Raw genomic sequence first — 57,671 nt, forward strand, 5'->3', positions numbered from 1 at the left:
CCTCTGGGGGTGGATTCGGCGGAGGACGATCCCCCGGAGGAACGGCCGCCGCCTCCCCATGAGGAGCCTCCAGAGGATCGTCCTCCGCCGAATCCACCCCCAGAGGAGGAGCGCCTGCGCGCCTGCTCCCGGCGCTGCTGTTCCCGCAGGATCGCCAGCTGTGCCAGGCGCTCTTCTTCTTCTTTCTGGCGTATCAGCCGGTTCGCTTCTTCTACGAAGGAAGAAATCCGGGACGCATAGGAGCGTCCCGCGGCCTCCAGCTCATCAAGGTTGTAAGGCCGGGTAGCCAGTCGCTGCTCCAGTTCAGCATACTCCGGCAGCAGGGAGAGCTGGAAGGGGCTTCTGGAAGCGATCCCCTTGGTTTGCAGCCGGTTCTGGGCCGTATCAACCTGGGCTTTCCCCTCAGAGAAGAGCCGGGTAATGTCAGACAAGCGTTGATTCAATGTGCTCAGACTTTCGCTGATATGATCGAATTTCTGTACGGTTTCTTCTTGCAGCTGAAGCAGCCGGTCCAGGCCGCTGCGGGCGTTGTCGTATTCCCCGCGCTGGTCGCTGGTCCAGGTTTCGATCTGCGGCACTTCGCCCGCACCCTGACGGAGCTGTGTGCCCGATGTCTCAAGCGCTTCTGCAAGAGGACTTAGATGATACTCCTCAAATCGGCTGCGGGCTTCAGTAATCTGGCCTTGCAGCTCATTGCGCCGCTGAGTCAGCTCACTCCAGCGGCCGCGAATCGTAGCCAGATCCCTCAGGTTATTCTGGCGGATCAGTGCCTGACGTTCTGTCATGAGGACGGCTTCACCAAGCAAGGTGTCCATTTGGGCAGCGATTCTACGTACTTCATCCATATCCCCGATACGGAGAGGCGCTTCAAGCGTTGCTGAGGCTGAAGAGGCCTGGTCAAGACTATCATAAGGCTTAACCTTCATATTGTGGAGGGAGTTCTGTTCGATCAGTGTTGCAATTTTGCTGCGTGCAGCTGCCACAACCCCTGGAAATTTATTGAGTTTATCGTCATAAGTATCAACATCCCGCAGATCCTGCTCGATTTGTTCCTGCCGTTCTTGGGCTTCCCCGGTCATATCCTGTGCGGCAATCGGGTCGAAGAGCTCCAGCTCATCCGCTTTGGCAGTTTCCTCGGCCAGTTCCTTCAGATCCTCCGCGATTTCCTCCAGCCCATAGCCGGTCTCCTTCACTGCGCTCTGGAGATATTCATTCAATTCAGGCGCATCCTTTTTCAGCTCTGTAATCTGCTGTTTGACATTGCGGTCGGCATCACTGATTACAGCTATATGCTGCTCCTCTTCCTCAAGTGCTGAGCGGTAAGCCTCCTCGGCCTGCTGCAGCTCTGTACTGGCTTCTTTGAGTGCCTTCAAATGATAGAACGGAGGCAGGGAACTCTGGCCTGAGCTTTGTAATGCGGAGATTTCCACCAGCTTGGCTGACAGCCTTTTGGAAATTCCCTCGACCATTTCCCCGGTTTTCCCCTGAACAATGCCCTGGAACGGCTGAAGGGATTCCAGGGCATGATTGGCCCTTACCAGCAGGTCTGCCAACTGCTCCTGCTGGCTGCTAAGCTGTCTCCGTCTGCGCAGACCAGTGAACAGCACATACAGTACTATTGCCAGCAGTACAATCCCAATGACGAGCGCGGCTAGTGTGAGTAGCCCAAGGCCGGAACTGCCGCTCTCTGCACGTCCAGAACCGCCGCTGTTCCGGCTGTCCGTGGTACTGCCTGCTGCTGCGCCGCTGTTCGGGGACCCGGAACTTCCACCGGTTGCAACTGCACCGCCGCTTGTGCCGGCAAAGGAATGAAGCTCCTTAATCATGGAGCGGATACCCCCGGCAAAATCGCCTTCCCGCACATAGGGAATGAAGTACGTATCCAGTATTCTCTGGATGGCCGCAGTACCCGCAGCCCCGCCGTGGGCCTGGGACCAGGTGTTGATCTCCTTCTGGAGACCCGGGTTCAGGAAATTCAGTTCAACCTGCTGGTCTTGGGCAGATATTAAGAGAAGAACATCCTGCGGCGTTAAGGCCCAGGAGTCATATACGTCTGTGGCATAGGCAGAAGCCTCAGCCCCATCCAGGGAATCCACGGTCAATACCCGAATGGTATAGAGGTCACCAGCAGCAATGGCTGCAATATCAGCCGCCTCCTGATTGGTGAGCAGACCGGCTTTATCGGTAACCATTCCCTCCTGTGCAGGAATTCCCGCCGCGTACACATTAGGCATCCATAGGAGGCTGAACATCAGGAACAAGACAACATATTTTTTCAAAGGGGCACGCTCCGATCTGAAGGGGGTCTAGTGTACTGTATATTATGCTGATAATTATACTATATCATTAAACACCCTACGGCTGTTCACTTGGGATTCAGCACCCGAAGAACCCAAAAAGCCGCATTCCCTCAAGGGGATGCGGCGTAACTGCAGGACTGCTATCTGGTTTGCAGGCAGAGTATATATTGCAATCTGGATTTGATTTCCTTTTGCCATTTCAAATCTCCAACTTTTACAGCAAGATTGAGCAGATCCAGATAATCGTCAACCTTCAGTGCCGTCCGGGTAGTGGCTGCGTTCATGGGTGTTCAGTCTCCTTTATTTCAAATATATTGAAGGGAATGATTGGATTTTCTCAATAATGATAATCATTATCAACCGTTAATGCTATTATCCACATTTTTTATCTAAAAAGCAATATAAAAAAGTGAAGGACTTCAATTTTTTTGTTTACAGGTGTACTTAGGAGGAATTGCATAATTTATCGCAGTTGCAGGGGCTTCTTGCAGGAAACATACCGTTTTTTGTCGAATAGAGCTTGATATAAATGATAGCGTGAAGCATAAAAATTCTTATATTTTGGAAAAAGGAGAATTGCGATGAAGCGGTGTAAACTCTTGCTTCTAATTAGCATTGTGCTCATGCTTGCGCCCCCTGCATCCGCTCACGCCGAAAGACAGGAAATCCGATACCAGGCAGAACTCGACTATCCGCCATACAAGTATATACAGAACGGATATCTGACCGGCTTCGATATTAACCTGACGAGTATGATTTTTGAGAATCGGGAATATCTGATTCACTACAGTACCGGCGAATGGGAGGATACATACAAACGGCTGACGCGGGGAGAAATTGATACAACAGGTCTTACCGCAATAACTGAGGAACGGAAGAAGCAGATCCTGTTCTCCAAGCCTGTACTCAAAAGCTATATATCCGTGTATTCCCGTCAGACTCTCCAAGAAGACATTAAGTTAAGCACCCTGAAGAATTACATAATCGGCGTCGGCAAGGACCAATATTCCGAGAGCGTTCTCCGAAATAAAACAGATGCCTCACAATACATAGAATATGCAACAGTACCAGAAGCGCTGGAAGCCCTGCGGAAAGGCGAGATTGACCTGCTCTTTGAAAATCAGGGAGTGGTAGACTATTTAATCGTTGAGCAGGGCTTAACCGGCAATATCGTCCGGAAAATGAGTGATTTATACCCCTTAGATGTCGCTTTTGGCGTTAGTAAGTCTAAGCCTCAGCTCGTCTCTTATATTAATGGGCGGCTGGACCGGCTGGAGCGGTCGGGGGCTTATGAGGAGCTGTACCAGCAATATTTTTTCACCCATTCCGAAAACTTCAGATCGATGATGCGCGGCCGGATAATATCCGGAATTATCATTGGTATATTACTCTTGGCCGCCGTGATTGCTGCGCTCAGAGTATATATCAGGCATCTCCGGCGGACCATCCATTCGGAGCAGGAGTTCTTCGGGGATGTCATTGAGCACAGCGGCATGATTGTATGGGCGGTGCAAGGGGATAAGCGGGTTGTAAAGTTCAATCACTATGCGGCAGCAATGACCGGACTTAGCGAGAAGGATGTGCTGGATGTGAGCCTTGAGAAGATGTCAGGGCTCGATGGCGGGACGGAAATGCTAAGAGAGCTTCTCATCCGGGCGGTGCATCAAGATTACGTAAGTAATGTGGAGCTGAAGCTTCCGGCACATTCACACGAAGCACGCTACTTCTCGTTCCGGACAACGCTGATCCGTGGAATGGACCCGCGGGCCAAGGATATATTTGTGCTCGTCGGGATGGATATAGATGAATGCAAGCAGAATGAACTCAAGCTGCAGCTCAGCTATGAGGAGCTGGAGGCCACATACGAAGAACTGTCGGCGACCGAGGAGGAACTGAAAGATCAGTTGAGCAAGCTTGCCGTAAGTGAACGCCGGTTCCGGCTTTCTTCCGAGGGCTCCGGTGCCTACATGTGGGAGCTGGACTACGAGAACGGGAGATATAAACTGTCGGAACGCTGGTATGAGGTCATGGGCTACACGGAAGAAGAGATCAACCTGTTCGAGGACGGTGTTCTCAGCATCATCCATCCCGACGACCAGGAGCCCGCGCGCAAAGCCCGGCAGGAGCACTTGGCCGGATTGACTCCAATCTATGAACTGGAGTACCGGATGCGCACTAAGGACAACAGCTACGTCTGGTTTGAAGTGCGCGGCAAGGCTATTGTAGACCACAAAGACCAAATGATGTTGTTCCTGGGCTCCTTAATTGATATCAGCAAGCGCAAGCAGGCTGAGTTCCAGCTAAGCAACAGCTACCAGGAGCTTGAAGCCACCTATGAGCAGCTGACAGCCACGCAGGATGAGCTTGTAGGCCAGTATGATATGCTGCTGGAGAATCAAAAGAATATGCACCGTTTGGCGTATATGGATTCACTCAGTAACCTGCCCAACCGTATTCTTTTACTGGAGACTATGGAGAGTTATTTCCACCGTCCCGGAGGCAAGGCGGCGCTTCTGTTCGTGGATACGGATAATTTCAAATATATTAATGATACGCTGGGCCATAAATCCGGTGATATCCTGATCCGTCAGGCCAGTGAACGGCTGCAGTCCGTTGTGCGCGAAGGGGACATGCTGTCCCGGCTTGGCGGTGATGAGTTTGTGGTGTTTGTCAAAGATACAGAGAACCCCATAGAGGTCCTTGAACTGGCAGAGCGTATTCTGCGTTCCTTCCGCAGGTCATTTCTGATCGGAGAGAGCAATTTGTATGTTTCTGTGAGTATTGGGATTTCCTTCTACCCGGAAGATGGTGAAACTACGGAAGAGATACTGATGAATGCAGATGTCGCCATGTATAGAGCCAAAGAGGAAGGGAAAAACACCTTTGTGGTCTACGACAAGTCCATGCATATGCCATTCAATGAACGGATGAACATTGAGAAACATCTGCGCAGTGCGATGATTAACAATGAATTTCAGCTGCATTACCAGCCGCAGGTGGAGATCCGGACAGGACTTATCTCGGGTTTTGAAGCGCTGATCCGCTGGAACAGTCCGGTTCTGGGCTTTGTATCTCCGCTGTCCTTTATCAAAATTGCCGAAGATTCCAGGCTGATCATCTATATCGGGGAATGGGTGCTTAGAGAGGCCTGCAATTTCATGAAAAGCATCAATGACCGAACGGGCTTACCCTACAAAATTTCAGTAAACATATCCATTATTCAGCTGCTGCAGGATGATTTCGTGGAGATCGTGCTCGACAGTCTGAAGGAAAGCGGCCTTGCGCCTAATTGTCTGGAGCTTGAAATTACGGAATCCATCTTCATGGAATCCTTTGAAAACACAGTGAGCAAGCTGGAATTCCTGAAATCCCGCGGAATTCGTATCGCTTTGGATGATTTTGGAACGGGGTATTCATCCCTGAGCTATTTGCAGCAGTTACCGATCTCCACACTCAAAATGGACAAAATCTTCATCGACTCGCTGGTGGAAAAGGCCTACAGCCAATCCTTTGTCCAGACCATCATCATTCTCGGGCATAAAATGGGCCTGGAGGTTGTAGCAGAAGGAGTAGAGGATGCTGATCAGCTGGCGTTTCTCAAGGAATCAGATTGTGACAAGGTGCAGGGATATCTCATTAGCCGTCCGGTGCCGCAGCACGGAGTGATTGAGCTGCTGGAGCCTCAGAGACGTCATGGCCCCGAATATCTGCATGAATAAATTCAGTTGCCGCATGGCACAAAAAAAGGCTTCAGAGCTTTTTGCTCTGAGGCCCTTTTTGAATGTTTGACCGTTTCTCAGGCAATAACGATTTTATTCTTGCCGGATTTTTTGGCCTCGTACAGTGCATCATCTGCCTGCTGAAAAGTGGAGCTTTTGGAGTCCGTACCGGTGTAGTCATGCATGCCTATGCTGACGGTTATTGAAGCTCCATCCATTTCGGTAATAGGCAGCTCGGCAATGGCAGTTAGAATCCGCGTCATGATCCTGCGTGAATCCTCGAGCTTCTTAGCCGTCAGAATCACAACAAACTCTTCTCCCCCATACCGGGCGGCGAAATCATCCGCACCAATATGCTTCAGCACCATTGCGGCAACCTGTCTCAGTACAATATCACCGACCCAGTGTCCATACTGATCATTAACTTTTTTGAAATTATCGATATCCAGAATAGCCAGCTGCATCGGAAACGGATTACTCTGCTGGTGATCAATCAGCCAGCCAAGATATTCATGAAAGGTTTTGTGGTTATACAGATCGGTCAAAGGATCAATCTTGGACAGCCGGTCCATAATGATATTTTGTATGCGCAGTTCCTGCTCCGATTTCAGCGAGTTCTCCAGAGAATTCATCAGTTCACGCCCCCGGGCAATGATGCCAAAACCGGCAAGAGCAGCCCCTGTTAAAATTAGGGCAATCATAACATTTTGGACGCGCACCATATAGCTAGAAGCATGTGTACTCAGGAACAGCAGGATCATATATATCAGACAAAGAATGGAACTGGCTTTCAAATAGATATTTCTCAAATAGAGCATGGAGACCAGCAAAGGGATAAGCATAATCAGAGGCTTCACATGGAATTCGTCACTGATATTCGAAATCATCAATATTGCGATCAAATGGCTGGCAATAATGATGGAGAGTTCTGACAACAAGGGACGCCATTTATGTATGGCTTCCAGCATAAGCAAGGAACCCAGAATGATAAGGTCAGGAATCAGTATATTATTGATCAAGAAGCTTTTACCTGAAAAGTCGGGGCGTTCCCCGCTTATGGATAAAGAGATTATGATTTGAGTGGCCAGATAGACAAGCAGTACTACCCAGAATGCATTTAGGATCAGACGGTTCCAGTACGTTTGGCGAGGAGTTGGCGGTGGAATATGCATAGGATGTTCCTCTTTTCCAGTGGCAATGTATCTATAGATTCGACAAAAATCACTGTTTTCCTCCAAAAAACGAATGAGACATTCGTACTATATATTGGAATTTTCCATTTCCTATCCTGGGATTTATTCATCAATACTAATATGTTGGAATTATGAATGTTCGTGTTTAGGTGTTTATTCAGTGTGTTTCCTAGAGTTTATATGCCATATGTGCATGGAACACGAATTATTGGCACCAAAACTCCTTGACACATCCGCATATGTTCTGTAATATTCCTATTGGCTGATAAAACAATGATTAGCTGTTCGTATATCCTCAAAGATAAGGTTTGGGGGTTTCTACAGGGAACCGTAAATTCCTGGCTACGAATAGGATGCTTTTAGCATACCTATGAAGTGGTCAGGATTTTTTGTGCTGCGTTATAGAAGAACTATGATTACCGCAGAAACGGATACCGTCCTTGTTAGATACATGAGGCCCGTTTCAGCCTGGGAGGAACAGAGAAACCGATGAGTAAATATGATGTGATTGTCGTAGGTGCCGGTCCGGCCGGAATCTTCGCCTGCTATGAATTGACGCGCAAAGCCCCTGAGTTGAAAGTGCTGCTGGTGGACAAGGGTCATGATATCTACCGGCGCAATTGCCCGATTCTGGAGGAGAAAATCAAACTCTGCCCTCCAGCCTCAGGACGCAAGGAATTCGCCGGCTGTCTGCCTGCCTGCTCCATCACCGCCGGATTTGGGGGAGCGGGTGCCTACAGCGATGGCAAGTTCAATATCACCACGGAATTTGGCGGCTGGATGACCGATTATCTGGCACCATCCAAAGTGCTGGAGCTGATCCAGTATGTGGATGACATCAATCTGGAGCATGGAGCTACACCGGTCATTACGGATCCGACAACCGAAAGCATCCGGGGCATCGAGCAGCGGGGATACGCCGCCGGGCTTAAGCTGCTGCGGGCGCAGGTGCGCCATCTCGGAACAGAGCAGAACCTGGAAATCCTGAAATCCATATATGAATATTTGCGGACACGCATAGATATGCTGTTCAAAACTGAGGTTCAAGATATCGTTACAGCTAAAGAAGAGGGCAAACACCGGATTACAGGCATTGTGCTGAAGAATGGTGAGAGCTATGAGGCAGGCAAGGTTATGATCGCTCCGGGGCGTGACGGCTCGGCGTGGCTGACGGATGTGCTGAAGAGACGCCGGCTCAAGATGTACAACAATCAGGTGGATGTTGGCGTTAGAGTGGAAACGTCGGACGTCGTGATGCGGGAGATTAATGAGCATCTCTATGAAGGAAAGTTCATCTTCAACACCTCCGTAGGCACACGTGTCCGTACGTTCTGCAGCAACCCATCCGGACATGTTGTCGTGGAGAATCACAGCGGAGTGATGGCGGCCAATGGGCATTCCTACAAAGACCCTGCGCTGGGTTCCATGAATACCAACTTTGCGCTGCTGGTTTCGCATACCTTTACGGAGCCTTTTGACAAGCCGAATGAATATGCGCGGGAAATCTGCAAGCGGGCCAATGATCTGTCCAGCGGCGGTGTCATTGTCCAGAAATATGGGGATATTCTGCGCGGACGCCGTTCCACTGAAACACGGATTAAGGAAGGGTTTCTGGAGCCTACGCTGAAGGAAGCGGTGCCTGGGGATCTTGGGCTGGTGCTGCCGTATACAACGATGAAGAGTCTGATTGAAATGGTAGAGGCACTGGAAAAAGTCACTCCGGGCATTGCCTCCGAGCATACGCTGTTCTATGGCGTGGAAGCGAAATTCTATTCCGCCCGGCCGAAGCTGACAGAGAAGCTGGAAACGGAAATTTCCGGTCTCTACTGCGGCGGTGACGGAGCGGGCATCACCCGCGGGCTGGCCCAGGCCGGTGCTGCAGGGGTCTGGATTGCGCGGGGGATGCTGGAGTAAGAGACCTTCGGGTTCTGCAATGCAAGAGGAACTGTAGAATCAGAGGACAAAAGGGGTGCGTGTGGGGAGCTGCCGGAAGTGAAGTGGAACGAGTCCACTTCAATAGACGAAAAAGCTTTTCGTGGAGGCAATAGTGGGACAAAGTAGACTTGATTTAAGCGGATTCACACAAAAGGATGGAAAAGGGTCGGATTAGATCTACTTTTTCCAGCTAGCGCTAGGGGAGAACCGGGATAAGATCGATTTAAGTTCACTTTTTCCAATTAACCTGCCGCCGAATCTAATGAGGCTACCCAGTCAGCTCTAACCAGGAAAATCTATAACGGCTACGCTGTTCAATAAAGGACAGTGTAGCCATTACGAAGCAATCGTGCATTACTCTCTCCAGAGCGGTCAAAGACCGGCGGGGAGAGATTATTGGTGTAGTGGGCATAGAACTGGCAGTGTAGACTCAAGCGATTAATCCTGTATGGAAAGGACTTGAAGCTGGTTCCAGATCCGCTGCCAGTTCTTCTTCGCCATCCGGGATTCATAGACCGGATGCAGCTTGGGGTTGGCGCTAAAATGCGGGGAGGGGCGGACGATCATCCGGATCACATCCGAGACCCCGTGCGGAGCGGCCAACCTAAGCTCCCCGTGTTCGTCTATCGCCAGACCTAGCGCAGTCGCTGTCTCGGGGAACTTGGACATACCATCTGTGGACGAGGAGTACGGGGCAATGCCGTTAACCTCATGCATTCTCGCCTGGTTTTTGACTGACCAGGGGATAGAAGGGTACCCACTCCGCAGCTTTTCCTCCCAGATCTTCTCGACCTCCTCCCGCAGGTCTTCCGGGTCGTAATAGATCACATCCACATCCGCCAAGGGTGTTCTCTCAGCAAAGCCATGCTGCATATCCCAGACTTTGGAGCGCACAAATCCCGCACACACCCAGGAGTCTGGTAATTGCAGCTCCCTTGCAGCCGCCAAAATATCCATCATCCAGCGATCTTCTTTCACCGCCTGCAGCAAATCCTCTTCATTATGTATCCGCAGCATCAGCACCTCCATGAATTACACGCATTATTCTCATTATAAACCTTATTTTGAAGAGCTCACTATATACTCCCCATGATTCGGTGAACCTCTGTAATCACAGCGATTCATTGGGCCACATCATCTAATTCTTAAGTTCAGTTTATGTAGTGGATTGCTTATGCAGCAAGGTGCATTCTATAATGGACCGATAGATTGACCTTTGGAGGCGTGGCTGTGGGACATAATCTGACGATACTGCTGCAATTGTTTGAGAGGGCGGCACTGCTGCTGATGTGTCTGTTCGTGCTGACACGGGTGCCGCGGTTTAAGGAGATCTTCGTTAAAGGGGCGTATGCTCCCCAGGAACTCGCGATGGTGACGGTGGTCTTCAGTCTGTTTGCAATCCTCGGTACCTATACAGGTATAAATGTAGAAGGCTCCCTGGTGAATGTGCGGATTATCGCCATCGTGGCCGGAGGGATTCTGTTTGGTCCATGGGTAGGCTTGATTACAGGCATTATCTCCGGGGTTCACCGTTTTCTCATTGATATCGGGGGAATTACTTCAGTACCCTGCCTGATTACGAGCATTACAGCGGGGATAGTCTCGGGCGTCATTTATCGCCGGACCTCCGCAGAGCGCCGCTGGATCGCGGGAATTCTGGCCGGAATGGCCTGTGAAGCGCTGACGATGGTGCTGATTCTGGTTATGGCGAATCCGGCGTCCCTGGGTGCGGACATCGTCTCCAAGATTGCTTTTCCAATGATTGTCGGCCAGATCAGTGTGGGTCTTATCGTCATGCTCGTGCAGAGCGTGGAAGGGGAGAAAGAGCGGATTGCCGCGAAGCAGTCCAAGCTGGCTCTCGACATTGCCAATAAGACGCTGCCGTATTTCCGGAACATCAACCCCCAGTCGCTGCGGACCATTTGCGGGATTATCAAGGATGATATTGGAGCCGATGCAGTCGCCATTACCGATACCCGCTACATCCGCGCCTATGTTGGCGTTGGAGAGGAATATTATGCGGAAGCAAACGAGATTATCAGCGAAGAAACGAAAATGACTCTCCGAAGCGGCGAGATTACCATCCGCGACGATGATACGGAATATATGAACCGGGCGATCCGCTCACTGATCATTATCCCGCTCAAAGAGAAGGGCGAGGTCACGGGCGCGCTCAAGATTTATTACACCAAAGCCCATAAAATCACCTACTCCCTGCAGGCGATGGCGGTGGGGCTGTCGCAGATTATCTCTACGCTGATGGAGGTGTCCCGGGTGGAGGGCATCAAGGAGATGGCCAACAAGGCGGAGCTGAAGGCGCTGCAGACGAGCATTAATCCCCATTTTCTGTTCAATGCGCTGAACGCGATCATTTCTTCCATCCGCATCGACCCGGATAAGGCGCGGGAGCTGATCGTCAATCTGTCAGGCTATATGCGCTACAATCTGGAGCTGACTGACGAATTCATTGATATCCGGCGCGAGCTGCAGCAGGTCCAGCAATATGTGGAGATCGAAAAAGCGCGCTTCGGCAGTCGGCTTGCCGTGGAGTATGACATTGACGAGGTAGAGGTGCGGATTCCCAGTCTGATCATTCAGCCGCTGGTGGAGAATGCGATTGTCCATGGCATCCTGAAGGTGAAGGGTCAAGGGACGGTGACAATTTCCGTGAAGGACCTGGGAGGCATGGTGCGGATAGGTATTACCGATACGGGTGTAGGGATCAATCAGGAAACGATTGAGAAGGTCTACAGCGGAGATATGCCGGATAACAAAATCGGGCTGTACAACGTGCATCAGCGGGTAAAGCTGATATACGGCAATGGCTTGACGATCCACCGGCTGGATAAAGGGACGGAGATCTATTTCGACGTCACAAAGGAGCAGCGATGAGAGCGATAATTGTAGAGGATGAAGTACTGGCAAGGCAGGAGCTTGCTTTTCTGATCGGGGCACACAGCAACATAAGAATTGCCGCCGAGTTCGAGGACGGGCTGGACGCGCTGAAGTATCTGCAGACGGAGGAAGTGGATGTGCTTTTTCTGGATATCAACATTCCTTCCATTGACGGTGTGCTGCTGGCCCAGAATATCAGCCGGTTCTCGGTCAAGCCCTATATTGTGTTCATTACTGCGTATAAGGAGCATGCTGCCGAGGCGTTTGAGATTGAAGCTTTTGACTATATTCTGAAGCCCTACAGTGAAACGAGAATTAAGGCGATGCTGAGTAAGCTGGAGGGGGCATTTGCGGCACGCGGACACCAGGCGGGAGAAGAACATGTGAAGGTCAGCGACAAGGTCAACCTGTGGAAAAATGAGAAGATCATCGTCGTCGATGCCGATGAAATCTATTATGCTTCGGCGCAGGAAAAAACAACGAGTGTTATAACCAAGGGGGAGGAGTACAGTATGGCCTTAAGCATCAGTGAGTTTCACAGCCGATTGCCGCAGGACCGCTTCTTCCGCTGCCACCGCTCATATGTCGTGAATCTGTCCAAAATCAAGGAAATCATCCCCTGGTTCAATAATACCTACCTGCTCCGGCTGCGCGATCTGGACTATGAAGTGCCGGTCAGCCGCAGCAAGGTGAAGGAATTCAGGCAGATCATGCGCATCTAGCGGCAGTTCATTCCCCGATTAAGTCATCTCATTCCGGATTTCTCTCAAGAAAGTGCATTTTCGCTACAATGAAGAGGCAAAGAAGGCCTCGAAGCGACCAATTGAGAGAAAGAAGGAATACCCCATGACAACGACTACAGCGGGCAGCAAGCGGTGGCTCATCGTGTTAGGTACAGTGATTATGCAGATGGGACTGGGCACGATCTATACCTGGAGCCTGTTCAATGCACAGCTCGTAAGTAAATTCGGCTGGGAGCTCAGCTCGGTTTCAATAACTTTTTCCATCACCAGCTTTGCCCTGGCCTTCGCGACGCTGTTCGCGGGGAAACTGCAGGACCGGTTCGGCCTCCGCAGACTGACCGCAGCCGCAGGGATTATGCTGGGTCTAGGTCTGATCCTAAGTTCACAGGCCAGCTCCCTTCCGATGTTTTACTTGCTGGCCGGTGTAGTTGTCGGGTATGCAGACGGAACGGCGTACATTACGTCGCTGTCCAATCTGATTAAATGGTTCCCGAAGAATAAAGGCTTAATCTCAGGTGTATCGGTAGGTGCCTATGGAACAGGAAGCCTGGTGTTCAAATATATCAACGGCAGTCTAATTGAGTCGGCAGGGGTGTCTAGTGCTTTCCTATATTGGGGCCTTATGGTTATGGTTATGATCGTTGTGGGTTCACTGCTGGTTCGGGAAGCACCTGTGGCTGCTCCGGCACAAGCTGCAAGGGGCAAAGCGGCTCTTTCAGCTGCTGGCCCTGCAGTTCCGGTTCTGGTGAAAGACTATACTGTCAAAGAAATGCTTCGTACGAAGGAAGCATACCTGCTGTTCGTCATTTTCTTCACCGCCTGCATGAGCGGCCTCTATCTGATTGGTATCGTTAAGGATATCGGGGTGCAGCTGGCCGGTCTGGATATTGCAGCAGCGGCAAATGCCGTGGCGATGATCGCCATCTTCAATACGGCCGGCCGGCTGATTCTGGGAGCCTTGTCTGACCGTATGAGCCGTCTGAAGCTGGTTAGTGCCACCCTTCTGGTCACCGCCGCAGCGATGCTTACCCTTAGCTATGCAACCTTAAACTACGGATTGTTCTTCGCTTGTGTGGCAGCAATCGCGTTCTGCTTCGGGGGTAACATTACAGTGTTCCCGGCCATTGTCAGCGACTTCTTCGGCCTTAAGAACCACAGCAAGAACTATGGAATCGTCTACCAGGGCTTCGGGATCGGCGCCTTATCCGGTTCGTTCATCGCCGCGTTCCTCGGGGGATTCAAGCCTACCTTCATTGTGATCGGACTTCTATGTATCCTGGCCTGCATCCTTGCGGTTTCCCTGAAGCCTCCGGTGCAGAAGCAGGTCAAAGAAAAGGGAATGAGCCTGAAGCCTTCACGGCATACGGCTTGAGCCATAGATAAATTTATGTCGGTTTAAGAAGATTAGAGACAAAGAGAATCCACCTGAAAAAGAGATATCCAGGCCCTCCGTGCAGACGGCAGGCGGATATCTCTTTTTTTAATTTGCGTTCCAGCCCTGGTAGAGGTCAGAGAGTTGCTGAATAATCCGATATATCGGGTATTTGTTGTAACACATTAACGGAACAATCGTGGTCCGCCCTTAATATAAGGGGCTACGTCGGTATGTATGGCTGGCTGGCTGGCTGTATCTCCTTAGGGACTGAAGCGAAGTGGAATAAGTATAACTAAATGGGCTGGAACTCTGTGACAGAAGGTTTTTGTGGGATTTTGTACACCTAATTCATGCTTAATCATCCCATACGGCGTTTTCAGCAGAATTAGTGATACTTTTTCCCACATAGGACACTTCATAAGCCAAATGAGTTGGATTAGTGATCCTTTCTCCACTAAGGATTCACGGATCTCATGATCAAGTTCCCAAGTCCTATCTATATAACTGTATAATACGAGCAAGATAAAACCCTCCAAACGAAGCCGTTGTCCACGCTTAGGTGGAGAAACAGTTTATTTGGGGGCTGATATTCAACTCAGAAAGAATGGGCTTATGGACCGCTGCTATCCGGAGCCTCGCAGTCGTAAGACTCAGTATTCGGATTCTCTGCCAGCTCGCGGAAGTGGCGGAGCTTATAACGGATAACCTCTTGCGTCTCTTGGAGTTTTGCGATCTCACGGGCGATTTTGTCATTGTGCGCTTCCAGCAGGGTGTACCGTTCGGATAGCGTGCCATCGCCCTGATGGGTCAGCTCCAGATAATGCCGCATTTCTTCCAGTGTCATTCCGGTAGCCTTAAGGCGCATCAGGAAACGGATACCAAGAATCTGGTCCCTGCTGTAGTGTCTATGGCCGTTAGGTTTGCGGTCGGCATACGGCAGCAGACCAATCCGCTCATAATAGCGTATCGTATCCTCGGTCAAGCCGGTCAGTTCGGCAGCCTGGCTGATGGAAGTGACGGTCTCCGGTATATCTTGCGCAGTAATGTCCATTGGAACCTCCTTGAGTAACATTACCAAGGAACTTCTCCATTCTCATCGAAAAATCCTCCTGTCGGGCCGTCTGCATCCAGTGTAGCCAGACGTACAGCGATCTTAGCCCCTTGCTCTACGGTGCGTTGACCAGTGAAGCCATTGAGATCGGTGGCGGTGAAGCCGGGATCTCCTGAATTAATCTTGAGCGGAGTATCCTTGAATTCCTTGGCAAAAGTAATCGTAGCCATGTTAACCGCCGCTTTGGAGCTATTGTAGGCAAGCAGGTTAAATTGGGCATGCTCGTGATGGGGATCGCTGTTGAAGGTCAAGGAGCCCAGGCCGCTCGACATGTTGACGATCCGTCCAGCCGGAGATTGCAGGAGCAGCGGGAGCATAGCTCTGGTTACAGCAATCGTACCGAAAAAGTTAGTTTCGAACGTTGCTTTGAGGTCATTCACCGGCAATTGGCTTGGAGCAGCTGCACCCCCAAGAGAAATGCCCGCATTGTTGATTAGCACATCAAGACCACTGTACTCCTTGGCAATTGTTTGCGCCGCAGCTGCAATGCTATCCTGATCTTGCAAGTCAAGCTGGATAAAGTGTGCATGGATGCCTTCCTGTGTCAAAGCGGCTGCCGCTTCGCTGCCACGCTGCTCGTCGCGCGAGCCAATCAGGACTCTATGTCCGAGGGCTCCGAGCTGTCTGGCTGTTTCAAAGCCGATCCCTTTATTTGCGCCTGTGATCAGAACGGTTGTAGGTTGTGTCATTTCTTAGTTCCCCTTTTCATCTTCCAAGATACGGTGGCCACCTGCCATGAATGTACTACTTGGAGTATGCTCAAAGTCAAGGAACAAATTTTAAGGGGGGGCGTTGCAGGATAAGAAAAGGAGGAGAGGAGGGCGGATAAGAGAAGGGCAGATAAGGGGAGTGGAGGTGGGCTATGGGAGTTGCTGAGGTGAGGAAGAGTCTTGCCTAACCAAGAGGTATCTTATCGGTTGGATGCTTAGCTCACTCTGTTATAGTGGAAAAAGTATCACTAATCTGGCCTGATTCCTTCTGAGAATAAATTTAGTGGAAAAAAGTAGAACTAATCTATGCCCTAGAGTGGAAATGCAAGTAAATTGCCTGGATTAGGTGGATGAAACCATTTAATTACTTATATAATGATGATTTTGACAAAAATAGGTGGAGATAATCCACTTACCCTTCTGCTGGGCATAGTTGTGAAGGGGAATTAATTGTAAGAGGTTTCCGTGGAGGCAGGAATAGAATGGTTATAGAGAAAAAGGGCTACGCAGACAATTTCAAACTGTCTGTGTAGCCCTCTTGAAGAAGATTATTTCTAGATTTGTGGTGATTTCTTATCCGAAGATGTAAGGGATCAGCCTTCCAGCAGCAGTGCTTCAGGATCTTCCAGCAATTCCTTGACCTTGACGAGGAAGCTAACTGCTTCCGAGCCGTCCACGATGCGGTGATCGTAGGACAGTGCGATATACATCATCGGGCGGTTGGCGCTTCTTTCTTCGTCCAGGGCGATCGGACGGAGCTGGATCTTGTGCATTCCGAGAATACCAACCTGCGGTGTATTGAGGATTGGTGTCGACATGAGTGAGCCGAAAACCCCGCCATTGGTGATAGTAAAGGTACCGCCCTGCAGTTCTGGCAGGCTTAGCGTATTCGTGCGTGCCTTGGAGGCCAGCTCACCGATCTTCCGCTCAATTTCCGGGAAGCTCAGCCGGTCTGCATCGCGGACGACCGGCACTACGAGGCCTTCTTTGGCAGATACGGCAATGCCGATGTCATAGTATTTCTTGATCAGGAGATCCTCGCCGTCGATCTCGGCGTTCAGTAGCGGATAGGCCTTGAGTGCGCCGATCACTGCTTTGGTGAAGAAGGACATGAAGCCGAGTCCGACATCATGCTTCTCTTTGAAGGCATCCTTGCGGCGCTTGCGGATGTCGAGAATCGCGGTCATGTCCACCTCGTTGAAGGTGGTCAGCATGGCCGCGGTGTGCTGCGCCTCGACGAGGCGGCTCGCGATGGTCAGCCGTCTGCGCGACATGCGCTTGCGCTCGACGGCTTTGCCTTCCTCCTGCGGCGCGGAGCTTGCCGCCGCAGGCTTCACCGGCGCAGGCGCGGCCGCTGCCGCCGGAGCGCTTGGCGCAGCGGCCTCCGGCCCAGCTGCGCCATGGCCCTTCACATCGGCCGTAGCGATCCGGCCGATGGGGTCGCGGGCACTGACCTCGCCGAGGTCGATGCCCCGCTCCCGCGCGAGCTTGCGCGCCCCCGGCGAAGCCAGGGCCGCAGTGCCCGCCGCCGCTGCATCGGGTGCGGCGGGGGAAGCTGGCGCCGTTGCCTGCGGTGCGGCAGCCTCTGGGGCTTCGCTGCTCGCAGCAGGAGCCTCCGGCTTGCCGGCCGCAGCGCTCTGCGGCGCTTCGGCGCCTGCCGTACCGGCGCCGCTGCCGATGATGCCGATCGCTTCGCCGACGGCTACATTCTCGCCGGCCTGGCGCAGGATGGAGGAGATGACGCCGTCCTCCTCCGCGCTGATCTCCAGGTTGACCTTGTCAGTCTCCAGTTCAGCGAGCACATCCCCCTGACCGACCGTATCCCCCTCTTTTACCAGCCATTTGTAGATCGTTCCTTCGGAAATAGATTCGCCCAAATCGGGTACTTTAATTTCGGACACAGGCCCTTACCTCCCCAAATAGAATAGTTTACGTTACCGAGACACCGCCCTCTATCTGGAAGACGGTACAGCCGCTTGTACTTGCGAGTTCAATTTCAGGGCTTCTGTTACTATACGACGCTGCTCAAAAGTATGCACGTCTGCATATCCGCTAGCCGGGCTGGATCGCTCCGGACGGCCGATATACTGCACCTTGATGTTCTGCGGGGCGATGGCCCGCAGCCGGGGCTCGGCATAACTCCAGCCGCCCATGTTCTTCGGTTCTTCCTGCAGCCACACAATTTCCGTAAGGGAACCCATCGCACTGATGTGTGCAGCCAGTTCCCGTTCAGGGAATGGATAGAGCTGCTCCAGACGGAGGATATGCAGCCAGGACCAGTCTTGATCCTTGGCGGCCTCCAGCTCCGTCTGCAGATCGAGTGTTACCTTGCCGCTGCACACTACCAGCCGTTTGATCTCCCCGGGACTGCCGCCAAGAAGCGGCTCGGGAAGTACAGGCTGGAATCCGCCGGAAGCCAGCTCGGCTCCGGAGGAGGTGCTGCGCGGGTTGCGGATCAGGCTCTTCGGAGCCATGATCACGAGCGGGCGGGCCTCTCCCTTGCCGCACAAGGCTGCCTGGCGGCGCAGAAGATGGAAATACTGCGCTGCAGAGCTCAGGTTCGCCACAGTCCAGTTCTCTTCAGCGGAGAGCTGCAGATACCGTTCCAGCCGGGCACTGGAGTGCTCAGGGCCTTGCCCTTCATATCCATGCGGCAGCAGGATCGTTAGATTGCTGCGTTGGGTCCATTTCGCGCGTCCGGCAGCAATGAACTGGTCGATAATAACCTGAGCAGCATTGGCGAAATCGCCATACTGTGCTTCCCAGATCACGAAGGTTTCTGGCGCGAACACATTGTAGCCGTATTCGTAGCCGAGTACCGAGGCTTCCGAGAGCGGGCTGTTGTACACCCCGAAGGATGCCTTGGAATCGCTAAGCTGGTGCAGCGGAGAGAACAGTGCACCTGTCTCGCTGTCGTGCAGCACCAGATGACGGTGGGCGAAGGTTCCGCGCTGGGAATCCTGGCCGCTCAGGCGGATCGGTGTACCGTCCTTCAGGATAGTGGCGAATGCCAGCGTTTCGGCGAGTGCCCAGTCTACCCGTTCTCCGTCATTCAGCGCATCCTTGCGGCGCTGCAGAATCCGCTCCAGCTTCGGATAGACCTTGAAGCCGTCCGGTACCGTCAGCAGCTCCCGGTTGATCTGCTGCAGCTGCTCCAGTTGCACCGTCGTGGATTGCGGCTGAGTTGCTTCCGTTTCGAGCGGTACCGAGGTTTTGGCTTCTCCGTTCTTGCGCTTGCCATCCTTCATCAGGTCGAAGGCTTCCTGAAGCACTTTTTCCGCATCAAGGTTCATCTGGTTCACATCATCTGCCGTGATGATCTTCTCCCGCTGCAGGCGTTCCGCATAGACACGATAGACGGTCGGATGGTTACGCACTCTGCCATACACAATCGGCTGGGTGGTTTCAGGATCATCCATCTCATTATGACCGTGGCGGCGGTATCCAATCAGATCGATCACGAAATCCTTCTTAAATTGATTGCGGTAGGCGCTAGCCAGGCGGACAGCGGAGATGCAGGCCTCCGGATCATCGGCATTGACGTGTACCACAGGGATTTCATAGCCTTTGGCAAGGTCACTGGCATAATGGGTGGAACGGGAATCTTCACTTTCGGTAGTGAATCCGATCCGGTTATTGACGATAATATGCACCGTACCGCCGTTGGAGTACCCTTTGAGCTTGCCGATGTTGAGCGTTTCCGCAACAATTCCTTCGCCCGGAAAAGCGGCATCCCCGTGCATCAGTACAGCCATGGCCTTGTTCGTGTCGAGCTGCGGCAAACCCGGGGAATTCCGGTCTTCCTGAGCTGCACGTGTAAAGCCTTCAACGACAGGGTTGACGAATTCCAGATGGCTCGGGTTATTGGCCAGTGTAATACGGGTACGGACGGTCTCGCCCTCGCGCACGGCGCGGTCAGCACCCAAATGGTATTTCACGTCGCCGGTCCAGCCGTAGTTAATGCCCATGGAGCCTTCGGAAGGGAAAAGCTCCTTGTTCGGAGAATGATGGAATTCCGAGAAAATAATATCATAGGGCTTCCCGAGAATATGAGCCAGTACATTCAGACGTCCGCGGTGGGCCATGCCCATCAGGATATGCTCTGCACCATCATGCGCGGCGGCACGGACAATCTCGTCCAGCATGGGCACCAGCGCGTCATTGCCTTCCAGGCTGAAGCGTTTTTGGCCGACGAAGGTCTTATGCAGGAAGGTCTCGAACTGCTCTACCTGGATCAGACGGTTCAGCAGCTCCTTGCGCTCGGTATTGTTCAGCGGCGCGGGAGAGCTTGTAGACTCCGCCTGACCGTTCAGCCAGCGAAGCTCCTGTTCGTCATGCACATGTCCGAATTCGTAGGCGATAGTCTGCGTATATGCCTGACGCATCCGGTGAACGGCATCCCATGCGGTATGAACATCCGGCGGCGCATTCTCCCAGATCAGCGAGGCAGGCAAGGCAATCAGATCTTCGCGGGTCAAGTCATAGGTTTCATAATCCAGCCATTTCGCCATAGGGCTGTTAACCTGCTCCAGCGGATCGATATTGGCGGCCATATGGCCATATATACGAATATTGGCGATTAGCTTGGAAGCTCGTACGGCCTTTCTCAGCCACTCGGTGTCTCCCGAAAGGGCCGGCTGCGGAGCCTGAACGGCATCCGGAGCGAGCGGAGGAGGGCCGGAAACGGTAAACAAATCGCGGTAATGATGTTCTACGGATGAAGGATCATGAACAAATTGCTCATATTTCTCTTGAATGTAGCCCAGATTGGGGCCGTGATACTTACTCCAAATGGATTCGTTATAGGGCTCTTTAACTGCCATGAATACATCCTCCTAACGGATGAACTCCACGTGCGGCATGAGGCTTGGGCGCCCAGTGGAGCTGCGATGGTTGCGGTTTCATTCCTCATCTTATTGTGCTACTTTCAAGGCGTGTAATCAATTCATACTTTCGGGGAATCCGTTCGCAAAACGGCATGATTCAGTCCTTAAATGATGAAAAACGGATATCGGTTACCTGAAGCTGGATGTGAACAGGGTGATGCGGTAATAATTACCCATGGATGCCACCGAATGCTTCATGAACAGTTCCTAAAGTCATATCTATTGGACAAATCCCAGCAAAAAAAACTGTTCTTTTGCACTACTTGTCATAAAAAATTTCCATAAATCGACACACTTTTCTTGTGAGAACTTATATAATGTTATTGCGGATAACGGTTTCATTGTTTTCTAACCAGATCCTTTCATGTAAAGGATCCAGTAAAGGGTAAACCTGCTGAAAGGCAGGGACACAAAGTCTCGGGTCTAATGTAGAAAGGCTTCAACTACTACGACGGCCGGACTGCCTGGGGACGCAAAAATTCTAGGAGGAGATATCTTGGATAAGTCCAACCAGGGGAATGACGGAGAACTGCTGATGGGTGATCTGGATCTAGAATGGGTGTATTTGCTGATGTCGGCGAAGAAAGCAGGCATCGGGGCAGATGAAATCCGCCAGTTTTTAAGTGAAAAGACAACGTTGCAGGTAATGTAGGGGCGTTTACTTTGCGGGAATACATACAGAAAAGGGCACAGCGCCAGACGCTGTGCCCTTTTCTGTATCGCTGGAGCCTTAGGACAACCGCCCGTTATTGATCCTTTTGCTCCAGCCGCCATTTTTGATAATCGAGGAATTCTTTGAATTCCCGTTTGCTTATGCCGGAAGCCATGGCTTCTTGAACGAGCCGGAACCATTCGCCATCTAGTGCGGATTCGTCAGTCTCTGAGGGCTCGCCATACAGCAGGCTGTGGATAGACACCTGGAGCGCATCGGCGATTTTTTCGATGAATTGAATAGAGGGGTTGGATTGGATATTTCTTTCTACATTGCTTAAGTATGATTTTGCCACATCTGACTTGTCCGCTAATTCGGATAAGGACCAGCCTTTTTCCAGACGGAGTTGGTGGATGCGACTTCCCATATTATCCGGCACGATTACAACGCCCCTCCGTACTTATTGTTAAAATATAAGGATTTAACTGTTCTATGCCATCAATCATCCTTATATTTCTCGCTGAAACGGCTATTTGAAGGCGATACGTAGTATTGCTGCTTCGGAAGCATAAGCTTGTAAAAGACGACGTAGCCGTTTCCAATTGAAATATAAGAATGTATATGCTTGACGCTATACATTGTCCTTCTATTTATGGAGAAACGGATACCGCCTCTTTCGGAGGACGGCGAAGACGTTTCTTTTTATCAGTATAACAAATTTCCGTAAAATGGACAAAAATCAATCGTTACAAAGAAAAAACAGCCTAATCTGCTCCGGCTCCGGAATCAGGGTAGGCTGCTTCAGAATGCAGTCCGTTATGAATTAATAATCTTTTTTAGGGCCTTGTTTGGCCTCGAAGTTCCAAGTCAGCTTCAGCTTATCCTTTTGGAAATAGTTCTGTGCTTCACCATTGTCAACGAATTCGAACTTGACTGTAAAGCTGTCGCTGCTCTGAGCTTTGATACCGTCGGCTTCCGTCCAGATTTGATCCAGACCGGTATTGTTTACAAGATCGGGGGTTTGGCTCTTCAGGGCATCCAGTGTGGTTTCGTATACGACAACCTCCGGTGTGAGAATGGTTCCTTTATCATTATTCTTCAGGAATTTAACCTTGATGAATTTGCTGAGATCGACACCGTTGTTGTCGCCGAGCGTATCTGTAATCTCTGTAGTGGTCTTCAGCAATACTGAGCCGATGTCCAGGGTTCCGTCATTTTTGAGCTTGAAGGTTTTGGTTACAGTATCACCCGGTTTCAGGTTAGGGATATCTACGATTACTGAAGGATCAGAATTCAGATCCAGCGTACCTGCTGCGAAGGTTGCCGTGCTTGTAGCAGTATCGCTGAAATATGCGAAGGTTCCTCCGCCAATCAAAGACAAACCGAGTGCTGCCGATGCCATGCCAAAACCCAATGTTTTCTTGATACCCATATTCTAATTCCTCCTCTGATTAGTAAAGCGAATGATAAATGTATATTGTATCTTCCGTTTCGTAGGCGGAAGCGGACAATCGGATCAGGGCTGTATGTCAGTTCCCGGAGGTGCCTGGGGAAGCACGGTATCTTTTTTCTCAAGCGCCGTAAGAGCCTTCCATGAACTGTAGAGCGCATAGAGCAGGAGCAGAAGTCCGGGAACGATCATCAGGACCACACTGCCGGCTTTGGAGGCGGCAAAATTCATGGCATATCCTACATATGGAATGGTGACTCCGGTGTACTCGGCCACAATATTCCCTGAACTCACGGGCGTCATATCCGCAGCGTCATTGTTATCGCCTTTGGTATGATAGATGACCTCGCCGGCAGCAGTTTTTGCTGAAGCATCCACAATTCGGTGAGTGATCAGGATATTATCCTCGCTCATAAAGGTGATGACATCGCCTTTATGGAACCGGGTCATGTCTCCTCCGGGTTTCAGGGCGACGATGGATCCGGTCTGAATACCTGGCTCCATTGAACCGGAAAGCACCGACTTGATCTCATATCCAAAAAGGGTGGGTTCGCCTCCCGAGGCCCTGGACACTACAACGGCTACTGCCAGCACCACGAAAATCAATACCATTACTGCGGATAAAGTATGGCTAATTATTTTTTTGATAAGCATGTCAGTCTCCACCTTTAATGAGTTGTGGCTCCGAAGGTGATGCGGTCATTTCCGGACCTGGTATCGGAGGCTCTGTTGCCTGAGGTTCTTGGGTAGGTGTCTCTGTCACATCCCCTTTTGGAGGCGTGCTCTGGTTGTCACCGGCGGGTGCCGGGGTGGCGCTGGCTTCGGGTACATCTGGAGCTGCCGTACTAACGGCTTCAGGCTCAGGAGTAGCTTTTAATTCAGCTTTGGCCTTTTCTGCGTCTTCCTTCTTCTGTTTCTCAAGGGCGAGCTTGGCTTCTTCTTCCTTTTTGGCTTTAGCCAGTTCCTCTTGCCGGGCCTTCTCGATCTCTTCAAGCCGCTTGCTGCGGGTCTGGGTGATGAGCTGCTGCTGCTGTTCAAGCCCTGAAATACCGGCGGTTGCAGTATCTTTGGCGCTGTTCAGCTCCGCATCCAATTTGTCATACATAGAAACCAGTTCCACGGATAGCTCACCCGGCGACTGTCCGAACGCAGCTATGATAGGAAAAAGCTGTGACGGTTCTTCCGGGATGGAATTTAGTGGGCTGTAGACTGCTTCGTTAACCGTTATAGGGAATGGAGTATTGCCGTTCTGAATGGCCTCCAGGTAATGAACGATTGCGGCTATGGAAGCAGTGAAGGATTCGGAGAGCACACCGTTTTGGCTAAGACTGTTCTGTAACCCGTCAAAGAATTCCTTATCTCTGATTTCCAGACAATTAGGATCGAGATCGATCATATATCCTCCAATCTGTGCCAGAACGGCAGCTGCAGCGCTGATCTCTGCATGAATCCCGTTCCAAATCCCGGCGTTGGCGGTCTTCTGGCCTTCAATGGCAATCAGATCGGAATGAAGATCTGCAACTTGCCTTGAAATCTCCTTTTCCGCTATTTCCAGCTCTTCCAAGGACATAGACTCGATTCCAGTTATTCCTGTTAAGCCGGCCGGGGAACTGTAACTTTTCAAGGTTGCTTTTAGAGCCTGGGCTGTATTGAGATGTTCTTTTAATTCGCTGAGCAGCTGCTTGATGGAATCCGGGAATACTTTACAAAAACCAATGGTGCTGACTGTCTCCGCGGTACCGTTAAACCCCCCATAAGTACTGCCGATTTGGCCAGAGGCATACAGCAGGAGTACGGATATGGCCATCCCCGACTGCAGGATGCGAAGTCCGGTTTTTTGGGTTTTTCTTTTACGCCGTTTGGCGGATCTGGGGTACAGAGGCAGGCCCCCCTCTCATAACTTACTGTTGATGTGATTCGTTATATTTGTTCTCAATAAAGAACGTTTTCGTAAGGAAATCATACACTGCCTGCCGGGCAAAAGAAAAATGGTGATTTCGTCTAATTGTTCGTAATAAAGACCATTAATTAGTATTTATCTACTGATATCTATCTGTATCGCTGTTTTTCGTAAAATGTTCTTTATAAAGAACAAATTGATGGGAGGCTGAGCTGTCTGATGGGGTGTGGTGGTGTGGAGCTGAAGGTGAGAATAGAGGCAGAAGTGCCTTTGAATCCGGCCAAAGTGGGCCTAGAGGCGAAACCAAAGGCAGAATGCCTTTGGTTCGTTCCAGCAGGGGCCGGACCACGTTAAGTAGCCGGGGAGATGATGGAGTCGCGCATGTGTTTGACATCGCTGATTGGCGGGCGGCCGAACATGCGGGCGTACTCCCGGCTGAACTGGGAAGGGCTCTCGTAACCGACCCGAAAGCCTGCATCGGCCGCGTCCAGAAACTCTGTAAGCAGCAATCGGCGTGCGACTTGCAGGCGTATAGCCTTTTGATACTGGAGCGGGCTCATGGCGGTGACCTTTTTGAAATGCTTGTGCAGGGCTGAGGGGCTCAGGTTGACCTCCTTCGCCAATTCTTCAATCAGAAGGGGCTTGGCATAGTCACGGTTGATCCATTGGATTGCTTCAGAGATACGGTAGGCATGGCTGCCGGTAAAGGCAAATTGTGTGATTGACGCTCCTTGCTCGCCTTGCAGCACTCTATAAAGAACCTCACGGGTGATCAGCGGTGCGAGGACCGGGATATCCTCGGGGGTCTCCACAAGTTTGACCAGCCGCAGGACGGCATCCAGCAGTGAAGGGGTAGATTGGCTAACGATAATTCCCCGGCCGGTTTTTCCGTTCCATGGTTGCGGGTTACCTTTGACGATATCCAGAATGAGGTCTGGAGTGAAGTTCAACTGAAGGCTGAGGTAGGGAGCTTGCGGGGATGCCTCTGTGATTTTACCGATAATGGGGAGATGAACAGGAGTGACGAGATAGCTGGCCGGGTCATAGGTGTAGCTGTCGCCTCCCACTGTGGCTGTCTTGGAGCCTTGCACGATAATGCACAAGGAGGGGACGTTTATGGAATGTCTCGGCTCCAGTACATGAGAGGAGCGTCTGAAAAAAAGTGAAGGCACAGCCGAAGGATGTGCGCCATCTGAAGGAGTGTGACGCTGAATCAGCAGAGCCAGTTCACGCTGATATTCTGAAATTGAAGGGTTAATGATAGATAAGCTCATAGATCTGTGCTCCTTTCCCGTACATTCAACTGAGCCTAGTGTAGCCACAATGGGCAGGATTAGGCAAGGATTGAATATGAATAGTCTACCTTTTACCAACGGGAAATCCCCATAATGAACAGGGTAAGCCATCAATAGAATGTGGCTAATATGCTGGAAAGTGGGGATTTAGATGTCAGGAATTGAAGGCAAGGTTATAGCAATTACAGGTGCAAGCAGCGGGATTGGTGAAGCGGCTGCGCTTCTGTTAGCGGAGCGTGGAGCGAAGGTCGTGCTTGGGGCGCGTGGAACGGGACGGTTGGAGGCACTCGCGGCCCGCATCGCGAGTACCGGAGGTGAAGTCGCCTACGCTGCAACAGATGTAAGACGCCGTGAAGACGTCCTGGGGCTGGTTAATCTGGCATGTGAGCGGTACGGCAAGCTTGATGTTCTAATCAACAATGCCGGAGTGATGCCGATCTCCCCTCTTGATGAACTGCGCGTAGAGGATTGGGAGGATATGATCGACATCAATGTTAAAGGAGTGCTATTCGGCATAGCGGCTGCGCTGCCAGTGTTCCGCAAGCAGGGGTTCGGGCATTTCGTCAATACAGCTTCTACCGCAGCATTTCGCATTGTCCCGAACATGGCTGTATACGCCGGCACGAAGTTTGCTGTGCGCGCCATCTCCGAGGGCTTGCGCCAGGAGGCTGGGGATAAGCTGCGCGTGACGATTATCTCGCCGGGCATGACACGGACAAACTTTGCGGAATCCATGACCAATCCGGAGATCAAGGCCAAACTTGAGGAGTCCCGGGATGAGATCGCGATGCCGGCGGATGCCATTGCCCGCGCTATGGCATTCGCCATCGAGCAGCCAGAGGGTGTTGATGTGGGCGAGATTATTGTCCGTCCCACTGCCCAGGGGTAAGCAGTCACTGATCGGCTCTGTTAAGCAAATGCCAGGATGCAGTAGAAAAAGAGCCGTGCGTCTACACGGCTCTTTTCTGGGTACGGTCCGCCTTAAAAGCTGACGGCTCTTGGAACAGGGTCAGATTTAGGACGTTACCCAATTACCACAGGTGGTCTATTTCTTGCAAGGTAAGGGTGCATCACCGCTGTCAGCAGACATGTTTGTTAAGGCAGCTTCTCGCCGCGCGAGCTGATGTACAGGTCATACCACTCCCTGCGGGACAGCTCCAGTTGGTCCGCATCTCTGCAGGCGGCGATCCGCTGCGGGTTCACTGTTCCAATGATCGGCTGGATTGCAGCCGGGTGAGTCATGAGCCACGAGAGCACGATCGCCTCGGGGGTAGTGTTCTTCTCTTCAGCCAGCACTTTGACCCTGGCGGCGGTGTTCACGATATTCTCCGGCTGCCCTTCCAGAGGGCGGCCGCTGAACATTCCCTGGGCCAGCGGCCCCCAGGCCTGAAGCTGGATGTTCTCAGCGCGGCAGTGCTCGATGGTGCCCTCGGGGAAGGTAATATCTTTCCAGGGCTCCCGGTTGACGCTGATCACGGCATCCACCCAGCTGATTTTGGCCAGGCTCATATGCAGCTGGTTGACGATGAAGAGTTCATCGCAATAGGACTGAAGCAGCTTGATCTGGGCTGCGCTCATATTGGAGACCCCGAAATGACGTACCTTCCCGGCTGCTTTGAGCTGATGCAGCGCTTCGGCAACCTCCTCGGGGTCCATCAGCGGATCAGGCCGGTGGAGCAGCAGGATATCGAGATACTCGGTTCCCAGGCGGTTAAGGGTTCCATCGACACTACTCAGGATATGCCCTTTGGAGAAATCGAAGACATTGGAGAGGTCTCCAGGCTCCATCAGCTTGATTCCGCATTTGGATTGCAGAATAATCTCTTCCCGCAGACCCGGACGATCCTTGAAAATCTGTCCGAATACCTTCTCTGCTTTTCCACGGGTGTAAATATCCGCATGATCAAAGAAGTTGATCCCGATATCCAGCGCGGCTTCTACCGCTTCGTGGCCCTGCTTCACATGCTCTGCTGTAATCGGTTCATGATCCCAGTCTCCTCCTAGCCCCATGCACCCCAGGGCAATGCGGCTAGCCGGGATTCCGCGTTTATTCAGTGGCAGCGTTCTCAGCATGAAGATCCCTCCGTAATGATAAAATGGCAGCTCCGAGGATAGTGTACCTCTTTAGAATCCGGTAGGGTACTTTTTGTCACTCGAGGAACGGTTTTGGGTGCCCTCCTTATCTTTTTCCTCCTCCTTCTCCAGGTTCAAATCCTCCATAGGAATCGGATCAACATTCTGCCTGCTTTCCGGCAGTTTGCTCATTAATAAACGGATTCAAGGCCCTGTAAACAGGAAAGAGGCCCGGGGGCCTCCTTTCAAACTTCCGTTTCACTTCAAAGTTGTAACGGTGTTATTGTGCGCGTGCTTATAGATCGAGCGGTGTGCCAATATCACTCATTTTCCGTTCGGACACATCCGCGAAGAGGCGTTTCAGCCATTTCAGCTCGATTAGACTGTGCTCATATCTGCCATACATCGCATGAAGCGCCGAGCGTGGAACGATGGCAATATGCTCCTCATATACCTGATAGGCAAAATTCACCTGATGTTCAGTTTCACGAATCCGCTCTTCCAGCAGCTTCTCGACCTTACTCTGATCAATATGGCGAGAGAACGCAAGCGCAGTGTAAAGCGGATGGAAGACCAGGTCGTTTTTTTTGATCTGCTGTAGAATTAGCTGCTCGAACAGGGCCTTACCCTTATCGGTAATGCGGTAGATGGTCTTGTCCGGACGGTCACTGCTGTGAATCACCTCAACAGCTTCAATATGTCTTTCTTGGACCAGTTTGTCTACAGCATAGTATAAAGACCCCATCTGCAGCTTCATCATTCGATCCATGGTCCGTTCTTTCATTACGAGCTTAATCTCATAGGGGTGCATATCCCGTTCCAGCAGCAGGCCCAGAATCACCATCTTCATGGACATGACGGCTTAACCCTGATTACTGGCCGGCTGCTGTTTTTTGCTGTGAACCTTAAGGCGGTCACCCGGCATCAGGAGGACAAAAACAAATCCCAGCACAGCCGGTACCAGCGCCCACATAAAGGTATGGGAAATCGAGCCGGATAGTGCACTCGAGATCTTCTCCAGTACAGGGGCGGGAATATGGGCTCTGGCTTCAGGAGTCAAGGCCGCCCGGGGATCACCGAATGACGAAGTATCCGCACCCGCACCGAAGGCATTACTTAGCTCGCTAGTGAAGCTGTTGCGCTGAATAATTCCGAAGATGGTAATGCCGAGCGTCATGCCCAGCGAACGCATGAAGGTGCTGGTCGAAGTGGCGGAGCCGCGCTGGCGCATGTCGAAATGATGAATTGAGGACATGCTGAGCACAGAGAAGGAGAACCCTACGCCAAAGCCGGTCAACGCCATAAATGCATTAAGCAGCAGCCTGGAAGTATCCGGGGTCAGGGTGCTTAAGGAGAACACTCCGGCCACGAAGCAAACCGCAGATAACAGCATAATGTTGCGGAAGCTGGTCTTTGTAGTGAGCAGTCCTCCGGTCTGGCTGCCGATTACCGTACCGATCATCATGGGCATGAGGATCAGCCCGGAGTTCGTAGCCGAGCCTCCGTATACCCCTTGTACATAAATCGGAATGTATACTGTGGCGACGATGAAAGCCGAACCGTAGAACAATCCCAAGAGACTGCTGGTTGCAAACAGGCGGTTGCGGAACATGGCGAAGGAAATGACCGCCTCCGGCGCCCACCGTTCAATTAACAGAAAGGCAATCAGCAGTACAGCAAAGCCGGCGAATAAGCCGAGAATGGCAGCAGAATCCCAGGCATATTGATTGCCGCCCAGTTCCAAGGCAAACATCAGGCAGATTACTGCACCCACCAGTGTAAAGGCACCGCCCCAGTCAATGCGCTGCTTGGAGTGGGAGACGGATTCCTTGTAGGAGATGGTGATCAGAATAAATGCGACAACGCCTATCGGCAGGTTGATATAGAACACCCACTGCCAGCCTACATAGTCTGTAATATAAGCGCCGAGCAGAGGACCTACCACACTGGAAATACCGAAGACAGCGCCGAAGAGTCCGGTTAGCTTGCCTCTTTTCTCCGGGGGAAAGATATCAAACATTATGGTGAAGGCGATCGGCATAAGCGCACCGCCGCCAATCCCTTGAATCGCCCGGTAGATACTGAGCTGGGTGATGCTGGTTGCCGTTCCGCATAGCGCAGAGCCGGCCAGAAATACGATTAGGCCAAAGATGAAAAACCGTTTCCGGCCGTACATATCGGACAGTTTGCCGAAGATTGGCGTTCCGGCCATAACCATGACCATATAAGCCGAGGTTACCCAGACGATTTTATCGAGCCCGCCAAGGTCGGAAACGATGGTGCCCATAGCCGAAGCTACGATGGTATTGTCCATTGCGGACATTAGAATGCCCAGCAGCAAGCCGACAACTACAAGCTTCAGGTTGCTTTCTTTACTATTCATATTTTGCAGACTCCTTCTGAAAAAGTTTCGTGAGCCTTATTATAGTCAAATTTGAATAGGGTAGCAAGCATTATTTCGCTAAATTTTAAACGAAATCTTCCCTTATTCAGGTCGTAAAATCAGACAAAACAAATAACCGCCGCCCTTATACAAGAACGGCAGTTGAACTAAGTATTCCAAAAGCGGGGACGTTTAATAACAACCATTTCACATATTGTTCAGCTTATATAGATCGCCGCTTCACTTCCGCAGGGGTCCTGTTTTTGAATGTATTGGATGAACAGCTCAGTCAGCTCGGGGTCAAATTGGCTGCCGGCACAGGCGCGAAGCTCCACAATGGCTTCTTGGAACGACTTCGTCGGCTGGTACGGCCGTTCGGTAGTCATGGCGTCGAAGGAGTCGATGATGGTCAGCATCCGGCACAGCCGGGGGATTTCTTCATATTTGAAGCCGTAAGGGTAACCCTTGCCGTCGTAGCGTTCATGATGCAGCTCGATGTAAGGGGCGAGCTCCTTGAATTTATCGTTCGTTAACGCCATTTCCCGGCCCCAGGTGACATGCCATTTGACCATTTCCCATTCTTCGGGCGCCAGCTTGTCTTTTTTATTCAGGATGCCCCATGGGATCTCCAGCTTACCGATGTCGTGAATCAGTGCGCCCAATGTAAACTGCCGTTTGGTGAGGGGGTCGAGATTCAGCAGTTCGCTGATGTCCATCGCATAGCGGAAGACGCGCTTCGAATGCTTGAAGGTCTCCAGATCCTTGTACATGAACAGGTTCAGCTGCTGCTCAATATCCCGCACATCCTGGCTGAAATCAATGTCCTGCTCCAGCGGCGACTGGCTGCCATAGATATGAACGAGGTTCTTCCCTTGTTTTTTGGCATAATAGAGCGCCTGGTCGGCATGGTCCACGAGCTCTGACTTGAAATGGACATCCGGCTGGTACGCGGCGATGCCGGCAGAGAAGGCCAGACAGCCCTGAGGGAAAATTTCGCTGCCTTCAAACCGGGAATGGTTGAGGGTTTTGCGCAGGGATTCCATGAAGTTTCTGGCCGCTGTGGCATCATAGCCCGGCATCAGCAGTGTGAATTCTTCCCCGCCATAGCGGGAAACCATAATGTTCGTATCCTGCGTCTCCCGCTTCAACAGCTCTGCCAAAAAAACGATCAGCCCGTCGCCCTTGAGATGGCCAAAATGATCATTGTACTTTTTAAAATCATCGATATCGATCATCGCCAGGGAGAGTGCTGTGCCGCTAGCCTGCGAACTTCGCATTTCCTCTTCCAGCGCAAGTTCGAAATAACTGTGGTTGAACAGTCCTGTCCGGGGGTCGCGGTTGGAGCGTTCCTCAATATCACGGTACATGCTGAACAGCCGCTTGAAGGAATAGGAGATGAGAATGCTAAGACAGAGGAATAGTCCAAGTCCGACCATTTGGTTGTGATATAGCAGAATTGTCAAGACCAGGGACAGCACCAATGTACAGGAATAGGCCAGGATGGTATCCGTCAGCATCCCTTTGAGGGTGTCATACAGATTTTTGTGAAAAACAACGTAATAATAGAAGCCAATTAGCAGTGTGTTCAGGATAAAATATATGGCCATAGCACTGATATAAGCTTCCAGGCGGCTGCTGAGCAGCGGTCCGTACACGGCCCCCAGCGCAGCGAATACGTAGGAAGCGGAAGTTATCATAATGCAGTATACGGCAAAATTGTTGAGATGCTTCCACCATGCTGTGTTGCCCCATTCAAAGAACATCAGCACCAGGGAGCTCAGCAGCAGTACCATGAGTGTGAATGAGGGACCAAAGACAAAAATGCAGGCCAAATAAACGGAGGAGTCGAGAGACAGCCCGTTCCCCTGTGGAGGGAGCTGAAAGGTAAAGAGGGTTAGAATTACTGCCGCTCCCGCCATGGCGGTAACCCAGCCCCATGCGGAGGATGAGAAATGCTGCAGGGAACCTTCACTATAAATAACAAATAAGCCCAGACCGGTCAAGCATATGATAAAGGAGTACAAGTGTCCTTTGTTTAGTAAGAAGCTGCCGGTTATGCGTTTGAACAACGCTGCCCCTCCTCTGCGTTCGTGATTATGTGTGCTACGCCAGGGAATCATAGGAATTTCACCAGACGGATTCAAAGGAGTCTCTGCGTTATACATTCGCTTTCAGAGACGAAAATCCTGCTAAATCATGACAAATGTAGCGGTTGTTCGGGAAAGTGAGAAAAACAGCGGTAAGGTGTTGACATACCCATGGGGGGTATATTATATTGTAATTGAGGAGGCTGATTCCTGTGTCTACTAATGAGAAGGAGCACGCGGAGCATTCCTGTGGAGATGATTGTCATCCTTCTGCTCCCGGTGTACGCAAAAGTCATCATTCAGCGGAATTCAAGAGCGGGCTTACCACCCGGCTCAATCGGATCGAAGGTCAGATCCGCGGTGTCAAAGGCATGATCGAGCGGGATACTTACTGCGATGATGTGCTCAACCAGCTGGCGGCGGTCCAGGCGGCACTGAACAGTGTCGGCAGGCTGTTGCTTGAAGGGCATATGAAGAGCTGCATTATTGAGCGGATCGAGGCCGGGGAACATGAGGTTATTGACGAGCTGCTGATCACGGTCAACAAGCTGATGAAATAAGGCTAACCAAACTAAGCGTATGCTTCCGAAGCCAGTTTTGTACGAAGTGAATTCAGGAAGTATAGGCTAACAAAACTTTTAGGAGGGTTTATAATGTCTAACGCAACATTGAATGTAGAAGGAATGTCTTGCGGTCATTGTGTCAGTGCGGTAGAGAAGGCAGTAAGCGGTGTAGGTGCCGCAGCGAAGGTGGATTTGCAGGCCAAGACGGTAGCCGTTGATTATGATGAGAACAAAGTAAGCCTTAGCGCAATAAAGGCGGCAATTGAGGATCAGGGCTACGATGTAGTCTAAGGGGAAGCTGCAGCATACAAAGGCTTGGAGCGGGGAATCCTTGAGATTTCAGAGGCGCCAATGCCTTTTATTTTACAAAAGAATATACCCCTTAGGGGTATGGGGGTGCGAACAAATGGAGAAAACAGCTGAAGCCGCCCTGCAGCAGACCACGCTGCAGATTACGGGAATGACCTGTTCTGCTTGCGCGGCACGGATTGAGAAGGGGCTCTCCCGTATGGAGGGGGTATCCAAGGCGAATGTGAATTTGGCGCTGGAGCAGGCGACAATCGGCTTTGATCCTTCGGTTGCGGGAGTGCTGCAAATCGAGGAGAAGATCCGCTCGCTTGGCTATGATACCCGCAAGGAGTCGGCGGATTTCGATATCTCTGGCATGACCTGCGCGGCCTGTTCGGCACGGATTGAGAAAGTGCTGGGACGCATGCCGGGCATTGCGGCCGTGAACGTGAATCTGGCGCTGGAAACGGCGCATGTGGAATATGCGCCGGGGAACGTTGGCGTATCCGATATTATGGAGAAGGTAAGCAGCATTGGCTACAAGGCAACATTGAAGCAGGATCGCAAGGAACAAGCCGATCAGCGAGGACAGGAGACTGTGCGCAAGCGGAATAAGTGGATGATTTCTGCCATTCTCTCATTTCCGCTGCTATGGGCAATGGCAGGTCACTTTACCTTTACAGACTGGATCTGGACACCGGAGCTGCTGATGAATCCGTGGTTCCAGCTGGTGCTGGCTACGCCGGTTCAGTTCATCATTGGCTGGCAATTTTACATCAGTGCCTATAAGGCACTTAGGAACGGCAGCGCTAATATGGATGTGCTGGTAGTGCTGGGCACCTCGGCGGCCTATTTCTACAGTCTGTATCTGACGATCGATTCCCTGAGTATGAGCGGAATGAATCATTCCGTGGATATGTACTACGAGACCAGCGCGATTCTGATTACGCTGATTCTGGTCGGCAAATGGTTCGAAGCCCTGGCCAAAGGACGTTCCTCCGATGCGATCCGCAGTCTGATGGGCCTGCAGGCCAAGACCGCACTGGTGGTGCGTGACGGTGCAGAGCTAAGCATCCCGGTAGAGGAAGTGATTCCGGGAGACTTGGTTCTCGTGAAGCCTGGAACGAAGGTCCCTGTGGATGGAGAGGTTATTGAAGGTCTGTCCTCTGTGGATGAATCCATGCTGACCGGTGAGAGCATTCCGGTGGAGAAGAAGCCCGGAGACAATGTAATCGGAGCTACGCTCAACAAAAACGGTATGCTGCGGATCAAGGCCCGTAAGGTAGGCCGTGATACCGCGCTGGCGCAAATTATTAAAGTGGTTGAAGAGGCCCAGGGCTCCAAGGCGCCGATCCAGCGGATCGCTGATGTGATTTCCGGCATTTTTGTGCCGATTGTCGTGGCGATTGCGGCGGTGACCTTTGTGATCTGGTACGTCTGGGGCGCTCCCGGCCAGTTCGCTGAGGCGCTCGAGAAGGCTATTGCCGTGCTGGTTATTGCCTGTCCGTGTGCGCTGGGTCTGGCTACGCCTACCTCGATTATGGCTGGATCAGGCCGCGCAGCTGAATTCGGCATCCTGTTCAAGGGCGGTGAGCATCTGGAAGCCGCGCAGGGGATTCAGGTTGTGGTGCTGGATAAGACAGGTACCGTTACAAGCGGCAAGCCTGTATTGACGGATATCCTTACAACTACAGGCATCGCCGCGCATGGCAGGGAAAACGCCGAGAACCGCCTGCTTGCCCTTACGGCAGCTGCGGAAAAGCTCTCGGAGCACCCGCTGGCGGATGCCATCGTCGCCGGTGCTGCTGCCAGAGGCCTGGAATTGCCTGAAGCCGGACAGTTCCAGGCTGTGCCGGGACGCGGAATCACCGCAGTGGTCGACGGGCAGACCGTAAGTATAGGCACCCGCAGGATGATGGAGGAAGGCGGCGCGGAGCCTGGCCCATGGGCTCCGCATATGACGAAGCTGGAGCAGGAAGGCAAGACCGCGATGCTCGTGTCCGTGGATGGCATGATTGCCGGAGTAGTAGCGGTAGCCGATACCATCAAGGAAACCTCGCGGGCAGCGGTAGCCAAGCTGCATGAAATGGGCATTGAAGTGGTGATGATTACCGGGGACAACAAGATTACGGCCCAGGCCATCGCCGAACAGGCCGGCATCCGTACGGTGCTGGCCGAGGTGCTTCCGGAGGGCAAGGCCGCCGAGATCCGCAGACTGCAAAGCGGCGGAGTCAAGGTAGCCATGGTCGGCGACGGCATCAACGATGCTCCTGCCCTGGCGACAGCGGACACCGGGATGGCCATCGGCACTGGTACCGATGTGGCGATGGAAGCGGCAGACATCACATTGATGCGCGGTGACCTGATGAGCATACCCGATGCGGTCATGATGAGCCGCAGAACGATGCGGAATATCAAGCAGAATCTGTTCTGGGCACTCGCCTATAATACGATTGGCATCCCGGTCGCCGCGCTGGGTTTCCTGGCCCCATGGCTGGCCGGTGCGGCAATGGCATTCAGCTCGGTCTCGGTCGTCCTGAACGCGCTGCGGCTGCAGCGGGTGAAGCTGTAAAGAGATATTGCCGCAAGGGGAAAGCTCCTGCGGCTGAACGTAAAAGAATCGCCTAGGCGTTAAACGCTGGCGATTCTTTTTGTTGATGTTGTTGGTGCCCCGCGGGTTAGTCTGCCGTTGTAGATGCCCCGCCTCCCCGGGATGCGGCATACATTACTTGCTTGATGTACTTAGTGGCACCGGCAGAGCAGCCTTGGCGCTGGCTTTTGCCTTTTTGCGGCCCAGCCAGTTTGTACCAATGACCCCTGCGATAATCAGCAGCGATCCGATCCAGTGATACACTGTAATGTCCTCCCCGAGAAGGACTGCTCCGGCACCGATGGAGACGATGGTCGAGAGATTGGTGAACACGCTCATGAGGGAAGCTTCTATTTTGGACAAGATATAGGTTGATGTCAGGGTGGTGACGAGTGATGCGATAACGCCCAAGTACACAGCAGACAAGATAAAGGTGCCGCTCTGGAGCGGCTGAAGGAAGTCGCCGAGGGTTCCGCTGGCTACATGTCCGGTGAGCGAAGTGATCAGGAAGACGGCGAAGCCGATCCCCATCATCAGGTAGCTGAGTTCAGCGGGGCTGAAGTGGCTGGAGAGCGAACGGGCCAACACGCTGTACCCGGCAAAGGCCAGGCAGGTCAGAAACAGCAGCACGATCCCGGTCATGTTGGACAGATGAAGGCTGCCCCCTTTCATGATAAAGATAAACACAACGCCGAATACAGACAGGAAGATACATAGCTTTTGGAGAAGGGTTGTGGTCTCCTTCAAGAATATCGAGGCGATGATCATCGTCACGACCGGAGTAAACGAATAGAGAATCCCTCCCTCGGCAGAAGTCGCGTGCTGGAGTCCGAATACTTGAAGTGTGAAAAATCCAAGCGGGTACATGGCAGCCAGCAGCAGTGCCTTGAGAACCGGCTTGCCGCGGTAGGATATTTTGACCCAGCCGAAGGCGACCGGGATCGACATCACTGCAAATGAAGCGGCGAAGCGGTAGGTTAACGTATCGAGCGGTCCGGCATGGCCGAGCGCCACTTTGGTGAAGAAGAATGAGAATCCGATGATGACTGCGTTAAGCACGGCAAAGGTATAAGCCAGCTTGAGTCCGTTTTGCTGCATGAGTGCATCTCCCTTTCGTGAACAGGACAGGATCGCCGAAACGTCTTATCTGTTACTTTAAAATTAAAGGGAAATCCGCAGGTCAACAATACCCGTTTTTCGGTACTGTACCGGTACAGTTAACTGATTCCTGTATAATAAAAGAAAAAGAGAAGGGAGGCGTGCTATGAAAAAGTTTCATGCAGTCTTATCCCAAATGGAGAAGGGGATCAAGGGAGGACAGTTCAGCCCCGGGCAAAAGCTGCCCTCTGTGCGTAATGCCGCAGAGTTCTATGGGTGCAGTGTCAGCACGATTCTTCGGGCATATGGGGAGCTGGAGAGATCACACATGATTTATTCCATTCCGCAGAGCGGATATTACATGGTGGACAGGACGGAGGAACCGGCCGCTTCCGGCAACAGTGGGGAGATCGATTATGCCTCGGCCTCGCCCGATCTGAACGTATTTCCGTATTTGGATTTCCAGCACTGCCTCAACAAGGCGATTGACCGGTACAAGTATCATCTGTTCACCTATGGAGATTCGCTGGGGCTGGAGACGTTGCGCCATACGCTGGTGTCTCATCTGGCAGAGTATCAGGTTTTTGCCAAAATGGAACGCATCCTGATCACTTCGGGTATCCAGCAGGCGCTGGAGATTCTGGCCAGGATGCCGTTCCCGAACGGCAGGACGGAAATATTGGTTGAACAGCCGAGCTATGATATTTACCTGCGGTATTTGGAGGCGGAAGGGGTGACGGTGAGCGGAATCGCCCGTTCAGCGGCAGGGATGGATCTGCAGGAGCTGGAGGAGAGGTTCAGAGGCGGACGAATCAAATTCTTTTATACCATGCCCAGATATCATAATCCGCTTGGAACCTCGTACAGCGCAGAGGAACGGAGAGCCATCGCCGGGTTAGCGGGCAAATACGATGTATACATCATCGAGGATGATTACATGGCGGACCTTGGGGCGGAGCGGCGGTTTGATCCAATCTATGCGTATGACCAGACGGCTCATGTGGTTTATTTGAAAAGCTTCTCCAAAATCATTTTTCCGGGTCTCCGGCTGGGTGCGGCTGTGGTGCCTGAACCGCTGCTGGAAACCTTCCGCGCCTATAAAGGCTACACAGACACTTCGTTGTTGTCCCAGGCCGCGCTTGAGGTATACATCAAGAATGGCATGTACGAGCATCACAGACACAAAATAAAAGCCCTGTATGCCGAAAGGATTCATGCCATGTATGAGGCCCTCCGGCAGCACAATACGGAAGATTTGATTGAGGTGTCTGCTGAAAGCTCCGGCATGTATATGCAATTCAAGGTACCGGGAACAGTGAATCTGGAGCGTCTGGTCAAGCGGCTGGGGGAGCGGAAGATCCGGGTCGTATCCGGCAATGGATTCTATCTGTCCGGGTACCGGAACCGTGAAAAGTTCCTGCGCATCAGCATTTCACGCGCCCGGCTGGATCAGATTGATGAGGGGGTCAAGGCCATTGTCCAGGAGGTGAAGCGGGGGAGCGGGTGGTAGAGCGCAGCTGTGCCTGTTGTTTGTGGCTCTATTAGTGTTCATAATGCCTATATAACTAGAAAAAAAGTGAGGTTAAGATTATGAAACCCAATAACGAAACGCTGGAGCTATTGAACCGGCATACCTCTGTCCGCCAGTTTCTAGACAAGCCGGTCAGTGACGGGCAGCTGGCGGCTATCATCGGAGCGGGCCAGATGGCTTCAACCTCCAGCAGTGTCCAGGCTTACACAGTCATTGCAGTGACCGAGCCAGCCCTCCAAGCCCAGCTGTCCAAGCTGTCCGGCGGCCAGGCTTACATTGAGCAGTGCCCGGTGTTCCTGGTCTGGTGCGCCGATCTGTACCGTCTGCGGGAGATCAGCGGACCTTATCTGCAGGGGGCCGAATCTTACGAGGATTCCACCGAGAATCTGATCGTAGCCACCGTCGACGTAGCGCTGGCCGCCCAGAATGCGGCGGTTGCCGCCGAGTCGCTTGGTCTTGGCATTGTCTATATCGGCGGAATCCGCAATCATATTGCAGAGGTGTCTGAACTGCTGGGACTGCCCGAGCTGGTCTATCCGGTCTTCGGCATGTGCCTGGGGTATCCCGCCGGAGTGAACGGTATCCGTCCGCGTCTTCCGCTCCAGGCGGTGTTGCATCATAACGGCTATCAGGCTGAAACATCGGTAGGACAGGTTAAGGTGTATGATGAAATAACGCGGGATTACATGCGCGAACGGACCGGAGGGCAAAAGGATACGCCTTGGTCCGAGATGATGGCAGGGCGTCTCGCCCAGCCCTCCCGGCTGCAGATGAAGGAGTTTTTGCTGCAAAAAGGGTTCATGCAGAAATAGGCCGGGATGGCCTGACGCCTGCCAATTCCATAGGGTCAAAGTCAAGAGCCTCCTGTCAACGCTTCACGTTGGCGGGGGGCTCTTTGACTTGCCAGGCGAAGCAGGCAGATGGTGCTGTGCTTGCTCTAAGCCGGATGACAATTGTCACCCGGAAAAAATGACAGTCCATACTGATGTCCCCTTCTGTTATTGATTACTATGGAAGTACGGCAAAGACATTAGGTGATGGAGGAATCAGACATGAATCACGTGATTGAAATGAACGGCGTCAGTAAAGCCTTTAATGATAAAAAAGCGGTCGACGGTATTAGCTTTACCATCGGCAAGGGGTCCATTACAGCGGTCCTTGGACCAAACGGAGCGGGGAAAACAACGATGATATCGATGCTGCTGGGGCTGTTGGAACCCACAGAAGGAACGATTAAGGTATTTGGAAGCTCTCCCCGGGATGTGAGGGTGCGGGAGCGCAGCGGGGCTATGCTGCAGGAGGTGAGCGTAATGGACCGGCTTAAGGTCCGTGAGATTATCGCCCTGATCCGCAGCTATTATCCGCAGCCGATGGATATGGACTTTCTGCTGGGGGCGACAGGGCTGGCTCCTGCGGATCTGAACCGCTATGCAGAGAAGCTCTCCGGCGGCCAAAAGCGCAGTCTCTCCTTTGCGCTGGCGCTGGCGGGAAACCCGCAGCTGCTGTTCCTGGACGAACCGACGGTTGGACTGGATACCACGGCCCGGCGCCACTTCTGGGACACCGTGAGGGAGCTGGCCGCCCGGGGCACAACGATATTGTTCACGACCCATTATCTGCAGGAAGCTGAGGATATTGCCGACCGGATTCTGTTGTTCAGTCAAGGGACTATCGTAGCGGACGGCAGTCCGGAAGAGATCAAGGCAAGAATGGTTAAGCAGTCGCTATCCTTCCTTCCAGCCGGGAATGCCGCACATCTGCGCGGGCAACTGCTGGAACTGCCTTCTGTTGAAGATTGCTACGACAAAGACGGCCGAATCCATGTGACCACAGAGAATACGGACGAGGCACTCCGGGGGATTTTTACCGGCGGACTTGCCGTGAGGGATGTGCGTATTCACCAGGGGAGCCTGGATGAAGCATTCGAGCAGTTAACCATGAACAGAGAGGAAGATACGAAATGATGAGACTTGTTGCCGTGCAGTGCAAAGCGGAGATGCTGCGGATTTTCCGCAATCCCTATTATGTATTCTGGTCCTTGCTGATGCCGATCATGTTTTACTTTATCTTTACAAGAGTAGTGAACACGGGGCCGGACGATGCATCGGAGTGGCAGGCGCACTACCTGATGTCTATGGCCGCTTTCAGTGTAATGGGTTCCGCCATTATGACCATGGGTATCCGGTTGGTCCAGGAGCGGACCCAGGGATGGAGCACATTCATCCGTATCACCCCGCTGCCGTCTTCGGTATATTTTACAGGTAAAATGTTCGGCCAGACCCTCATGCATCTGTTCTCGGTACTCTGCATTTTTCTCGCTGGGTATTTGATGAACGGCGTATCACTGACGGCTGAACAATGGCTGCTGAGTGGACTGTGGATTCTGGCGGGCTCCATGCCTTTTCTGGCCCTCGGTACGCTGATAGGTTTCATGAAGCGTGTCGATACAGCAAGCGGTGTCAGCAATGTGCTCTATATGGGGCTGGCGGTTGCCGGAGGCATGTGGATGCCGCTTGATATTATGCCGAAGCTGATGCAGCGGATTGGTCACTGGTTGCCTTCCTATCATTTTGGGGATGGGGCCTGGAGGATCGTAGCAGGGAATCATCCGCAGTGGGGAAGCATTCTGATTTTGCTCGGATATCTGGCGGTCTTTATGATACTATCGGTCTATATCCGAAAAAAACAGGAAGCGGTGTAATCCATAATGACGCGCAGGCAGTTCCGGTTGTTTCCGCAAAGATTCGGCTTTTTCCCTTATATGTGGCTCCTGTACTTATTGTTTCCGGTCATCAATCTTCAGGAGGAGCATGGAATTAAGCTGGTGCTGGGTGCAGTAATGCTGGCCTTGTTCGTCGTGACCTACCGTCAGCTCTATTGGGTCACGGGCAGAAACTTTACCTTGTGGCTGGCTCTGCAGGTGCTGATTATTGTGATTTTGAGTGTAGCTTATACGCCTTATGATCTGTTTATGGGCTTCTTTACGTCAAATTTTATCGGCTGGTACACGAAGGATAAACACTTCAAAATGGCTTATTCTGCTTTTGCAGCTATGGTGCTTGTTCCGTTAATTATGGCTACCTGGGGGATGGCTATAGGGGATCTGGTGTTCCTGTACCCTTTCATGATTATTATGCTGGTCTCCCCGTTCGGTATCCGCTCGCTGTACCGCAAGAGAATGCTCGAAAGGGAGCTGGATCAGGCGAATGAGGTCATCAAGGAGCTGGTCAAACGTGAGGAACGGATGCGGATCGCCCGGGATCTGCATGATACGCTGGGGCATACGCTGTCGCTGATTACCCTCAAGAGCCAACTGGTGGAAAAGCTTGCGGCCAAGGATACCGTACGTACACAGGCCGAAGCGAGAGAGATCCAGCGGATTTCACGCGCTGCGCTGCGCCAGGTCCGTGAGCTGGTATCGGAGATGCGTGCCATATCCGTGGCTGAAGAGCTGGCTGAAGTTGGGGAGATGCTGCGCACTGCGGAGATTGTCCTGGAGATCGAGGGGGATACGGTACTGGAGGGTGTATCCGACCTGACGCAGAATATTCTGAGTCTCTGCATCAAGGAAGCGGTGACCAATATTGTGAAGCACAGTGAAGCAGACTGGTGCCGGATTGCCATTGCCATGGCAGAGGGGGACGTCCAGATTACCATTGAAGATAATGGGGTTGGTCTGCATAGCCGGGACCCGGAAGGCCGGGGGCGGAGCGAAGGCAACGGGATCAAAGGGATGGCCGAACGGCTGTCGCTGATTGATGGATCGATTACGCTGCGTTCGGGAGCAGAGCGGGGGGCTGTCTTGACGGCAGTGGTCCCGAGAGTAGTCAAGGAAAGAAAGGATGGAGTGACCGCATGATACGCATCGTGATTGCCGAAGATCAGCGCCTGCTGCGCGGGGCCATGGCTTCGCTGCTGGATCTGGAGGACGATATTGAAGTGGCGGGGGAAGCCGGAGACGGAGCAGAGGCGCTTGCAGTGATTGAACGACTTCAGCCGGATGTATGCCTGATGGACATAGAGATGCCTTATAAAAGCGGGCTGGAGGTCGCAGAAACGCTGAAAGCTAAGGGCTGCGCCACCAAAATCATTATCCTGACTACCTTTGCCCGTCCGGGCTATTTTGAGCGGGGCGTGAAGGCTGGCATTCAAGGTTATCTGCTGAAGGACGAGCCGGTGGATAAGCTGGCGGATGCGATCCGCCGGGTGATGGCCGGACACCGGGAAGTGTCTCCCGAGCTGGTCTTCGGCAGCCTGCGGGAAGAGAATCCGCTGTCTTCCCGGGAACAGGAGATCCTGAAGCTGGCGGGTGCCGGCCAGAGTGCGGGGGAAATTGCCGCTACGCTGCACCTTTCCTACGGCACCGTCCGCAATTACATATCGGAAATTCTGAACAAGCTGGAAGTGAAAAGCCGGATCGAAGCCGTGCGGCTGGCGGAGGAGAAGGGCTGGATGTAGAAGGAAGGCGTGCTTCAATTGTAGTCCAGATATGCTGCGAATGAAGTGGAAGCTCAGCTGTGCTGCAGTAGAATGAAATGGAAGTTCAGCTGTGATTGTTAGGCATACTAAAAGTGGCTGAGTGGCTGAGTGGCTGAGTAGCTGAGTGGCTGAGTAGCTGAGTAGCTAAGTGGCTAAGTGGCTGAGTAGCTGAGTAGCTGGGTGGCTGAGTGGCTGAGTAGCTAAGTGGCTGAGTAGCTGAGTGGCTAAGTGGCTAAGTAGCTGAGTGGCTAAGTGGCTAAGTAGCTGAGTGGCTAAGTGGCTGAGTGGCTGAGTGGCTGAGTAGCTGAGTGGCTGAGTAGCTGAGTGGCTAAGTGGCTGAGTGGCTGAGTAGCTGAGTAGCTGAGTGGCTAAGTGGCTGGGTAGCCAAAGGAACAACGGAAAGCAGGCAGTAGGCGAATCTAAAGGGTTAGTGGAATTTACACCCTTAATCTGGCTGGATTTGAGCGTTTTCGGGGTTTAGTGGGATTTTGTACACTTAATTCTGGCCACGGGGTCCTAGACTGGGCTTGAACGCTGAAATAGGTATACTTTTTCCAAATAAGCGCACTCTATGCTTGTTATGCGCAGAAATAGGTGTACAATTTCCCACTAATTTTCAACGGAACATATTCAATAGGCCCGGCCCCTCATCATAGGGGGCCGGGCTTATTTGTTGTAGTTGAGTAAAGACAGCCAATGCATTTCAAACGGGTGAAACGCAAGTTGGCCCGCGTGCTGCGAATGAAATGCGGCCGGCAAGCTGCGAATGGATGCGACCCGGCATGCTGCGTAGATGCGGCCCGGCATGCTACGTGGACGCGGCCCGGCATGCTACGTGGATGCGGCCTGGCATGTTGCGTGGACGCAGCCTGTAACGCTGCGTTTACCGGGTAGTCCTCGCCTGCTCCTCGCGCATCCATTCCGACAGCTCGCGTCTGAGCTGTAGAAATTCCAGAGAATCGGTTAATTCCCCGCGCCGCGGACGCGGGAAGGGAACATCAACGATATGCAGGACGGAGCCGGGCCGCCCCGAGAAAACATAAATACGGCTGGAGAGAAGGAGTGCTTCCTCGATATTATGGGTAATGAATAGTACAGAACGGCGGTTTTCTTCCCACAGCTCCAGCAGCCAGCGCTGCATCTGCTCACGGGTCAGCGCATCCAGCGCGCTGAACGGCTCGTCCAGCAGCATTAACTCCTGCGGCGCGAGCAGCGCCCGAAGGAAGGCTGCCCGCTGCTGCATACCGCCCGACAGCATATGCGGATAGGCGCGTTCGAACCCGCCCAAGCCGACTTTGTCCAGCCAGTGGCGGGCGGCTGCCCGTGCTTCGGCCTTGGGTTCGCCTTTCAGCTCACCGGCGAGCAGGACGTTGTCCTCGATGGTCCGCCACGGGAACAGTGCAGGCTGCTGAGGCATATAGCTGATCTCTCCACGCTGCCCGGTGACGTTCTTACCGCCCATGTTTACCGTTCCGGCATCGGGCAGCTCCAAGCCGCCGATGATGTGGAACAGGGTGCTTTTGCCGCAGCCGGAAGGGCCGACAATGGAGACGAATTCCTGGGGCTCAACCGTTAGAGATACATTGTCGAGCACGCGGGTCTCACGGCGGCGGTGGAAGAAAGCTTTGGATACGCCGTCTACATTCAGGGCGTGATGCGCGCCTTTAGCTCCCGGCATGTACGCGGAGGAAGCCTGTTCCAAGGTGTTCAAGTTAGGATGGCCTGCTAACAAAATGATTCATCCTCCTTTCCAGAAAGCTTAAGTATCAAGAGGTCTTGCGCGGCTTCCAGCGAACCAGCCACTTCTCCAGAAGTGCGATCAGGGCAAACAGCACCAGACTAAGAAGAACAATAATTACGATGGCAACGAACATCCGGTCTGTGCGGTAGGAGGCCTTCTGCAGCAGCATGTAATAGCCAATGCCCTTGTCTGCGCCGATCCACTCGGCAACCACAGCGCCCATTACTGCATAGGTTGCGGAGATCTTAAGGCCGGAGAACAGGGCTGGCAGAGAACCGGGCAGCTCTAGCTTTGAGAAGATCTGCCACTTGCTAGCCCCAGCCATTTTCATATAGTTCATCATGATCCGGTCGCTTTGGGCCAGCCCGCCCATGGCGGCAACGGCAACCGGGAAGAAGCAGACGAGTGTGATGAGTACGATTTTGGGCAGCAGTCCGAACCCGAACCAGATAATCAGCAGCGGCCCGAGGGCGATGGAGGGTACATTCTGGCTGAGAATCAGCAGCGGATACAGCGCTCTTTTCAGCCAAGGCACCAAATGCAGCAATAGAGCTACAATCAGGCCCACACCTGTACCAATCGGGAAGCCGATTAGGGTCAGCCGCAGCGTAGCAGCCGTATGTGCCCAAATGCCGGAAGCATTACCCCGGGATTCGCGGGCGATATCGCCGGGGCTTGGCAGCATCCAGGAAGGGACATGAAGTACGGAAACCGCCAATTGCCATACGCCCAGAAAAAAGATGACCGCCACAAGGGGCGGCCAGATTTGGTTCCAGTACGATCTCACGGCCGGTATTTTTCCGTCAGCTTATCCATGCTGATTCCGCTGGGGTTATGGGCGATCTTGATTTGTGAGATGACGCTGGGGCTACCCGCTGCGATCAGCGCTTCATGCATTTGGCGTACCACCTCAAGCAAATCGCTGAGTTCGCCCTCCATCGTGGTTTCGAGCGGATTCACCTGGTGCTTCACGCCGGATTGCTGAATGACCTCAATGGCCTTATCCACATAAGGAATAGAATCCTCGTTATTCGGAGTTTTAGGAATGACTTGAATGCTGAGCAGGGTGTTTGCCATATCAATCAGATCCTTTCAGGTTGGGTATTGTAAAACTTGCAGTGTAAGACTACTTGTTCTCCGGCAGATATTCATTCGTGAACGCTGAAGCAGTATCCAGTGGTTTGTCCAGCAGCTTCAGACCGTACATCCAGTCGGCGTAATTCTTCCAGACCTCGGCTTTCTGCTCTCCCCATCTGGAGGCATCGTCCTTATATTTCGGGCTGAGCCATTTCTGGCTGGCCAGGACGAGCTTGGGATCCAGATCCGGCACAGCCTTCGAGAGGATGGCGGCAGCTTCTTCCGGCTTGTCGATCGCATATTGATAACCTTTGGAGGTAGCTGCAAGGAACGCCTTCACCAGCTCTGGATGCTCAGCGATTTCCTTCTCGCTCGTGGTCAGCACCGGGGTGTAGTAATCCAGTTGAGGCGCGTAATCCTTCAAATACAGCATGTCCAGCGGTTCACCGCGCAGCTCGGCTTCAATACCGGTCCAGGCGTAGAATATCCAGGCAAAATCGATGTCACGTTTCACGGCGGTGAAGAAATCAGCTTCGCCGATATTGACCAGCTTCACCTTTTTAACATCGCCGCCTTCAGGGTCCATGATCGCCTTCATGGCAGCTTCTTCAGCCGGGGAACCCCAGCCGCCGTAGGTTTTGCCTTCGAAATCCTTTGGTGTCTTGATATTGCGGTCCTTCGGGGCGGCAAACCCTGAGGTATTATGCTGGATGATGGCGGCGATGGAGACGAGCGGCACATCCTGCAGACGGGCCAGAGTGAGCGCCTCCTGGGCACTGATGCCAAAAGCGGCTTCGCCTGAGGTGACCATCGTGTCGGCTCCCGCCGCACCCGGCTGTACAATTTCTACATCCAGGCCTTCCTCCTTGTAATATCCCAGCTCTTTGGCTGCATAGAGGCCGGTATGGTTCGTATTCGGCGTCCAGTCCAGCGCGACCTTGATCTTAGTCAGTTCCTTAGGCGCGTCCGTTCCTGCTGCGGTTGCTTCCGGCGCGGCGGTGCTGTCCCCGGCTGGAGCGGCGCTATTCCCGCCGGAATTCGCAGTATTACTGCCGCACCCGGCCATGACGATGACCAGCATGCAGCTGATGCAGAGCATTAGTGCTTTTTTGACTCCCATTTCTATTCTTCTCTCCTTCCAGCTAACCCAGTCTTCCGAACTCTGATGATGTCCATACCAAAAAAAGCGCCCCGAAGATCGGGACGCCAGCAATTGCGTTAGGTGGCCGCTTAGCCAAAATGACTGAATGCGGGTGGTGATTCCTACGCTGGCATTATCCAGATCAGGTATAAGGGTCAGTATCTGTGTGGGATACACTCTCAGCCGGCCAATTCCAGCCCCCCTGGTACTATGAAGTTATGGGTGTTGCTGTGTTCTTACGCTGTATTATAGCGGTCCCCTTCGGGGTTGTCCAGTAGTGGCCCCGGATTCCAGCAATCCGCTCAGGCACTGCCAGGCACGCTGGGTAGACTTACCATATGTTATATAATAAGATTAATACTTTACAATTATGTTTCGAAAAAGGAGTGACCCTATGCTCACTGATCAGCAAAATGCCGGAGAACGGCTGAAGGTGCTAGCGGAACAGTTGGCTGAAGAAGTCACTTTGCGTCAGTATGAACGCCAGCCCGAGTTGCGGCAAAGATTCGGCCCTTCCGGAATGGCAAGAACCAAACAGGATTCACTATATCATTTACGGTATCTGGCGCAAAGTGTGGCGCTGGACAGCCCGCTTTTATTTATTAATTATATTGTCTGGCTGAAGGTGCTGCTGATGCCTAAGCTTGCCTCTGCGTATGCGGAAGCCTGCCGGGAACTCGAGAACCTGCTGTAGATCAGCGGCTTCTCTTTTTTATAGGTTTGTCAGTCATATCCCTGAACTCTTTTTCTTTTTCTGCGGCGGCTGCGGATTCCGTTCCACAGCTGCTTCAGGCTCAGGCCGATACTGACAGCGATCCCCGTAAATGCAACGAACAGCGCCAGATATTCAAATGGGGAATACTCCAGCATCTTGCTCCAGTCAATCTTACCTTTAAGGTCCTCAATCACCTGATTCATGCCATAAATACCGCTCACCACTGTGAACACCGTCAGGATCATCAGCAGCGTGTCCCGCCGTTTGGCCTGGAATTTCTCCTGGTATTGAAACAGGTCATTCAAGGTCATTTTGACCTCATCGAACAGGGCATCATTCCCGTAGACCTTGCGCAGCTGGAAAAAAATCTCCCGGCCCTGGGACTGCGAAATGAGCTCCAGAAAATAAAATTTGGCCGAGAACTTGTTGATCATAAAGATCAGGTTCTCAATTTCATCCACATCATGGTTAATGCGCAGCCGGGAGTGGATGTTGGCCAGCTTCAGCAGAACGATTTTATGAAATATGCTCAGCAGCAGCCCGTAATAATATTCTCCATACATCTGATTAATGAGCTGGGTGGCTACCCCGGATTCAGCCAAGCTCAGGCAGCAGAACGTCTGCTCATTCGTCATGTAATAGGTGTCCGGCCCCCAGCGGCTATAACAGTGCTCCCCGCAATAGTCCCGAATATACCCGGGATCGCTGGCACTGATGTATGGCTTGCCTCCCAGGGTCATACCATCCAGCTGGGAAGCTCGGTACAGCAATTCCACGCTAATCTCATTTTCCTTGTTCTCCTGCCGGTCAAAGCCGTAAAAAGCCTGAACCAGCATTCTCTCATCCACAAAGAACGGCAAAGTTTCAAAATAGGCGCCATTGATTTCCGAAGGGTCGAGAAAAGGCTCCAGTCCGCCCACTACATTCCTGAACACAAAATCCTCCACCTGATCAAAGGAACGGTCATGACAGTGGATGGAGGTTAGTTTGTCCCGGAAAGATACATCCTCCAGTGTCCGGAAACGGTCGGCGAACTCAAGGACGGTGCTGAAGGGGAGAGGCTTCTCCCCGATGCTGACTCTGATCGTCAGGAAACCGAGTTCAAAAGGGCAGACGAATACATCCGTCGAGAGCACTTGAAAATGAACCGACTGTCCGGGCATATCCATCCTGCAGGGCAAATGATTGGCCCGGGAAAAGCGGCGGAAGGAATCCTTGTCCTTCTCGCGGGGGAATAGCACATGGGCGGCAAACGGGAGGTAGCTCCGCTCCATCTTTTCATGGGAAACAGAGTAGCCTTCGCCGTAATAAGCGTCCTCCAGTTCTTTGTTGTCAAGAAAAAACCGGGTGAATCCTTCTTGTGTCAGATGTTCGATCAGCTTCATATCTTCACCGTCCTTGATAGAGAAGGGGAAGATGAACTGCAGCAGGGCGGTATGAAGTGTTGGTTCAGAAGTAATAGGGATAAGTTCAGGCATGAATAGGTCCCACCCTTGCACGAAGGATAATTACACGAATTATATTACCCTATTTTCCAGGCTGCCACGCTTAGCAGGAACAGCACAGCGGCACAAGCGGCCAGCAGTCCAGAGGTCTGGGCGATCTGCAGATGATCCATGGACCAGCCGGTGGCAAGCGGCAGCACCGCGCCGCCGATCCCGCCGGAAGCGATCATAATGCTGGGAGTGGATTCCTCGGCTCCAGGGAGCAGCTTGCTGGAGAAGACGAGCGCAATGGAGAAGATGCCTGACATGCATAGACCGAGCAGCGCCAGTACAGCAAAAGCGGCAACGCGCTGCGAGGCGAACGGGAAGATCGCCAGCAGCAGTACAGTGGCGAGGCAACTGGTCAGCACATATCTCCGATAGGAGATCCGCTCAGCCAGAACCCCGGCGTACAGCCGTCCCGCAGACATCGCCAGCCAGAAGAAGGTGACCGTTAGGGCCGCCGAAGCGTCACTCATGCCGAGTTTGGTTATGAAGATCGCCGGCATGAAGTTGACGAGGCTCATCTCCGTACCGACGTAGAGAAAGAAGAAAACTATGAACAGGCTGAGCAGTATCCACTGCCTGCCTTTATAGGGAAGCTTTCTTGAACGCAGGCGCTTAGCGCCCCGTTCCCTGCGAGGGGGGCGTTCGTCGAGTACGCTCTGGAGGCAGCCGAATCCGCCCTTGGCCCAGAACAGCAGAGAGATCAGTGCAAAGGCCGCGACGATCAGGAAGGCCAGCCTCCAGGAGCCGGCTGCAATGAGCGGGCTTGCAGCCAGCGGCATCACGAGCGCGCCTACGCCGAACAGCACCTCCAGCCGGCTCATGGCCACTGCAGTTCCCTCCGTGACAGCTGCTATAATGATGGTGCCGATGACGGCTTCAATCATGCCGAAGCCAAAGCCTGCGGCCACGGCGATGACATACATCCAGCCCCATGGCGGGAGAAAAGCATAGGCGGTTTCCGCACATACCAGCAGACCTATGGCGATCAGCAGACCACCCCGTTTGCCGAAGCGGCGGTTCAGCAGCGGCGAGATTAGCACGCCGGCCAGGAATCCGGCGAATTGACTGAAGATCAGCTCGCCGCCGGCGCTGTAATTGCGGTCATAATGCTGCAGCAGAACGGGAAGAATCGAGCCCATAACCACGTGGGCCAGTCCGATGACAAAGTAGGAGAGGCAGCCGATCCAGATCAATTTTTTCAAGTAGGAAGCTCCTTCTGTAATGAGTTTATAGCTGGACGCGGGATTCAATACCCTTTGAACGGGTACACTATTATAAGCAACGGTTTTATCATAAATCCAAACTGCGGACGTGGATATATAAACTTATATTCACATGAATAGAAAGGAGCTGTTTCGTCAATGGATAACAGAGAGCTGGAGCAGACGATCATCAAGGTGCTGGATGACAACAAGTTCGGGTCCTTCGGCACGATAGAAGCCGGCAACAAACCTAAGGTGCGTTATATGGCGGTATTTCATGACGGGCTTCACATTTATTTGGCTACCAACCGCCAAACGCATAAGGTAGAGGAGCTTGAGGATAATCCGAATGCTTTTTTGCTGCTTGGATATGAACAGGGCGGCGGCAAAGATGTGCTTGAAATTGAAGCCGCCGTTGCCGTCACCAAGGATGAGGGCCTGCGGTCCAAAGTATGGAACAAAGAGCTGGAGAAATGGTTCAAGGGTCCGGATGACCCCAACTATGTGATCCTGGAGCTGAAGCCGACACGGATAGAGTATATGGGCAAGAACCAGCAACATGGCGTCTGGGAAGGCTCGGCGGCGGTCTCCGGCAAGTAGGGAAGTTATTTGTTGATACTTGAAAAAGAAGAACGTAAACCAGCGATTCTGCCGTTATTGGGGAATCGCTGCTTTGCGTTTTCAGGTGGGTTGTAGAACTTGTAAGCCCCATTCAAGATCTCTCCACTATATAGTTTGAAATTGGAAACACCTGATGAGGGGACTATCATTCTTAGTGGAAAAAAGCTCACTAATCCAACTCATTCGGCATATAGAATACCCTATGTGGGAAAAAGTAAAACTAATTCTACTGAAAACGGCCGTATGGGAGGATTATGCTTGAATTAGGTGTACAAAATCCCATTAAACCTTTTGTAGCCAGGGTTAAAGCCTATTTAGTTCTACTTATTCCACCTAGCTCCAGTTCCTAAAGGACTTCATGACATTGTTCAAGCCTCAAGCCTCAAAGCTCCTGCCTCCAGTTCAACAGCAACCCGAACAGAGTTCTGTTCGCGGGTCGTCCAAGGTATGCGTCCACGTATATCTTACTCGAAAAACTGAGGGGGATTTTGTCTCAGGAGCCATGGCTGGCCTATGGGAAATCATGTTATACTTTGCCTTATAAGCAGTATCGACATCATGAGGGGTGGGAGGGGATTCCATGAGCTGCATCGACTGTTCTCCCATTGAACCGGTGGAAGACGAAGGGGATTTGAAATTCAGGCCATGCACACTCCCCATCGTTACCGCTGTAAAGGCTGAGGGTTACGCGGTTGAAGGCGTACAAGACGCAGGTAAGATTACATATGGATCCCGTGAGGAACTCTTGCGGCTTCTGGAACGGCTGGACCAGCTTCAGCAGGAGTTGGGTCTAGAATTGTCGGTAAGCCTTAACGGCCGGACTGGCCGGATGTTGGTGGAGCGGTGGCTTACGCTGGAGCAGCTGAAGGTCAGATTTACCAGTGAGAATCTGATTGCCATCATTGCCAATCACAATTTCTGCAGCCATATGCAGCCTATTGTGGATTTCAATGAGGTGATTGTGGGCTTTGAGCTCTTGCTGCGGCCGCTTCCGGGGAGCGCCTCTTTTAAACCCTACGAGCTGTTTGAGATTGCCAGGCAGACCGGATTTCATTCTTTTCTTGACCGGGCTGCGCGCATATCGGCCATTGAGACCAGCTCAAGGCTGCTGCCAAAGGGGATCAAGCGGTTTGTTAATTTTTTGCCCTCCTCCATCTACAATCCTAAGTATTGTCTGACTCACACCTTTGAAGCCATCAGACGTCTGGGCCAGATCCCGGGGGACTTTGTGTTTGAGGTCGTGGAGACGGAAAAGATTGCAAATATCCCTCATCTGCAGGATATTTTTAGCGAATATCGCAAACAGGGCCTGCTGGTTGCACTGGACGATGTCGGTGCCGGCCATTCCACGGTAGAGGTTATGACGAGCCTGAGGCCGGATTATGTCAAAATTGACCGCGGGCTAATCAGCTTCTGTGACCAGGATGACGCGAAACAGCTGATCATCCGGGATATCATGAACCGGGCATGGGATTGTGGAGCCAAGGTGCTGGCTGAAGGTATTGAGCGGCGGGAAGAGTTTCTGTTCTGCCGGGATATCGGCATGGACCTTGGACAGGGATATCTGCTGGGCAAACCGTCAGACAAGCCGCCGGCCCGTTTTGGACACATTGCATAATAGGTAGTTTATTCATCCTCGGGTGCGCAGATGTTTCTCTGTGCTGCCCCGGGGATTTCTTGAATATAAGGATTTATATGTTTTACGCTATAAATCATCCTTCTATTTCTCGCTGAAACGGATACCGTCCCTTAAAAGGACGGCGAAGCCGTTTCTACTTGTTTTGCCGGATGAAGGAGAAAGGATATGAAGCTAATGAGTGTTACGCTGCTGTATGTTGAAGATGACAGGGACATCGGAATCGCAGTTTCCGCGGATCTGAGGGATCGGGGGTATGCTGTCCGCTGGCTGGAGAGCGGGGAGGGTGCAGCAGAGGCAGCCGCAGGCTGCCAACTGGCGATTCTCGATGTCATGCTGCCGGGTCTGGATGGCTTCACCGTCGGGCAGCGGCTGAAGCGGGCTTTTCCGAATCTGCCCATCCTGATGCTCTCTGCCCGCACGTCCATTGATGATAAGCTTCAGGGCCTGGAGTTCGCTGATGATTATTTAACCAAGCCTTTTCACCCCGATGAGCTGGCCGCGCGGATTGAGGTGTTATTAAGACGGACGGGAGCAGCCATGTCCATACCGCTGACGTTGAAGCATCTGATGGTATACGAAGGAGACAACCGGATTATAGAGGCAGACAGCGGGAAGGAAATTCTGCTAACCGGCAAGCAGTTTCAGATTTTCTCGTATTTGCTGCGCCATCTCGGCCAGATCCTGACGAAGGAACAGATCTATGAGGCGGTCTGGGGAGAGAGCTATATGGAGGGTGACAAGACACTCATGGTGCATATCCGCTACCTGCGCGAGAAGCTGGAGCTTGATCCGGCCGCGCCGGAGATTATTGAGACGGTCCGGGGAATCGGCTACCGGGTAAGAGCATGAGGATAAAAAGCCGTTTCCGTAACCTGCACAGCTCGCTCCTCTCCCGTTACTTGCTGATTATTATAGCCGCACTGCTGTTAATTCCCGTTGTAGTTCCGTTAACCATAGGAATGTATAGCCTTTTCAATGGAATGACCCGGGAACAGCCACCGGAGAAATATAAACAGTATGACAATATTAATGCACTAGAGAACACCTGGCATAAGGAAGCAAAGGAGCTTCTTGGCAAACCACCTGAGTTCATCAATGAGCGGCTACGGGCGTTAAGCTCCACCTACAGCCTGGCTGTGATGTTCTGGGTAGATGGAGAGGGGCAAACCAGACTGTTGCTGGAATCTGTCGATCCAAAGCTATGGCAACAGAATGAACGGTACTCCGTCCCCGCACAGTGGACCGCTGCAGAAGCGATTTCCTTCATGAAAAAGAGTAATAACCTGGAGCCGCTCTCTATTGTAGCTTTTGTGGGGGATCAGGCGGAAGCAGGAGAAGGCTTCATGGTCATGCAAATTCCTGCCGCCGTTAAGGATCAGACTTCTGTTGATGGCTTCAGTTCATGGTTCACGATAGTCATGCTTGTATTATTTACAGGGTTCATTATAGTATCTTTGCTGTTCTTTATCCAAATCCGCAAAAGGCTGCTGCGTCTCGAGACGGCCATGGTCTTCACAGGAGAAGCTGGCTTACCCCGATCGATTGTTCCGGGGAAGTCTGATGAAATCGGCCGTCTGGAGACAGCCTTTAATACCATGGTAACCGAGCTTGCCGCCAGCCGGGGGAGAGAGGCGGAAGAGGAAGGCCTGCGCAAGCGTCTCGTTGCGGACTTGTCGCATGATCTCCGCACTCCCCTTACCGTCATCCGCAGCCATCTTCATGTTCTGGGTAAGGAAGCTCTGACGCCCCGGGGCCAGGAATCGCTGAAGCTGATGGATGAACGGATCGACAGTCTTAGCGGGCTGATCGACAATCTGCTGTCCTATAATCTGCTAAGCAGCGGGCGGATGACGCTGAACCTGGAGCGCAAGGATGTACTGAGACTGCTGCGGGAGTGTGCTGCGGCATGGTATCCGCTGTGGGAGAAGGAAGGATTCCAGATTGAAATGGACCTGGAAGCTGAACCGCTGTATTGGACTGTTGATGAGAGCTGGTTCCGCCGCATTCTGGATAATTTGTTTCAAAACATTGTACGCCATGCACGGAGCGGCCTCTATGTAAGCGTAAAGCTGGAGGTTATAGACGACCAGCGCCTGATCGTGATCAGCGACCACGGCCGCGGCCTGGGCAGCGGCTCCGAGTCCAAAGGTGCAGGCCTGGGCTTGTCCATCGTCGATCTGCTGATTAAGCGGATGAAGCTGGAATGGAAGGTTGACAGTACAAGACAAGGCACAAGTATTGTAATACTAAGCCCTTCGGATGGAATTTTAAACGAAACTTAAACTTGCTGCCGCCATGCTTTTAACCTTGGGACGTTATGCTAATTACCGAGGTGAAGAGAATGAAGGAAACAGTGATTGAAACAAGGGACTTAGTAAAGGAATACCGCGGCCGGGCTGCGGTGGAGCATTTGAACCTGAATATAGGCAAAGGGGAGATCTATGGCTTCCTCGGTCCAAATGGTGCAGGCAAAACTACGACAATCCGCATGTTGCTGGGCCTGATTAAGCCAACTTCGGGAAGCATTGAAATTTTTGGGCAGGGGCTTCGGCGGAATAAGCTGCAAATTCTGCGCAAGGTGGGGTCATTGGTGGAATCGCCGTCTTATTACGGCCATTTGAGCGCTCTGGACAATCTGGAAGCCATCCGCCGCATTCTTGACGTACCGAAGTCGCGTATAGCTGAAGTGCTGGACATCGTTTCTCTAACAGGGGAAGAAAAGCGGCCTGTGAAGGGCTTCTCGCTCGGCATGAAGCAGCGGCTTGGTATTGCCGCTGCACTGCTGGGAAGCCCGGAACTGCTGATTCTGGATGAGCCCACCAATGGTCTCGATCCGTCAGGTATACAGGAGATTCGCTCGCTGATCAAGCGTCTGCCCGTAGAAGAGGGGATCACGGTCCTGGTGTCGAGCCACCTGCTCAGCGAGATTGAACAGATGGCTGGAACCGTAGGAATTATCCGTTCCGGACAGATGGTCTACCAGGATACGATTGCCCACCTGCAGCAGCAGGCGGCAGGTGACCTCCGTATCGCCGTATCCGAGCCGGAAGAAGCGCTGATTCTCGCCGGGCGGCGCGGCTGCTCAGGCACGCTCCAGGAAGGACGTATCACCCTGCCCCGGATGAGCGATGCCCGGGTAGCGCTGCTGATCAAGGAACTGGTCGAGAATGGCCATGCGATCTACCGGATCGAGGAGCACAGACAATCGCTGGAAGAATTCTTCCTTCAGGTAGTCGAAGGAGGCCAGTCCTTATGATGTGGCGTTCGTTCTCGGCGGATTGGCTAAAAATCCGGGGTAAAGGCTTGTGGTTCCTGGTCTTCCTTGGCCCGATTGGGCTCCTTGCCATGCAGGGGTTGAACTTCGGAATCCGTTATGATTATCTGACGAAGCAGTACCACTCTGATCTATGGGGGGGATTGCTGGATAATGTGGCTAATTTCGTACCGGTAGCACTCTACTTGGGTGGCACGCTGATCTGCTCGCTCATGGCGAATGTGGAGCATCAGACGAGCTCATGGAAGCAACTGCTGGCGCTGCCTATCTCCCGGACCGCCGTATTTATGTCCAAGCTGCTGCTGTGTCTGCTGCTTGTCGCCGTCTCCTGCCTCCTGCTGTCCGTGGGGACGGTAGGTTTAGGATATCTACTCGGCTTCGGCGATCAGCCGGTTCCCTATGCGAAGGTGATGCAAATCGGGTTCGCCTCCTATGCTGCGGCGTTGCCTGTGATCTCCTTGCAGCTATGGCTCTCCCTGTCCAGCCGCAACCAGACCCTGCCCGTTTCGTGCGGCATTACCCTATCGCTGGGGAGCCTTTTCTCGGCGTCTCTGTCCGAATGGTTTCCGTTATCCTGGCCTATTATGGCCTGGAGCGCTCCCCGGCCCTGGTTGTTTAGCGGGGCTGGGCTGATGCTGGGACTGCTGCTACTGCTGCCGGGAGCCCTGCATTTCGCGCGAAAGGATGTGAATTGATATGGCAATCTTCTGGAGAGTTCTGTCCGCAGAAAGACTGAAGATATCCAAATCCTTCATTTGGCTGCTGGTTATAGGCAGTCCGGTGATCGCCGTATTCATTGGAGCACTCGCTAATATGGAGGAGGAGGGTAGGCCTATCACCTGGCAGGTACTGCTTGGTGTCATGTCAATGGCTCATGCTTTGTTATTTCTTCCGATACTCACGGGTATTTTCGCGGCATTAATCTGCCGAACCGAGCATGTTGACGGCGGCTGGAAAATGCTGCTCTCGCTGCCCGTGACGCGTTCTTCTGTATATTTTGCAAAATATACTATGGTTATGGGCCTGCTGGCTGCTGTACAGTTGCTGTTTTTTGTGGCGCTGATGGGTGTGGGTGTGGTGCGCGGGGTGGATGGGCCTGTACCTTGGATGCTTTTTGTGTCCAGTGTTTTTGGCGGCTGGTTCGCCTGCTTACCGCTGGCCGCGCTGCAAATGGCGGTATCCCTGAACTGGAGCAGCTTTGGCGCACCTCTGGCGCTGAATGTGAGCTTAACCATCCCTAATATGCTGATCGCCAATTCATCCACTTACGGGCCGTATTACCCTTGGGTTCAACCGCTGCTGGCGATGTCGCCTTTTGGAAAGGAAAAATTCGGGGCCTTTAATTTGCCAATGGAAAGTCTGATGCTTGTAGTATTCGGCAGTCTGATTATCTTTATGGCGGCAGGTCTATTCTCCTTCTGGCGCAAAGCCGTCTAAACACGGTGCTTCATGCTAATTGCAAGTCTTCCCATACCGGCCTTCTCCATGGACATCAGATAAAGTTTTGCTATA

General features: G+C 52.4%; 48 protein-coding genes and 3 riboswitches. Of the genes, 24 read left to right on the forward strand and 24 right to left on the reverse strand.

Annotation, left to right across the window (positions count from 1 at the left end; genetic code table 11):
• On the reverse strand, window positions 1-2,279 hold a 2,279-nt coding region (locus A3844_RS13300), incomplete at its 3' end, for a TPM domain-containing protein (protein ID WP_074107634.1).
• A gap of 161 nt (window positions 2,280-2,440) precedes the next feature.
• Window positions 2,441-2,584, reverse strand: coding sequence for a hypothetical protein (locus A3844_RS32780; protein ID WP_167330798.1), 144 nt, complete (start codon window positions 2,582-2,584; stop codon window positions 2,441-2,443).
• 297 nt (window positions 2,585-2,881) lie between these two features.
• Between A3844_RS32780 and A3844_RS13305 the strand changes: the two genes are divergently transcribed.
• The gene (locus A3844_RS13305) at window positions 2,882-6,019 is read left to right on the forward strand and encodes an EAL domain-containing protein (protein ID WP_074107635.1); all 3,138 of its coding nucleotides are present in this window, start codon (window positions 2,882-2,884) and stop codon (window positions 6,017-6,019) included.
• A 77-nt stretch (window positions 6,020-6,096) separates the two neighbouring features.
• Here A3844_RS13305 and A3844_RS13310 read toward each other — a convergent pair whose 3' ends face one another.
• Window positions 6,097-7,191 (reverse strand): GGDEF domain-containing protein, encoded by a 1,095-nt coding sequence (locus A3844_RS13310; protein ID WP_074086644.1) that lies wholly within the window; start codon window positions 7,189-7,191, stop codon window positions 6,097-6,099.
• 286 nt (window positions 7,192-7,477) lie between these two features.
• A riboswitch (purine riboswitch) is annotated at window positions 7,478-7,577 on the forward strand.
• Window positions 7,578-7,701: 124 nt separating this feature from the next.
• Between A3844_RS13310 and A3844_RS13315 the strand changes: the two genes are divergently transcribed.
• A complete protein-coding gene (locus A3844_RS13315; protein ID WP_074086645.1) occupies window positions 7,702-9,126 on the forward strand; it encodes an NAD(P)/FAD-dependent oxidoreductase in 1,425 nt (474 codons plus the stop codon).
• 459 nt (window positions 9,127-9,585) lie between these two features.
• Here the strand turns inward: A3844_RS13315 and A3844_RS13320 are convergent, their stop codons facing one another.
• Window positions 9,586-10,164 (reverse strand): nucleotidyltransferase family protein, encoded by a 579-nt coding sequence (locus A3844_RS13320; RefSeq protein ID WP_074107636.1) that lies wholly within the window; start codon window positions 10,162-10,164, stop codon window positions 9,586-9,588.
• A 270-nt stretch (window positions 10,165-10,434) separates the two neighbouring features.
• Here A3844_RS13320 and A3844_RS13325 point away from each other — a divergent pair, with 270 nt between their 5' ends.
• From A3844_RS13325 to A3844_RS13335, 3 genes are all read left to right on the forward strand, one after another.
• On the forward strand, window positions 10,435-12,039 hold the full coding sequence (locus A3844_RS13325) for a sensor histidine kinase (RefSeq protein ID WP_208619427.1): 1,605 nt from the start codon (window positions 10,435-10,437) through the stop codon (window positions 12,037-12,039).
• Window positions 12,036-12,764 (forward strand): LytR/AlgR family response regulator transcription factor, encoded by a 729-nt coding sequence (locus tag A3844_RS13330; RefSeq protein ID WP_074086647.1) that lies wholly within the window; start codon window positions 12,036-12,038, stop codon window positions 12,762-12,764. The genes A3844_RS13325 and A3844_RS13330 overlap by 4 nt, the downstream gene beginning before the upstream one ends.
• Before the next feature lie 124 nt (window positions 12,765-12,888).
• Window positions 12,889-14,157, forward strand: a complete 1,269-nt coding sequence (locus A3844_RS13335) for an L-lactate MFS transporter (protein WP_074107637.1) — start codon at window positions 12,889-12,891, stop codon at window positions 14,155-14,157.
• Between the two features lie 613 nt (window positions 14,158-14,770).
• On the opposite strand, the gene A3844_RS13345 is transcribed toward A3844_RS13335, so the two are convergent.
• The 4 genes from A3844_RS13345 to A3844_RS13360 all read right to left on the reverse strand — a co-directional run bounded on the left by A3844_RS13345 (window position 14,771) and on the right by A3844_RS13360 (window position 20,804).
• A complete protein-coding gene (locus A3844_RS13345) occupies window positions 14,771-15,211 on the reverse strand; it encodes a MerR family transcriptional regulator (protein WP_074086876.1) in 441 nt (146 codons plus the stop codon).
• Window positions 15,212-15,231: 20 nt separating this feature from the next.
• Window positions 15,232-15,960 carry an SDR family oxidoreductase gene (locus A3844_RS13350; RefSeq protein WP_074086650.1) on the reverse strand — a complete coding sequence of 243 codons (729 nt, stop codon included), beginning with the start codon at window positions 15,958-15,960 and terminating at the stop codon, window positions 15,232-15,234.
• Window positions 15,961-16,574: 614 nt separating this feature from the next.
• On the reverse strand, window positions 16,575-17,882 hold the full coding sequence (odhB, locus tag A3844_RS13355; RefSeq protein WP_074107638.1) for a 2-oxoglutarate dehydrogenase complex dihydrolipoyllysine-residue succinyltransferase: 1,308 nt from the start codon (window positions 17,880-17,882) through the stop codon (window positions 16,575-16,577).
• Window positions 17,883-17,933: 51 nt separating this feature from the next.
• Window positions 17,934-20,804, reverse strand: coding sequence for a 2-oxoglutarate dehydrogenase E1 component (locus A3844_RS13360; protein ID WP_074107639.1), 2,871 nt, complete (start codon window positions 20,802-20,804; stop codon window positions 17,934-17,936).
• Window positions 20,805-21,241: 437 nt separating this feature from the next.
• Window positions 21,242-21,335, forward strand: a riboswitch (cyclic di-GMP riboswitch).
• A 28-nt stretch (window positions 21,336-21,363) separates the two neighbouring features.
• On the opposite strand from A3844_RS13360, the gene A3844_RS31890 reads away from it, so the two are divergent.
• Window positions 21,364-21,519 (forward strand): anti-repressor SinI family protein, encoded by a 156-nt coding sequence (locus A3844_RS31890; RefSeq protein WP_083606841.1) that lies wholly within the window; start codon window positions 21,364-21,366, stop codon window positions 21,517-21,519.
• A 94-nt stretch (window positions 21,520-21,613) separates the two neighbouring features.
• Here A3844_RS31890 and A3844_RS13370 read toward each other — a convergent pair whose 3' ends face one another.
• From A3844_RS13370 to A3844_RS13390, 5 genes are all read right to left on the reverse strand, one after another.
• Window positions 21,614-21,946, reverse strand: coding sequence for a helix-turn-helix domain-containing protein (locus A3844_RS13370; protein ID WP_074086877.1), 333 nt, complete (start codon window positions 21,944-21,946; stop codon window positions 21,614-21,616).
• A gap of 396 nt (window positions 21,947-22,342) precedes the next feature.
• Window positions 22,343-22,951, reverse strand: coding sequence for a TasA family protein (locus tag A3844_RS13375; RefSeq protein WP_074086653.1), 609 nt, complete (start codon window positions 22,949-22,951; stop codon window positions 22,343-22,345).
• 84 nt (window positions 22,952-23,035) lie between these two features.
• Window positions 23,036-23,623 (reverse strand): signal peptidase I SipW, encoded by a 588-nt coding sequence (gene sipW, locus A3844_RS13380; RefSeq protein ID WP_074107640.1) that lies wholly within the window; start codon window positions 23,621-23,623, stop codon window positions 23,036-23,038.
• Window position 23,624: 1 nt separating this feature from the next.
• Window positions 23,625-24,776, reverse strand: a complete 1,152-nt coding sequence (locus A3844_RS13385; RefSeq protein WP_074107641.1) for a hypothetical protein — start codon at window positions 24,774-24,776, stop codon at window positions 23,625-23,627.
• A 443-nt stretch (window positions 24,777-25,219) separates the two neighbouring features.
• Window positions 25,220-26,143, reverse strand: coding sequence for an AraC family transcriptional regulator (locus A3844_RS13390; RefSeq protein WP_074107642.1), 924 nt, complete (start codon window positions 26,141-26,143; stop codon window positions 25,220-25,222).
• Between the two features lie 172 nt (window positions 26,144-26,315).
• Between A3844_RS13390 and A3844_RS13395 the strand changes: the two genes are divergently transcribed.
• Window positions 26,316-27,053 (forward strand): SDR family oxidoreductase, encoded by a 738-nt coding sequence (locus A3844_RS13395; protein WP_074086657.1) that lies wholly within the window; start codon window positions 26,316-26,318, stop codon window positions 27,051-27,053.
• A 206-nt stretch (window positions 27,054-27,259) separates the two neighbouring features.
• Here the strand turns inward: A3844_RS13395 and A3844_RS13400 are convergent, their stop codons facing one another.
• From A3844_RS13400 to A3844_RS13420, 4 genes are all read right to left on the reverse strand, one after another.
• A complete protein-coding gene (locus A3844_RS13400; protein ID WP_074107643.1) occupies window positions 27,260-28,237 on the reverse strand; it encodes an aldo/keto reductase in 978 nt (325 codons plus the stop codon).
• 295 nt (window positions 28,238-28,532) lie between these two features.
• Complete coding sequence (locus tag A3844_RS13410; RefSeq protein WP_074086659.1) at window positions 28,533-29,093, reverse strand: PadR family transcriptional regulator; 561 nt, start codon at window positions 29,091-29,093, stop codon at window positions 28,533-28,535.
• A gap of 6 nt (window positions 29,094-29,099) precedes the next feature.
• Complete coding sequence (locus A3844_RS13415) at window positions 29,100-30,620, reverse strand: MDR family MFS transporter (RefSeq protein ID WP_074103917.1); 1,521 nt, start codon at window positions 30,618-30,620, stop codon at window positions 29,100-29,102.
• 218 nt (window positions 30,621-30,838) lie between these two features.
• On the reverse strand, window positions 30,839-32,740 hold the full coding sequence (locus A3844_RS13420; RefSeq protein ID WP_074086661.1) for a bifunctional diguanylate cyclase/phosphohydrolase: 1,902 nt from the start codon (window positions 32,738-32,740) through the stop codon (window positions 30,839-30,841).
• A gap of 179 nt (window positions 32,741-32,919) precedes the next feature.
• Between A3844_RS13420 and A3844_RS13425 the strand changes: the two genes are divergently transcribed.
• From A3844_RS13425 to A3844_RS13435, 3 genes are all read left to right on the forward strand, one after another.
• Window positions 32,920-33,267 (forward strand): metal-sensitive transcriptional regulator, encoded by a 348-nt coding sequence (locus A3844_RS13425; protein WP_143186424.1) that lies wholly within the window; start codon window positions 32,920-32,922, stop codon window positions 33,265-33,267.
• 93 nt (window positions 33,268-33,360) lie between these two features.
• Window positions 33,361-33,561 carry a copper ion binding protein gene (locus tag A3844_RS13430; protein ID WP_074107644.1) on the forward strand — a complete coding sequence of 67 codons (201 nt, stop codon included), beginning with the start codon at window positions 33,361-33,363 and terminating at the stop codon, window positions 33,559-33,561.
• Between the two features lie 115 nt (window positions 33,562-33,676).
• Window positions 33,677-36,130 carry a heavy metal translocating P-type ATPase gene (locus A3844_RS13435; RefSeq protein WP_074107645.1) on the forward strand — a complete coding sequence of 818 codons (2,454 nt, stop codon included), beginning with the start codon at window positions 33,677-33,679 and terminating at the stop codon, window positions 36,128-36,130.
• Window positions 36,131-36,283: 153 nt separating this feature from the next.
• On the opposite strand, the gene A3844_RS13440 is transcribed toward A3844_RS13435, so the two are convergent.
• Window positions 36,284-37,246 carry a DMT family transporter gene (locus tag A3844_RS13440; RefSeq protein ID WP_074107646.1) on the reverse strand — a complete coding sequence of 321 codons (963 nt, stop codon included), beginning with the start codon at window positions 37,244-37,246 and terminating at the stop codon, window positions 36,284-36,286.
• Window positions 37,247-37,412: 166 nt separating this feature from the next.
• Here A3844_RS13440 and A3844_RS13445 point away from each other — a divergent pair, with 166 nt between their 5' ends.
• The 6 genes from A3844_RS13445 (at window position 37,413) to A3844_RS13470 (ending at window position 43,235) form a co-directional block, all read left to right on the forward strand.
• Window positions 37,413-38,756 (forward strand): aminotransferase-like domain-containing protein, encoded by a 1,344-nt coding sequence (locus A3844_RS13445; protein WP_074107647.1) that lies wholly within the window; start codon window positions 37,413-37,415, stop codon window positions 38,754-38,756.
• An 80-nt stretch (window positions 38,757-38,836) separates the two neighbouring features.
• The gene (nfsA, locus tag A3844_RS13450) at window positions 38,837-39,589 is read left to right on the forward strand and encodes an oxygen-insensitive NADPH nitroreductase (RefSeq protein WP_074107648.1); all 753 of its coding nucleotides are present in this window, start codon (window positions 38,837-38,839) and stop codon (window positions 39,587-39,589) included.
• 240 nt (window positions 39,590-39,829) lie between these two features.
• Window positions 39,830-40,741 carry an ABC transporter ATP-binding protein gene (locus A3844_RS13455; RefSeq protein WP_074086668.1) on the forward strand — a complete coding sequence of 304 codons (912 nt, stop codon included), beginning with the start codon at window positions 39,830-39,832 and terminating at the stop codon, window positions 40,739-40,741.
• Window positions 40,741-41,478: an ABC transporter permease gene (locus tag A3844_RS13460; protein ID WP_074107685.1), complete on the forward strand. Its 738-nt coding sequence runs from the start codon at window positions 40,741-40,743 to the stop codon at window positions 41,476-41,478. The genes A3844_RS13455 and A3844_RS13460 overlap by 1 nt, the downstream gene beginning before the upstream one ends.
• Window positions 41,479-41,484: 6 nt before the next feature.
• A complete protein-coding gene (locus A3844_RS13465) occupies window positions 41,485-42,636 on the forward strand; it encodes a sensor histidine kinase (RefSeq protein WP_083606842.1) in 1,152 nt (383 codons plus the stop codon).
• Entirely contained in the window at window positions 42,633-43,235 is a 603-nt protein-coding gene (locus A3844_RS13470) for a response regulator transcription factor (protein WP_074086670.1), read from the forward strand. Before A3844_RS13465 ends, A3844_RS13470 begins: the two co-directional genes overlap by 4 nt.
• 904 nt (window positions 43,236-44,139) lie before the next feature.
• On the opposite strand, the gene A3844_RS13480 is transcribed toward A3844_RS13470, so the two are convergent.
• From A3844_RS13480 to A3844_RS13495, 4 genes are all read right to left on the reverse strand, one after another.
• A complete protein-coding gene (locus A3844_RS13480) occupies window positions 44,140-44,934 on the reverse strand; it encodes an ABC transporter ATP-binding protein (protein WP_074107686.1) in 795 nt (264 codons plus the stop codon).
• Between the two features lie 88 nt (window positions 44,935-45,022).
• Window positions 45,023-45,784, reverse strand: coding sequence for an ABC transporter permease (locus A3844_RS13485; RefSeq protein WP_074086671.1), 762 nt, complete (start codon window positions 45,782-45,784; stop codon window positions 45,023-45,025).
• Window positions 45,781-46,074: a thiamine-binding protein gene (locus A3844_RS13490; protein WP_074086672.1), complete on the reverse strand. Its 294-nt coding sequence runs from the start codon at window positions 46,072-46,074 to the stop codon at window positions 45,781-45,783. Before A3844_RS13490 ends, A3844_RS13485 begins: the two co-directional genes overlap by 4 nt.
• 49 nt (window positions 46,075-46,123) lie before the next feature.
• Window positions 46,124-47,194, reverse strand: coding sequence for an ABC transporter substrate-binding protein (locus A3844_RS13495; protein ID WP_074107650.1), 1,071 nt, complete (start codon window positions 47,192-47,194; stop codon window positions 46,124-46,126).
• Between the two features lie 123 nt (window positions 47,195-47,317).
• Window positions 47,318-47,429: riboswitch (TPP riboswitch) on the reverse strand.
• Window positions 47,430-47,609: 180 nt separating this feature from the next.
• On the opposite strand from A3844_RS13495, the gene A3844_RS13500 reads away from it, so the two are divergent.
• Window positions 47,610-47,909, forward strand: coding sequence for a hypothetical protein (locus A3844_RS13500; RefSeq protein ID WP_074107651.1), 300 nt, complete (start codon window positions 47,610-47,612; stop codon window positions 47,907-47,909).
• A gap of 29 nt (window positions 47,910-47,938) precedes the next feature.
• Here the strand turns inward: A3844_RS13500 and A3844_RS13505 are convergent, their stop codons facing one another.
• On the reverse strand, window positions 47,939-49,408 hold the full coding sequence (locus tag A3844_RS13505; RefSeq protein WP_074107652.1) for a hypothetical protein: 1,470 nt from the start codon (window positions 49,406-49,408) through the stop codon (window positions 47,939-47,941).
• Window positions 49,409-49,452: 44 nt separating this feature from the next.
• A complete protein-coding gene (locus A3844_RS13510; RefSeq protein WP_074107653.1) occupies window positions 49,453-50,625 on the reverse strand; it encodes an MFS transporter in 1,173 nt (390 codons plus the stop codon).
• A 159-nt stretch (window positions 50,626-50,784) separates the two neighbouring features.
• On the opposite strand from A3844_RS13510, the gene A3844_RS13515 reads away from it, so the two are divergent.
• The 7 genes from A3844_RS13515 (at window position 50,785) to A3844_RS13545 (ending at window position 57,596) form a co-directional block, all read left to right on the forward strand.
• On the forward strand, window positions 50,785-51,225 hold the full coding sequence (locus tag A3844_RS13515) for a pyridoxamine 5'-phosphate oxidase family protein (RefSeq protein WP_074107654.1): 441 nt from the start codon (window positions 50,785-50,787) through the stop codon (window positions 51,223-51,225).
• Between the two features lie 601 nt (window positions 51,226-51,826).
• Complete coding sequence (locus A3844_RS13520) at window positions 51,827-52,864, forward strand: EAL domain-containing protein (RefSeq protein ID WP_074107655.1); 1,038 nt, start codon at window positions 51,827-51,829, stop codon at window positions 52,862-52,864.
• A 195-nt stretch (window positions 52,865-53,059) separates the two neighbouring features.
• Complete coding sequence (locus A3844_RS13525) at window positions 53,060-53,734, forward strand: response regulator transcription factor (protein ID WP_074107687.1); 675 nt, start codon at window positions 53,060-53,062, stop codon at window positions 53,732-53,734.
• Window positions 53,731-55,167 (forward strand): HAMP domain-containing sensor histidine kinase, encoded by a 1,437-nt coding sequence (locus A3844_RS13530; RefSeq protein ID WP_074107656.1) that lies wholly within the window; start codon window positions 53,731-53,733, stop codon window positions 55,165-55,167. The genes A3844_RS13525 and A3844_RS13530 overlap by 4 nt, the downstream gene beginning before the upstream one ends.
• Before the next feature lie 59 nt (window positions 55,168-55,226).
• Window positions 55,227-56,141, forward strand: coding sequence for an ABC transporter ATP-binding protein (locus A3844_RS13535; RefSeq protein ID WP_074086680.1), 915 nt, complete (start codon window positions 55,227-55,229; stop codon window positions 56,139-56,141).
• On the forward strand, window positions 56,138-56,854 hold the full coding sequence (locus A3844_RS13540) for an ABC transporter permease (protein ID WP_074101748.1): 717 nt from the start codon (window positions 56,138-56,140) through the stop codon (window positions 56,852-56,854). The genes A3844_RS13535 and A3844_RS13540 overlap by 4 nt, the downstream gene beginning before the upstream one ends.
• A 1-nt stretch (window position 56,855) precedes the next feature.
• Window positions 56,856-57,596 (forward strand): ABC transporter permease, encoded by a 741-nt coding sequence (locus A3844_RS13545; RefSeq protein WP_074101749.1) that lies wholly within the window; start codon window positions 56,856-56,858, stop codon window positions 57,594-57,596.
• The last annotated feature ends 75 nt before the right edge of the window (window positions 57,597-57,671 follow it).

The sequence above is a fragment of the Paenibacillus helianthi genome (genome assembly GCF_001909055.1).
GTDB lineage: Bacteria > Bacillota > Bacilli > Paenibacillales > Paenibacillaceae > Paenibacillus_AQ > Paenibacillus_AQ helianthi.

What these genes read in the sequence shown, in the direction of transcription:
- A3844_RS32780 (WP_167330798.1), bottom strand. Translation starts at nt 2,584, where the DNA reads ATGAACGCAGCCACTACCCGGACGGCACTGAAGGTTGACGATTATCTG.
- A3844_RS13305 (WP_074107635.1), top strand. Translation starts at nt 2,882, where the DNA reads ATGAAGCGGTGTAAACTCTTGCTTCTAATTAGCATTGTGCTCATGCTT.
- A3844_RS13310 (WP_074086644.1), bottom strand. Translation starts at nt 7,191, where the DNA reads ATGCATATTCCACCGCCAACTCCTCGCCAAACGTACTGGAACCGTCTG.
- A3844_RS13315 (WP_074086645.1), top strand. Translation starts at nt 7,702, where the DNA reads ATGAGTAAATATGATGTGATTGTCGTAGGTGCCGGTCCGGCCGGAATC.
- A3844_RS13320 (WP_074107636.1), bottom strand. Translation starts at nt 10,164, where the DNA reads ATGCTGCGGATACATAATGAAGAGGATTTGCTGCAGGCGGTGAAAGAA.
- A3844_RS13325 (WP_208619427.1), top strand. Translation starts at nt 10,435, where the DNA reads ATGTGTCTGTTCGTGCTGACACGGGTGCCGCGGTTTAAGGAGATCTTC.
- A3844_RS13330 (WP_074086647.1), top strand. Translation starts at nt 12,036, where the DNA reads ATGAGAGCGATAATTGTAGAGGATGAAGTACTGGCAAGGCAGGAGCTT.
- A3844_RS13335 (WP_074107637.1), top strand. Translation starts at nt 12,889, where the DNA reads ATGACAACGACTACAGCGGGCAGCAAGCGGTGGCTCATCGTGTTAGGT.
- A3844_RS13345 (WP_074086876.1), bottom strand. Translation starts at nt 15,211, where the DNA reads ATGGACATTACTGCGCAAGATATACCGGAGACCGTCACTTCCATCAGC.
- A3844_RS13350 (WP_074086650.1), bottom strand. Translation starts at nt 15,960, where the DNA reads ATGACACAACCTACAACCGTTCTGATCACAGGCGCAAATAAAGGGATC.
- A3844_RS13360 (WP_074107639.1), bottom strand. Translation starts at nt 20,804, where the DNA reads ATGGCAGTTAAAGAGCCCTATAACGAATCCATTTGGAGTAAGTATCAC.
- A3844_RS13370 (WP_074086877.1), bottom strand. Translation starts at nt 21,946, where the DNA reads ATGGGAAGTCGCATCCACCAACTCCGTCTGGAAAAAGGCTGGTCCTTA.
- A3844_RS13375 (WP_074086653.1), bottom strand. Translation starts at nt 22,951, where the DNA reads ATGGGTATCAAGAAAACATTGGGTTTTGGCATGGCATCGGCAGCACTC.
- sipW (WP_074107640.1), bottom strand. Translation starts at nt 23,623, where the DNA reads ATGCTTATCAAAAAAATAATTAGCCATACTTTATCCGCAGTAATGGTA.
- A3844_RS13385 (WP_074107641.1), bottom strand. Translation starts at nt 24,776, where the DNA reads ATGGCCATATCCGTACTCCTGCTGTATGCCTCTGGCCAAATCGGCAGT.
- A3844_RS13390 (WP_074107642.1), bottom strand. Translation starts at nt 26,143, where the DNA reads ATGAGCTTATCTATCATTAACCCTTCAATTTCAGAATATCAGCGTGAA.
- A3844_RS13395 (WP_074086657.1), top strand. Translation starts at nt 26,316, where the DNA reads ATGTCAGGAATTGAAGGCAAGGTTATAGCAATTACAGGTGCAAGCAGC.
- A3844_RS13400 (WP_074107643.1), bottom strand. Translation starts at nt 28,237, where the DNA reads ATGCTGAGAACGCTGCCACTGAATAAACGCGGAATCCCGGCTAGCCGC.
- A3844_RS13410 (WP_074086659.1), bottom strand. Translation starts at nt 29,093, where the DNA reads ATGTCCATGAAGATGGTGATTCTGGGCCTGCTGCTGGAACGGGATATG.
- A3844_RS13415 (WP_074103917.1), bottom strand. Translation starts at nt 30,620, where the DNA reads ATGAATAGTAAAGAAAGCAACCTGAAGCTTGTAGTTGTCGGCTTGCTG.
- A3844_RS13420 (WP_074086661.1), bottom strand. Translation starts at nt 32,740, where the DNA reads ATGATTCCCTGGCGTAGCACACATAATCACGAACGCAGAGGAGGGGCA.
- A3844_RS13430 (WP_074107644.1), top strand. Translation starts at nt 33,361, where the DNA reads ATGTCTAACGCAACATTGAATGTAGAAGGAATGTCTTGCGGTCATTGT.
- A3844_RS13435 (WP_074107645.1), top strand. Translation starts at nt 33,677, where the DNA reads ATGGAGAAAACAGCTGAAGCCGCCCTGCAGCAGACCACGCTGCAGATT.
- A3844_RS13440 (WP_074107646.1), bottom strand. Translation starts at nt 37,246, where the DNA reads ATGCAGCAAAACGGACTCAAGCTGGCTTATACCTTTGCCGTGCTTAAC.
- A3844_RS13445 (WP_074107647.1), top strand. Translation starts at nt 37,413, where the DNA reads ATGAAAAAGTTTCATGCAGTCTTATCCCAAATGGAGAAGGGGATCAAG.
- nfsA (WP_074107648.1), top strand. Translation starts at nt 38,837, where the DNA reads ATGAAACCCAATAACGAAACGCTGGAGCTATTGAACCGGCATACCTCT.
- A3844_RS13455 (WP_074086668.1), top strand. Translation starts at nt 39,830, where the DNA reads ATGAATCACGTGATTGAAATGAACGGCGTCAGTAAAGCCTTTAATGAT.
- A3844_RS13460 (WP_074107685.1), top strand. Translation starts at nt 40,741, where the DNA reads ATGAGACTTGTTGCCGTGCAGTGCAAAGCGGAGATGCTGCGGATTTTC.
- A3844_RS13465 (WP_083606842.1), top strand. Translation starts at nt 41,485, where the DNA reads ATGACGCGCAGGCAGTTCCGGTTGTTTCCGCAAAGATTCGGCTTTTTC.
- A3844_RS13470 (WP_074086670.1), top strand. Translation starts at nt 42,633, where the DNA reads ATGATACGCATCGTGATTGCCGAAGATCAGCGCCTGCTGCGCGGGGCC.
- A3844_RS13480 (WP_074107686.1), bottom strand. Translation starts at nt 44,934, where the DNA reads ATGCCGGGAGCTAAAGGCGCGCATCACGCCCTGAATGTAGACGGCGTA.
- A3844_RS13490 (WP_074086672.1), bottom strand. Translation starts at nt 46,074, where the DNA reads ATGGCAAACACCCTGCTCAGCATTCAAGTCATTCCTAAAACTCCGAAT.
- A3844_RS13495 (WP_074107650.1), bottom strand. Translation starts at nt 47,194, where the DNA reads ATGGGAGTCAAAAAAGCACTAATGCTCTGCATCAGCTGCATGCTGGTC.
- A3844_RS13500 (WP_074107651.1), top strand. Translation starts at nt 47,610, where the DNA reads ATGCTCACTGATCAGCAAAATGCCGGAGAACGGCTGAAGGTGCTAGCG.
- A3844_RS13505 (WP_074107652.1), bottom strand. Translation starts at nt 49,408, where the DNA reads ATGCCTGAACTTATCCCTATTACTTCTGAACCAACACTTCATACCGCC.
- A3844_RS13515 (WP_074107654.1), top strand. Translation starts at nt 50,785, where the DNA reads ATGGATAACAGAGAGCTGGAGCAGACGATCATCAAGGTGCTGGATGAC.
- A3844_RS13520 (WP_074107655.1), top strand. Translation starts at nt 51,827, where the DNA reads ATGAGCTGCATCGACTGTTCTCCCATTGAACCGGTGGAAGACGAAGGG.
- A3844_RS13525 (WP_074107687.1), top strand. Translation starts at nt 53,060, where the DNA reads ATGAGTGTTACGCTGCTGTATGTTGAAGATGACAGGGACATCGGAATC.
- A3844_RS13530 (WP_074107656.1), top strand. Translation starts at nt 53,731, where the DNA reads ATGAGGATAAAAAGCCGTTTCCGTAACCTGCACAGCTCGCTCCTCTCC.
- A3844_RS13535 (WP_074086680.1), top strand. Translation starts at nt 55,227, where the DNA reads ATGAAGGAAACAGTGATTGAAACAAGGGACTTAGTAAAGGAATACCGC.
- A3844_RS13540 (WP_074101748.1), top strand. Translation starts at nt 56,138, where the DNA reads ATGATGTGGCGTTCGTTCTCGGCGGATTGGCTAAAAATCCGGGGTAAA.
- A3844_RS13545 (WP_074101749.1), top strand. Translation starts at nt 56,856, where the DNA reads ATGGCAATCTTCTGGAGAGTTCTGTCCGCAGAAAGACTGAAGATATCC.